Below are 57,671 nucleotides of genomic sequence, written 5' to 3'. Positions count from 1 at the left end.
AAGCCTGGTTATTAGAATCTCCCACCGCTGAGAATGGCCTCGGGCGTTGTCATTCTAATCTGGATGAGTCAGACAGGCGCCATGGTAGCCCCCCTCAATCCCGCCACGGTCACGGCTGTTCTCGGCCCGACAAATACCGGCAAGACCCATTACGCGGTTGAACGAATGCTCGGGCGTTCAAGCGGAGTTATCGGACTTCCGCTGCGTTTGCTGGCCCGTGAAATTTATGATCGCGTGACTGCACAAAAGGGCAAAGCTCAGGTTGCTCTGATTACAGGCGAAGAAAAAATCGTTCCGCCCTCCGCGCGCTATTTTATATGTACCGTTGAAGCCATGCCGGTGGATCGGCGATTTGCCTTTCTGGCGGTTGATGAAGTGCAATTAATGGCCAATCACGAAAGAGGCCATATCTTTACGGATCGGGTTCTCAACGCAAGAGGACAGGAAGAAACCCTTTTTCTGGGCGCTGAAACTGTAAAGCCCGTCTTAAAAACACTTGTCCCGAAAATAAGATTTGAACATCGCGAACGTTTTTCCACGCTGCATTATGATGGCGCCAAGAAACTGACTCGCTTACCAAAACGCTCTGTCATTGTCGCCTTCTCCACAGCCGAAGTTTACGCCCTGGCTGAATTGATCCGCAGATATAGAGGCGGCGCCGCCGTTGTAATGGGCGGGCTTTCGCCCCGGACTCGAAACGCTCAGGCCGAAATGTTTCAAAACGGCGAAGTTGATTTTCTGGTTGCCACTGACGCGGTCGGCATGGGCCTCAATCTGGATACGGATCATGTCGCTTTTGCCGGTCTGACAAAATATGATGGGCGGCGTAGACGATATTTGACCCCTATGGAAGCGGGACAGATTGCCGGGCGGGCGGGACGCTTTCGGAATAACGGGACCTTTGGCACAACAGGGGACTGTCAGCCGATGGACGATGAGCTCGTCAAACGCATCGAAAATCACGAATTTGAACCTTTGGATTATGCGGAATGGAGGAATTCCAAACTCGACTTTTCAAGCCTGAAGTCTTTGGTCGATACTCTGCACGCCCCGCGGCCGACCAAGCGCCTGCGGAGAATAAAGGGAACGGAAGATGAAGCCGCGCTAGAGCGGCTTATGGCAATTGATGATATCTCTCAACGGATTAAAGTTCCGGCCCAAGTCAGGCAACTGTGGGAAATTTGCCAGATACCGGATTTCAGAAATCTAACGATCGACGCGCACGTCCGACTATTGCAGGATATATACAGAATACTCGTAAGGGGCGGCGGAAAGCTCTCCACTGACTTTATGACTCAACGCATAGACCGTCTGGACGACACCTCCGGCGGGGTCCATGAGCTGTCATCGCGCCTCGCAAGCATACGGACTTGGGCTTATTGCGCGTCAAAAACCAACTGGATGCCAAAAAAAAACCTTAATTATGGAAAAACTTTGGCAAATCACGCTCGCGAGGTTGAAGACCGCCTATCGGATGCGCTACATGCGAGCCTCATTGCGCGATTTGTAGATAAGCGTACCAGCAAGCTATTAAAAGGCATAGGAGCCGACGCCTATATGAGCGCGACAATAAAAGACAATGGGGACGTCTTCGTAGACGATCATCTGATTGGCCAATTAGAAGGCCTGACATTCAAACCAGACGTAAGCGGCTCGGGCCTTGAGGCCAAAGCGCTGGACGCGGCCGCCGCGAAAGCCGTTGGTCCCGAAATCGACAGGCGCCTGACGAGCCTTTGCGGCGGGGCGCACAATATCTTTACTCTGTCCGATAGGGGCGAGATCCTTTGGGGCGGTATGGTTGTGGGGCGTATCGCTCCCAGCGGTTCAGTTTTCACGCCCGATGCTGAAGTCATTGCCAGTGATTTTGCCAATTCCAATCTGCGTAATCTCGCCTCCGATCGAATGAGAGATTTTCTACGCGCCGAAGTCGCCGCCCATCTCGGACCCTTGAAGGGCCTTCGGGAGATGAAGGACCGAGAAGACGTCCTGCCTGAGGCAAAAGGGTTTGCTTATACCTTGCTGGAAAGTAACGGCTCGGTCGAAAGACGCGACCATCTGAAGACCATCCAGAATCTCAATCAGGACGCCCGCCGTCAATTACGCGAGCTCGGAGTACAATTCGGATTCTATAATGTCTATATGCCGGATATGCTTAAGCCAAAGCCGGCTCGCCTTTTGAGCCTGTTAAATGCCTATGGCGCGGGAGGAGATAAGAATCCATTTATTCCATTTGCAGGTGTGACCTCCATTCCGAATGAAGGCGATTTAAGCAGTGAAAACTTCAGCGAACGCGCACTGGCTCTCGCAGGATATCGCGCCGTCGGGACCCGTATTGTCCGGCTGGACATCCTGAACCGTCTCAGCTTGATGATTCGTCAGGCGCAGGATCAATTTGGTAAAATCCCCGGGACAGATACAAGAGGCCGACCATTCCAGATAATGCAGGAAATGCTTTCTCTTCTCGGCGGAACCTATGAAGACACGCAAAAGGTGCTGACCGCTTTGGGATATCAATCTGAGACTCGCGAGAGTTTACCGGATCTATCTAAGACCGAAGAAAGTTCATCAGAAGAATCTGCCGCTACGCCGAAAACTAAAGAGGAAACAAAATCCGAGGCTAGCCCTGAAAAGACGTCTTCACCTGAGAATAAGCCGGAAACGGTATCAGAGAAACCTAAATCGGCCGGAACGTCGAAACCGAAGAAAACCTCGGGCCGGAACGACCTCAACCTTTATAATAACCGCGTACAGAGCGATGACGGCTCAGTCACGGAAATTGCCAATAAGGAAGTATGGCTGATTCCATCGCGAGGCCAAAAAGGATTCAAGCCCAAAGGCGGCTCCTCACAGAATAAAAAACCTCGCCACAAAGGCGGCAAAGGCAAACCGAAAGCCGTTTACACTAGCGGGCGATCCGGTGGTTCCGCGCCGAAAGGCAAAGCGTCCATCAAAAACTCTCCATTTGCGGCCCTCGCCGCCTTGAACATTGACGAATCAAGCAAGAATGGAAAGAAAGATAAGAAAGTTTCTGGCACTGAGAAAAAGTCTGATAGCGATAAGGAGAGTAAAAAGAGTTGAGTCACTGCATGTCTTCACCCGCCTTAGATGATATGACAAGATCTGCCTGTCGCCTTGATCTTTGGCTGTATCGAACGCGGCTTTTGAAGACCCGAACTCTTGCAACGCGGAAAATACGGGACCGAAAAATTCGTGTTTTCAGAAATGGTCAGGTCGAAAAGGTCAAAAAGCCTCATACCCTTATCAAACCCGGTGATCACATTACGTTTATGCGGGGAACAAATCTCATTTCAGTGCAAATGGTTGCGCCTGGGACCCGCCGTGGCCCGGCCCCAGAGGCTCAGGCTCTTTACAAATGGCTTGGTGAACCCCAAATCCAGTCCTGATAATAACCCTTCTGTATACAGGCGAATATTGACAAAATGCCGTTCAATCGGCATTGGCCTGTCAAACCGTAAACGGAGAGCTCTCGCGTGACTTATATTGTCAAAGACGAATGCGTAAAATGTAAATTCATGGACTGCGTCGAAGTCTGCCCCGTCGACTGTTTCTATGAAGGCGAGAACATGCTCGTAATTCACCCTGATGAATGCATCGATTGTGGTGTTTGCGAACCTGAATGCCCTGTCGATGCTATCGTTCCGGATACGGAAGACGATCCAGATGGAAAATGGCTGGAAATAAACTCAAAATATGCCGAACTTTGGCCCGTTATCACCGTCAAAAAAGACCCGCCTGCGGATCGCGAAAAGTTTGAATCTGAAACTGGAAAATTCGAGAAATATTTTTCTGAAAAACCCGGCACAGGCGACGAATAAGCCCGTTTCAGTAGTTTTAGCCGTAAATCTGGCCAAGCCAGTGGTTATTTCGATAAATTTGTGTTATACTACCTTCATATTAGCGGTGCAGCTCATAAAAAGGCTGCGCCGTTTGTTTATAATTATGGGTATTTGCGACGTGTAATTTCACGCGCTGACCAAACTTAAGGGCTCAGCATTCATGGCAACTGAAAAAAAGACGTCCGGTAAAAAAACCGGTACGAAGAAATCTTCTAAAAAGAAAACCGCCAAACCGGCTTTCCGCGTAAACCAGCATGTCGTTTACCCGGCTCACGGCGTCGGCGAAGTCACAGGGATTGAACAGGAAGTCATCGCCGGCTTTGACATCGAAGTTTATGTCGTCAAGTTCGAGCAGGATAAGATGACCTTACGCGTTCCGACCGAAAAGGCCGCAAATTCAGGCATGCGGGCACTGTCCAACGAACTCATATTGAAAGATGCCTTCACGACGTTGAAAGGCCGCGCGCGTATCAAACGCACAATGTGGTCACGCCGGGCACAAGAATATGAAGCAAAGATCAATTCAGGTGATTTGATTTTGGTGTCTGAGGTTGTCCGGGATTTGCACCGCACGGATGAACAACCCGAGCAGAGCTATTCCGAGCGGCAGCTTTATGAATCTGCCATAGACAGAATGGTACGTGAGGTTGCGGCCATAAACAAAACCTCTCGTGATGTTGCGTTGAGCGAAGTGCTTGAAACATTGACGGTCGCGCGAAATCGCCAAGCAGCCAAAGCGGCGAAAGAGGCTGAAGCTAAAGCGGCAGAAGAAGGCGAAGACGAAGAAGCCGCATAACCTCTGTTAAAATTACATCTAAAAGGGTCAAATTCTTTGGATTTGACCCTTTTTTTATATGTAAAATTCGAATTTTTCTGACAAAGTGACTTGCAACCTTCAATTTACCAAACGATATTATACTATAACAAAATACTATTTTCAGGCGGGATATTTCATGCGCACCAAGTCAATTCTCTTATCAGTTGTCAGTGCAACAGCACTCGCCCTTGCGTCCTGCGGAGGCGGAGGCGGTGGCGGCGGAAATGTCGCAGTAACACCTCCACCCCCTCCCCCACCACCACCTCCGCCTCCACCACCAACCAGTGAGGCTCCAACCTATACTGCGGGCGTTTTTGAGGATGCGAGTAATTTTAAAGATAAATGCGAAGTTGTGCGCACAGGTACCGACTCAGAAGGCAACCCCTTCCCGGATGAAGCGGGTTCAACTTTAGAAGAAAATTTCTGGCTCCGATCCTGGTCACATGAAACCTATCTCTGGAACCGCGAAATCGAGGATCAGGACCCCGGAAACTTTAATTCGCCCGTCGAGTATTTCCCCGAGTTGAAAACGTTTGAAAGAACGGCGTCTGGTGAGTTTAAGGATGACTTCCACTTCAGTCAGCCAACTTCCGAATTCTTGGAACAGCGTAATAATGCGCCCCGTTCAGGCTACGGCGCGCGTTTCGTCGCTGTGAATGGTCAAAACACGCCGCCCCGCGATTTTCGGGTTCTATACACGGAAAGCGACTCTCCCGCCTCTGCGACTGTGAATGGTCAGGTCAACCTTCCACGGGGAACAAAAATTCTTGAAGTGGACGGCGTCAGCGTCGTTGACAGCGATAATGTTGAGGCCCTCAATAATGGTCTGTTCCCTCGAACAGCCGGCGAAGAGCACACTTTGGTTGTTCAGGATGTTGGGGCGACCTCTTCCCGTACAATTACTTTGACCTCAGAGAATATCGCGCCTGAGCCTGTCAATCGGACTAAAATCATTACAACAAGCGACGGCGACAAAATCGGCTATATGCTTTTCAACACCTTCAGCCCTTTTGCCTCTGAAAAGTCTTTGGCAGATGCCTTTGAAAATTTGAGCACCCAGGACATTGATGACCTTGTTCTGGACCTTCGCTATAATGGCGGCGGACTTCTCGCTGTTGCCGCGCAACTGGGCTATATGGTGGCCGGCGATGCTAGAACAAACGGCAAAACGTTTGAGCTTCTGCAATATAACGAAGATGCTATGGGGACAAACCCGACCAATGACAGCAATGCTCAGGTTCAGCCAATCCCTTTTATTAGCGAAGGCGTCGGATTTTCTGTTCCGGAGGGTGAACCTCTTAGCACTGTGGACCTACCGCGAGTCTTCATTCTATCCACGCCCGGCACCTGTTCTGCGAGTGAAGCCGTCATCAACGGCCTACGCGGAATTGATGTTGAAATCATTCTAATCGGCGACATTACCTGCGGAAAACCTTACGGTTTCCTCCCAACCGGCAATTGCGGGGAGACTTATTACACAATCCAATTCCGCGGAATTAATGATAAGGGTTTTGGAGATTATTCCGACGGCTTTGTCCCGGAAGATAATAATTTTAATTTTGGCGAGCGCGTCAAAGGGTGCACGATCGGAGACGATATCAATAATGAGTTGGGTGACAGAAATGAAGCCTTGCTGAACACCGCTCTCTTCTATCGGGACAATAATAGCTGCCCGACCTCGTCAGGGACGAAAATTTCTCAGACAGTCAGTTCCAAGGCTCAATATTCATCAGAATTCGCACTCATCCCGCCTCAAGAGCGGCTCGAACAAAGCGTTCTGTCAAACAATCGAGATATTACCCTGCCAGAGGGATATAGTTTTAAAGACTAATGATCAGGGGGCTCCGGCCCCCTTTTTTATAGCAAGCGATTAACTGAAGTCATCTCCCGGAAATTCTATCGCTTCCGGGTGATCCAGCCAGATAACAGGGCCATTATAAAGCTCGACCCATCCCCTGACGCGAACGCGGCGGCCTTCCATATCTTCCAGATTAATTTCGGCTTTTTCAAATTTCCGTCGATCGCGCCGGGCAATTGAAATTGTAAAATCCGTTTTATAGTCGGAGCCGAAATTCAGAAATGTCATGCCTCTGACTTGCGCCGCTGAAATAATTAGGCCCTCAACGATTTGGAAACTGTCAACAAATTGCGCAAGAGGATTAGGGTCGGGGGGTCGAACTGAAAAATCCGGGCTTTGCCAAAGGCCGCGCCCGGCATCCCGCGCCACCGTTTCTTCCTCCAACAACGTTTTTATCTTCCAGGCGGTATCCGCATAAGATCTTACCCGTCCATATCCCAATCGCACCATCTCCGACTGAACCCATTGATCGGGCGTCCCATCCGGTTTCAAGGTATAGACCTGCGCCAGAGCCCGATCATAACGGTCTCGTTTTGGACCCGTATAGGACAATCCAATTTTCCGCCCCTCAATCAGCGCCGCAAGAGCAGACGCAGCGGCCCTATGATAATCCTGTCCTTTTTCAGGCGCAAAAATATTCGCCAAACGTACTTTGAGACCAGAGCCAAGCACGAAACTGTCACCGTCGAAAACGCGGGCTAATTTTCCGAAGTCTTCTAAGTCTCCTGCGGACGCGGCAAATGCGTTTCCCGCCAAACAGAAATACCCGCCGCCCAAAAGAATGGTTCTACGAGACAGGATATTCGGAACTTGCGCCAACACAGTTTAAATAAAGCCGAAATATAGGGAAGAGTCGACTCCTCCATTGGCGATCTTAAATCAAATTGATATGAGCTCTCATGCGGTCCCCGTAGCTCAGTCGGATAGAGCGCAGGATTCCTAATCCTGAGGCCACTGGTTCGAATCCAGTCGGGGACGCGCGCAACGTCCACAATAGATGCGGGGCATCAATTGTAGTGGAGCGCCGAATGAGCAATGCGAATGAGGATTTTAGTGCGCCCGAATAAGCTAGTCCCTCTCGCGCGCCCAAGGGAACATCCGAACAAACACATTATCTTTATTGACGAAATGATGTTTCATAGCGGCGCCAAAATGAAGCACTATAAGACCGATGGTCAACTTACCTATATTGCCGTGAAGGAATTGAAATGTGTCTTCCAGTTCTTCGCTCTCCGGAATGAAGGGAATATCCGGCCAGGGTATCGTCCAGAACAGCTCCGTTGGTATCGGTAAAGGGGACGCGCTGACCATGGCCCAGCCCAATAGAGGCATCCCGATCATAATCACGTAAAACGCTATGTGAGTGAATTTTGCCGCCGCAACTTCCCATTTTTTCATGCCCTCCGGCAAAGGCGGCGGGGTGTGTAATAACCGCCAGATCAGACGGAAAATAGATAAAATGAGCACCATAATCCCAAAGCTTTTATGAAGCTGATAAAGGACAAATCGGTTCGGCATGTTGGGATTTGTCATTAAAAGCCCGAAAATAATCAGGCCAATAATCAAAACCGCAATCGTCCAATGAAGGGCAATTGCGGTTTTAGAATAGCGGGTTTGGGCCGCCATAGGTCTTAATTCTCAGCGCCGGAATCTTCCATTTCAGAATCTTCTGTATCAGACGCGCCTTCTTTGGCGAATTCCATCTCGATCATGATTTCAACGTCATCGCCCACATTCGGTGTGTAGGCATCCACGCCAAAATCGGACCGTTTAATATAGCCGGTTGCAGAAATACCGAACATATCAACACCTGATTGGAAATTTTCACCCACTTTGGTGACTTTCCCTTTGAAGGTCACAGGTTTTGTTATGTCTTTGATAGTGAGATCTCCGGTTACGGAACCAGATCCCATAAGAGCCTGTTCAACGTCCGTGCTGGTAAATGTGATCGTCGGATAGGTTTCGGCATCAAAGAAATCCGAACTCATCAAATGCTCGTCAAACTTTTCAACGCCGCTATCAATAGAGTCGACCGGAATAGTCACATTCAAAGTCGACATTTCTGGATTCTCACTGTCAAAAACGATAGTCGCATCGGTTTCTCCCCAACGCAGGATGGGATTAGAATATCCCATATGGGAATAGCTGAAAGCTATATAGGCGTGACCCGAATCTTCGGTGTAAGTTCCGGATGGAAGCTCCGACAAATCGGCTCCGGGCGCGTCCATTTTGTTTTTGACGTCAGATACAACTTTCTCGGTGGCGTTCTTAGCCTTTTCAGTCGCAGACGCGACAGCTGACTTTGTTTCTTGCGCCGCTGCCGTTGTTGACTCTTTCACTTGCTCCGCAGTCTGGTTACCGTCTGAACAGCCAATCAGAGCCGTCGCCGCCAATAAAGCCGTTGTGGTTGTTAGATGTTTTATCGTCGTCATAAAGTCTCTCCTGTTTAATTTAGTACGGCAGAACCGTCTGAGTAGGTCAAACTATTTCATCCCGACAATGGTGCCCGCTCGAAAGATTTCAGCTTACCCTCTAACTGACTCCAATCGTCTCGAGTTGCAATTGGTTCCCATAATTCTCCGATTTCTTCGTATATCAAAGTGGCGGGGGCGTCATTATCAGGCCCCTCACATGAGGACTCATATTGGGCGTAGTCCTTTCGCCAATCTTTGAAACCAGAGCCGTAAATCTCCTTCTCAGACGCCTGCCCCCGCCAGTCATGCCAGAAATGCGGCCAGCTCACCTGACTTTCTTCCAGTAGGCGAAAAGTCGATAGAACGAAGTCCGTATCTTTATCGAGTTCAGTGACTTGAAGGCCCAAGCGGCGAAAGACATGGTCACGAAGCGCGCGTTGATACGCCGGCGCAAAACTTTCGAGAGCCTTTAAAAGGGTGTCATCTTCGGTCACGAGGGACAGACTTTGCGCCAATTGCGCCAGGTTCCAGTACATCGATTCAGGTTGCCGGGCGAAAGCGTAGAGCCCGTTGTGATCGAAATAAGCCGCCGTCATGCCTGATTTCAATGTCGGAAGAAAACGGTAAGGGCCGTAATCAAAACTCTCTCCGGTAATGTTCATATTATCCGTATTCATTACGCCGTGAACAAAGCCGGCGGCCATCCACCCGGCCACCATGTCTGCGCTTTTCAGGCACACTTGCTCTAACAGGTCCGCGCCGTCATTCGCGTCGGGATAAAAATGTTTGAGGCAATATTGAATGAGACTTTCAATCGCGTCCCGATCAGTAAAAAAAGCGTGGCGTTGGAACGTGCCAAACCGAATATGACTGTGATTGCAGCGCACTAAAACCGCCGAGCGCGTCGGGGATGGTTCATCCCCACGTATAAGCTCTTCGCCCGTCTCAATGAGGCTGAGACTGCGGGACGTATTTACGCCCAAATGCTCAAGATATCGGGTCGCCAGAACTTCTCTGACTCCGCCCAAGAGAGTGAGCCGTCCGTCTCCACGTCTGGAATAGGGCGTCTGTCCGGAGCCTTTTGTACCCAGATCCAATAGCCGTCCCTGCGGGTCATAAAGCTGCGCGTATAGAAACCCGCGCCCATCCCCAAGGTCAGAATTATAGTGCCGGAATTGATGACCATGATAACGCATGGCCAATGGCTCACGTAAGTTATCCGGCAAAGGCTCAAACCGGCCGAAATGGGCTATCCACCCCTCTTTGTCAGTAGGCAGACCGAGGCTTTTTGCTAATGCCTCGTCGGCATAGCGCAAGATTGTTTCAGGAAACTCAGCGGGCTTGACCGGGTCATAAAACGCTTCGCCCAACTCATAAATTGCTGTGGCAGGACGATAAGCTATACGGCTTCTCCGGCCATTTCAGTGATAGATTTCACGGGATCACGAAGAGCGTAATCCCGAATAAATTCGGCAACCTCCAGAGGGATTGTACGGCCTTTGGGAAAGACACGGGAAAAGTTTAAAAATCCATGCGGCATAGCCTTCTCATGATGATATTTCACCTTAACGCCATGGCAGGACATATTATCGGCGTAAAGCTTGCCTTCATCCCGAAGCGGGTCGAGCCCGCAAGTTAGTACATATGCGGGCGGGAGACCGCGCAGGTTTTTCTCAAACAAGGGCGACAGGCGGGTTTCATTTGCGTTGGCCCCGGCGACGTAATGTTCATTGATAAATTTCAGCGCCATGAAACCAAATTGAAGCCAGTCCTGCGGCCCCGGTTTTGGCGGTTTGAAATTCGTCAATTGCATGAGCGGATATAGCAGGATCTGTGCGTGGAGATCATTACGGTATTTCTGCGCCAGATACGCGCTCATATTTCCGCCCGCGCTGTCTCCGCCAATCGAAAGGGCGGCCGGGTCTATGCCGTAAGCGTCTTTGCCTTGCCCCGACAAAGCCCATTTCAAAACGGTCTCACAATCAATCGGTCCCGCCGGATAGGGATGCTCGGGCGCGAGACGGTAATCCACGGACAACACCCGCATATTGGCCCCATTGGCAATACGCAAAGCAATCGCTTCATGGCTCTCAATAGAGCAGGTCACAAACCCGCCGCCATGCAAATAGATCAGCGACGGCCCCGCCACATCCTCTGCGCCGAAGGGAATATAAAGCCGGACGGGGACGTCACAATCCTCTCCCGGGACATTAAAATCCAAAACATCCTTCATCTTGGGTCCGGGATGATCGAACTGATTGGTCAATCGGCGAATATTATTATGAATAGAATAAATCTTGTCCGGATCGAATTTGAGGCGCTCGAACCTCTCGCGGAAATTATCAGCAAATTCTTTGGGACTGAACATGTCCCCGCTATAACCGAGCGGCGCGGAGAGGACTAGCAGGGTTTCGCATAAATTATGACTTTGTAAGACTTTATCTGGATGTCACGGAGAATATCCTCCGGCGTCGAGAAACCGCTCTTCCGCCTCGGTGCTCTCGCGGTTTAATATCTTATTTCGGTGCGGAAAACGTCCGAATTTCTTGATAACCTTGTGGTGTTCCTTGGCGTGATGGAGTGTGTTGCTATCCTCCAGGCGCGAGTCACACAGATCGACACATTTATTTTGCGCCATTATGTCTTCTGTATGCATAAACGGCATATAGACAAAAGCGCGCTGGCTTTGTTTGATTTTGAGATCCCAACCTTTTTCGACCATGCGTCCGGCGACGCCGAGCGCCAAGCCGTCCCAGGCAAAGGCGCCAGGTGTGTCCCGATACATATTCCGCGGAAATTGATCGAGGGCCAAAATAAGCGCCAGAGAGCTCTCTGCCTGCTCTTCCCATTGATGAGGGGTAGATTTGGAAAGTTTTGCCGCAAGTTCTGTCGCCGTTGTCTCAAACCGGTGACGGATGTCAGAATCGAAAGCCGCTGTGGCTTGAAACCAATATTTCTTAGGCGTTTCTTCAAACCAAAAGCTGAGTATGTCCTGAGCGTTTTTCATGAGAACCAGAGCTGAAACAAGCCGCCTAAAGTCGAATATCGCCAGAATTTATTTTTTTGAAAGCCGCCTTGTCGAGTTTTTCGAACTGCCCACTTTCGGGGTTTGCAAAGTAAAGCGGCTCGGAAATATTGGCCGGGTCATAACCGGCTTTAACAAGATTGGTCTTTTTAAATTTAAACGTACTTGTCGTATCTGACTCTTTGGACAGTCGCAGAAAAACGGGCCACGCAAAGGCAGGGAGTTCCGTCCGAATGAGCTCCATGAGCTTTTCCAAATCCGGCTCCTTCTCCGCAACTATAGCGGCCATACCGGCGCGCCCGTCATATCCCGGGACTTCCACGCCATAAACATTGGCCTGAGTGACGCCCTCATATTTTGAAAGAATAGACGCCACTTCGCCGGTTGCCACGTTCTCTGCTTTCCAGCGATAAGTGTCCCCGACACGATCCATGAAATAATAATAACCGAGCTTATCGCGTTTCATCAGATCCCCGGTCCGGAACCAGGCATCATCTTTTTTGAAAACATTGCGCAAAATCTTTTTCTTCGTCGCGCTCTTGTTCTGATAACCGTCAAAGCGGAAACGGGCGTCATCTGTTCGGATTTCGCCTATGACCTCGCCAATTTCATCGACGTCGGTCCGTATACAAAACCCGTCCGCACCGCGAGGATTTTCCTCGGTGTCGACATCAAAGCGAATAATATCGACATTAAATTTGAACTTCAGATAATCCGGAACGCGTCCGACCGCGCCGGGCGGGCCGTCAACATTTATCAAGCTGACATTGCCCTCAGTCGCCCCGTAAAATTCGATAATGTGAGGAATATCAAATCGCTTGGTAAACCCTTCCCAGACATCTTTCCGAAGGCCGTTCCCGATCGCCCATCTGATTTTGTGGTCTCTTTCCAGGGGGTGGGGCGGAGTCGAAAGAAGAAACCGGCAGAGCTCTCCTACATAAGTAAATTGTGTTGCGCCGTGGCGCACGGCTTCGTCCCAAAACTTTGTCGCCGAAAATTTAGGCTGAACAATGACGGCGCCGCCATGGGTCAGTGCGCATCCTATACCGACCAGCCCGCCTGTCGCATGATAAAGCGGCAAGACCATCATCATTCGGTCTGTCGGACCGGATTTAGCTCCCGTTCCGATACCGCGAAGATAATTTTGCGCCCGGACGTGAGTGACTTTTGCCGCTTTAGGCATGCCCGTCGTGCCGGAGGTGAACATTTTAATGGCCTGATCCCCGGCTTTCAGGCCTTGGCGCTCTGATTTCGCCGGGCGATTGGGAACGACGTCTGTCAGCGCTTCGTCAAATGTTCTATAATCCCTTACCTCTCCGAAAGCGGCCCAGACTGTCAGGTCAACTTTAACATCGCCTTCTGCAGCCGACCACTGATCGGCCATTTCATGGTCGAGTATCAGATGTTTAGCTTTGGAAATATTGACGCAATGCGCCAGAGCGGCGCCGGAGAGTTGAAAATTCAAAAGAGCCGGTACGACTCCAAGCTTGGACAGGCCGAACCAGAGCGCGACATACTCCAACCGATTTCTGACAAAAACGGCGACGGTATCATTGGCTTTCAGGCCTTGAGCACGGGCCCACCCTGCAACCTTATTGGCATAAGTTTCAAACTCGTCATAAGTCCATTCTCTATCATCCTCTATAAAGGCTGTATTTGAGCCATACTGATCGACTCTTTTTTCAAGCTCGTCAGCCACAAGATGATTGCTCTCTGCGTCCACATCTTTGACGGAACGCAGCATCCGAAGCAGGCCGCTGAGGTAGCTGACTTCGCGTTTGATAGTGGAGATAAAACCCATGATTTTTCCCGTTGGTCAGGCCGTTATATCTGCCCGTATAATTGATCGTTCAATCGGACAATAAAGACAGGCTCATTGGAATCAAGCGGCTGTTGAAAACCACGGGCTTTTTTCCAAAGAAAAACCCGGCTGTCCAAAAGACAACCGGGTGAACTGACTAACATTTGAAAAACTTCGCGTGGGAGCGCAAAACTTTTCGTGGAAATCCCGAATTATATCAATCCGGCTTTCTCCACTTGGTTTGCAAACCTCATGCCAAACGAAGAGGCCTAATTTTAAAGCGATATCCGAGCTTATAAACAATCATTTCCCATTCAGGACACGAATTGGAACAGCACCGTCCGGATTTGAAACAGTTATTGCGGATATTTATTCGAGTTATCAATCATGCAAGTGCCGTTAGATTGCGTAATCGTACCTTCGGGACAATCCACTGGCTCAATTTCCCGGTAAGGACTTGTCGACCTGTAGACAGGTTGAGGGTTTGTCACGGTTACAGACGAACGCTCATTATAATTTTCGCCGACAGCCAGGTTGAAGCCTTCAATATAATTTGGCGGCACGAAAATAGGGTATTCACGTCCTTCTACATCCAGGGCCAGGATTGTTAATCCGTCATATCTGGCAGCGTCCAAACGCCCGGCCGGAATAAACACACTTAATGTTTCTTCCCGAGCGCAATCCACCTCCACACTTCGAACGACATCACGCGAATAACTGGAACCGGATTGGAAAAAATTCATGACGACATTTCCTTTAACCGTGCCTTCGCGTTTGGCTTTAGGCGCTGAACGCTGGGGGGCTGAGCGTTGCGGCATTGAGCGTCTGGGCGGAGCCGATCTTTGCGGCGTTACAGCTCTTGGCGGCGCGGCGCGAGGGGTGGAAACACTTGGAACTTTCACAGTTGACCGTGTGGTTACAGAACGGGTCTCTCGGCGCGGCGCCGCTCTGTTACTTGGGCGGGGCGCTGGTCTTTTTACCCGGTCAGAACTGGAATTGACGCGAGGTATCTGAACGTCCGGTCTTTTTTCTCGCCTTTGAGAAATCTCCGGCACAGCCCGAATAACCGTATTCGTACGAGTTGTGTTCGAGCCTCTATTTTCGGCCCTATTGTCTCGGGAATCGTTTCCGCGGCGACTGCGGCGGTCATTGTTTGATCTGTCACGATCCGACCTGTCGCGGCGATTTTCTGCTCTTAATGGCGTCTGGCCGACCGTGACGCGGCTGCGTCCGGAGAGGTCAGACCGGATAACCCGGTCAGAGAAATCTGCCTGACGGTCCTGTCTTTGGTCTCTGTCGCCACGATCTCTATCGCCGCGGTCCCTATCTCCGCGATCTCGGTCACCACGATCCCGATCTCGATCTCTATCATATCGGTTTCCGTCTCGATCACGGCGTCCGCCCCGCCCGTCATACCTTCCGCCAAAACCTCCACGGCTCCAGCCGCCACTGTGCCGACCATAGCCGGATCCGAAATGACGCCAATACGGACGGTCAAATCGCCCATAGCGGTGATACCCGCCATAATAACGATTGGGTCTGAAAATATTATAACTGAATGTGGGCGCGTAATAAAAACTGTGATCGTAAACAACGTCCTGAACATTGCGAGAGCATTCGAGCACCCGGTTATCGCGCAACAGAGCCGGAGCCAGTGACCCCGAGAGGAAAGAGGCGTCTGTAAATCCGCGTACATCATACGGATCGTCGCTGTGTGAATTATAATAAAAGGCCATATCCAAAATGACGCCGCCTGTGAAAACCTCTCCGTCTATCGCTGTAACAGGGCCGGAGACAGACCGAAGATTTACTGACCCCGCCATAGCGCGGTCTTCTTCGAAGGGGTCATAAGTCGGAGCAATATATTCCGTCTGACCTGTTCTGTTATTAAATTCCTGCTTAACATCCAGAGCGATTTCTTCTGGACTGAGATCAGGAAGAGACTGGTATTCTTCGGCAAAACCGGTTGTGGCCAACGAAGTGGTTAAAAAGAGTGCCGAGGCGAAAAGCCCGGTCCGAAGAAATGTTTTTTTGTCCATATGTAATTTTACTATACAGAAGTTAGGCGCAGGCTGAAAGCCACGTTCACATATTGTTCATCTTCTATCGTTGTTTTCATTCAAAATTATTTTATTGAAAATTATCTTTGGCCGCCCGAATTTCGCCCAAGGCCTCATCACTGCCGGCCCGCATAAACGGATTGGTTGCCAATTCCTGCTTGATTGTGCCGGGAAGCGTTGGCTCGCCCCGTTCGCGTTTCAGAGTGGCGGATTTGATCGCGGCCAATAAATCCTCATTTTCCGGCTCCACCGTCAGGGCAAATGCGGCATTGGAAAGCGTATATTCATGTCCGCAATACACCTTAGTTTCCGGCGGAAGTTTTGCCAGTTTCTTCAAGCTAGTACGCATCTGCGCCGGCGTGCCTTCAAACAGTTTCCCGCAGCCCATTAAAAATAAAGTATCGCCGACGAAAACCGAATTCGCGGCAGGGACATAAAAAACAATGTGATCTTTAGTGTGCCCCGGCGTATGCCAGACATGGACTTTATGACCGGCGAAATCGAACTGGTCTCCATTTCCCACGCCCCTATCCAGCCCCGGTATTCGATCCTCAATCATACCCGGCCCGGTAATCGTCAGGTCGAATTTTTCCTTCAGGAACAGGTTTCCGCCCGTATGATCCCAATGATGATGAGTGTTCCAGATTTCGGTGAGATTCCATCCCCTCTTCTCACACTGCAACGCAATTTCCTCTCCGTCAGGCGTATCGATTGCAACCGTCTGACCAGTTTGTTTATCATGTAATAAAATACCGTAATTATCAGACAGGCAGAGGAAAATTTCGATTTCTAGGTTTGGAGAACGTTCTGTCATAGGCCAATTATATGGAAAGAAATGGCCTTAAGAACAAGGTGATGAACAAAATATAAGACGAGACGCCGCAGAGAGCATGAAGAATAGTGAATTGACTCTGATGCTCACACATTACAAATTGCTATGGCACAAACTAAATTTCGTCTCCTTTCGAATGGGGTTTGGGCATAGGCGGCAGGGTGGCACCCCTGTCGCCATTTTCTTTTGTCCCGAGAGTTTCAGCGCCCCTTAAGAGTTGAATTTCTTGACAAAGTGAAAAACAACGCCATCTAGAAGGCTTGATTTAAGACAGGTACAAGACACGCTTTGAGCTATTTGGTCTTGACCCAACTCTTCAAGACCTTATGGGTCTTTGCTACATTTTTTTTGCGAACTGGACGAATTATTATGCAAAAATTTCCTATGACCGTAAATGGCCATGCCGCACTCGAAAGCGAGCTGAAGCATTTGAAAACTGTTGAGCGACCTGAAGTTATTCAGGCGATTTCAGTAGCCCGCGAACATGGCGATCTTTCTGAGAATGCGGAATATCACGCTGCCAAAGAGAAGCAGGGCTTCATTGAAGGCCGTATTCAGGAACTCGAATCCAAACTGTCTCTGGCGCAGGTAATTGATCCGACAACCATGTCGGGCGAAACCGTGCGTTTTGGCGCCACCGTTAAAATCGTCAATGAAGACACAGACGAGGAAAGCACTTACCAGATCGTCGGTGAAGACGAAGCCAGCATCAAAGAAGGCAAAGTTTCTGTCACCTCTCCGATTGCACGCGCCATGATTTCCAAAGTCGTCGGCGACGTCTTCGAAGTGATCGCGCCGGGCGGATCGAAAGGGTATGAAATCCTCGAAGTTTCTTTCGTCTAAACAATGGCCTCTTCTGCTTATGAAGAGGCACTGCAAGGCTGGGTCATCAGCGATGGGCGGCGCGGCATTGAAAATCAGGCTCTAGGCTTGGCCGAAGCCTCGGCGCGGCTGCGTCCCTTCTCCTTTACAAAACACGTTCTAACTCCGGGCATGGCCTTCAAGGCGGCCACGCCGCTCATGCAATTTGCACTTAAAAACCGCCCGGCGGATTACGGCCTTCCCCGCGAAACACCTGATTTGGTAATAGGATGTGGACGACAGGCGATTGCCGCCCTGCTCGCCATCAAAAGAACCATTCCCACCTGTTTCACGGTCTATATACAGGATCCGAAGATTGATCCGGATCGCTTTGATCTGGTCATCGCACCGCAGCACGATAATTTGTCCGGACGCAATGTCGAAACCATGATCGGGTCGCCTAATCGCGTGACTCGCGATGAAATTATAAAAGAAACTCTGGCTTTCGAAACGCAATTAAACCGTTTTTCGATGCCGAGGGCCGCCCTGCTTATCGGCGGGCCGAGCAAGCGCTTTCAGTTCACTCAAGCCGATCATCAGAATCACATCAGCGCCGCCAATGATCTTCTCAGCAAAGGCTACAGCCTCTTAATCACAACGTCCCGCCGCACACCGGATTGGGTTCAAAAAGACTATTCCGACTTAGCCAAGGGCAATGACAAGATTTGGCTCCATACGGGAGAAGGCGAAAACCCCTATTTTGCCTTCCTTGGCGGAGCTGAAATCATTTTAGTCACAGAGGAAAGCACAAATATGCTGACCGAAGCAGCCGCCACCGGCAAAGCTGTGTTCACCCTGCCCCTTTCCGGAGATGCCGGAAAGTTTAAACAGCTGCACGAGGCTTTGACAGATAAATGCCATCTTCATCCTTACAGCGGCGATCCGACAGCTCCAGATTATCCTCCTCTCGACGAAACAGCTCGATTGGCAGAGAAACTATGGGCGCACTATGACCGCCGTGATGCCGTATTGAACTAGGCAGGAGCCGGGTTGTTCAGCCTCAATCCGGACAGAACTGACCTTCGGCATCGCTCTCTTTTGTCACCCAGGCCATCGCATTTCGGAGCAGTTTTTGATGAGCGTGACTGTCGAAACTCGCAATATTATGGCCGAGGGCGGAATAGACCATGCGGCCCTGTCCGGGGCATTTCGCCCAAATGATAGGATGGTCCGAAGCCTCCGGCCCCATGCGTAAATCCGAAACCTCTCCATATACGTTATTGACCGGCGAATAACTGCTTTCATCCAATCCCGCCAGCACCGTGACTTGTCCTGTTACGGGGCCGTCAAAACTATACCATTCATCCGTCTGAGAAAATTCATCTTTCAATCCGGCCATTACGGGATGATCCCCAGCGAGCGTGACCACTGAAGCCTCTTGCATCTGCGGATCCATCGGATGGCTGATAAACACCGTTCCAATTAAGTCCTTATACCACGGCCAGTTTTCGCCGGAACTTCCGTCCCCGCCGCCGTGATGAATGAGCAGACCCCCACCGCCTTCGACAAATTCTTCCAGAGCCGACTTCTGAGCAGTGTTTAACACATCACCCGTCATTGAGTTCAAAACGATAGCCGAAAACTTTTTCAAATTAGTTTTGGAAAAAACGGCTGGATTTTCAGTCGTATAAATACCTGTGCCGTTCTGGTCGGACTCCCGCGCCCAGAAAGCCGTGGCGCCAGCGATTCCGCTATCATGCCGCCAATCGCGCGTGCCGGAAAAAACCAGAACAGAGTTTTCCTCTAAATATTCATAACTTCTTGGCCATGGCATCTCCTCCGCGGACGCTACCGGGATGTTTGAACACGCCATTAAAGACAAAGATAAAAAAGCGGTGGAAACGTGTAATATAGATTTCATTTTATGAAATTGGCAGAGCTTCGCTCAAACTGCAAGCAAGCTGATAAATTACACGCTTGGCTTCATGCCCCTCCTTACGGGAATTTATCCCCCGTAAATCGCTCGCTCCGCTTGCGAATCCGGCCATCCCCCCTTATTTATGTCTGGATATTTATTAGAGGCATTCTTATGAGCGACTCCGTTCACCACAAAGTCATGATTATCGGCTCCGGACCTGCCGGCTATACTGCCGCAGTTTACGCCGCGCGCGCGATGCTGGAACCCGGCATGGTCGCCGGACTTCAGCCCGGCGGGCAATTGACCATTACGACAGACGTCGAAAACTACCCCGGTTTTCCCGAGATAATGGGCCCCGAGCTAATGGACAAATTCAAGGAACACGCGCTGAAATTCGGCACAGCCTTTTACGAAGACACTATTACAACGGTTGATTTTTCAAAGCGCCCCTTTGTCATGAACGGCGATAGCGGTACTGTTTACACGGCCGACTCCGTTATCATCGCGACAGGCGCGCAGGCCAAATGGCTTGGCCTGCCTTCGGAAGATAAATTCCAGGGCTTCGGCGTCTCCGCCTGCGCCACATGCGACGGGTTTTTCTATCGCGGCAAGGAAGTTGTCGTTGTTGGCGGCGGCAACACAGCCGTCGAGGAGGCGCTGTTTTTGACCAATTTTGCGTCCAAAGTTACACTGGTTCATCGCCGGGACAGCCTCAGAGCTGAAAAGATCTTGCAGGAACGCCTTTTCAACAACGAAAAGGTCGAAATTCTCTGGGACACAACGCTTGAAGAAATTCTGGGCGATGAAGATCCTCTTGGCGTCACAGGTGTTAGATTGAAAAGCACAAAGGACGGCGAGGAACATACGCGCGACACTCACGGCGTCTTCATTGCCATTGGTCATAAACCTTCGACCACAATTTTTGAGGGTCATGTTGCGATGAACAGCGGCGGATATATAACGACCGCGCCGGACAGTACGGCCACGAATATTCCGGGCGTATTCGCCACGGGTGACGTCTCGGATGAAACATACCGACAAGCAGTGACAGCGGCAGGACTGGGCTGCATGGGCGCTCTCGAAGCAGAACGCTTCCTCGCCGAGCATCACGAAGCCGAACCGGTTCAGGAAGCGGCGGAATAGGTGCCGCACTCCCTCGATTGGGATAAGCTCAAAACATTTCACGCTGCGGCGGAGCATGGGTCACTGACGGCCGCCGCCGACGCTCTCAAAATCTCCCAGTCGGCGGTCTCTCGGCAAATCACGGCCCTGGAACAGGATCTCGAAGTTTCCCTGTTCCACCGTCATGCGCGCGGACTGACTCTGACCGAACAGGGGCATATTCTTTTCTACGCCTCCAGAGATATGGCCATGAAAGTGGCCATGGCCCAGTCGTCCCTTCGGGACAGTCGGGAAAAACCACAAGGCCTTTTGCGCGTCTCCACGCCTATTTCCCTCGGCTCCAATTGGCTGACCTCGGTTCTGCCGGAATTTATGGCGACCTACCCGGATATCGAAGTCCAGCTCATCCTCGAGGATAGTGAGCATGACCTCTCCGCCTTTGACGTTGACTGCGCGCTGCGGCCTTGGCCGACCACACAAGGCGATGTAATAGAAAGAAAACTGGGCCAGATCACGCAGAGCATTTATGCCAGCCACGCCTATCTCGCCGCGCACGGAGCGCCTTCATCAGCTGAGGATTTGGATAATCATAAAATCATTGCATTCGGCGAGCTGATTCCCAAAAATCTCAACAGCTCCAACTGGGTCTTGAGCGCCGGGGCCTCCACGCCGCGTAAACCCGTTCTAAGCGTCAATAATTTGCACGGCATCATGCGGGCCGCCGAAGCCGGTATCGGGCTTGCCGGCATACCGGATTACATGACCGTTTTATCCCGGCGGCTCGTCAAAGTTCTCCCGAGCGTTTCCGGCGAGCCGATTGACCTTTACTTTGTCTATCCGACACAATTGAGGGGCTCTGTCAGGGCAAAAGTTTTCCGGGAGTTTCTGCAACGCGTCACCAGAAGCTGGATTGCCTCGCCTCCGCGTCCTGTCAAAGCCTAGAACTAAGGGTTTAAGCGCTATTTTGTCCAGCTATGCTTAAAAGCATAGGTCCTTTGCGGCTCTGTGTGTTCTCTTGGCAGAATAAATCTTTATATACACTCAAGAAACACGGCAACGTCCTCCCCTTTTGTGTGCCCTGTTTTTACCGCATACAGTTCTCCCCGATTTGTATTGCGAAGACTTCACCGGGTTTTGAGTTTTTACTCAAACCCGGTTTTTTTTCGCCTTTTCTTAACTTTAACCCGTCACAAAGCGCGCGGGGAATGGTCTTCAGAATAGTAAGGTGGGGGTAGATATATGGGACAGGAAATCAGCAAAGAATCAGCTCGCCGGGATATGAGCCAACAAATTGCGCCTGAATTCCGGGATCTCATTCTTGATTACCTGTGCGAAAATCTGGACATTAGTGTTTCTGTTCTTGACCAAGACCTAAATTATCAGTTCATTTCTTCTCACACCTATGAACAATTAAAAATAGACCCCAAAGACCTGAAAGTCGGGGACCCCCTTTCAGCCTGTCACGACGCCATGTTTGCAAACGGCATGCTGACTCCTGAAATGTTAAGTAAGGATAATCTCTCTCCTGAAGCTCAAAAAGCCTCCAACGAAGCAAAAATTGGTATGAAGCGTAAGCTACTCCAAATGGGAGACGGAAGTACACATAGCTTTGTGCGCAAAAATCTACCCAATGGCTTTACGCTTTCTATGGCAGAAAACATTTCTGAATTTGTCGAAATGGATGAGATGTTTGAAGAGTCTTTAATGCTCGGCAAAGCCGGTTATTGGAAATACGACCTGAAAACCAAGACTTATCACCTGAGTGAATCTCTCAAACTTTATTTTGGTCCAGAAGGCGTCAAAAAAATCGATACCCACGGGATAGCCGCCATCATGTATCCCGAAGACAGAAAATATCTGAAAGAAATGATTAACAGCCTGTCCCAAGGCAAGAGCCAGGCCATGGCCAAAATCAGATCACTCACATATGATGGCCGCGTCCGTTGGAGTCACTCAACCGCCAAATTGGTTAGAGACCCTTCTGGCCGCCCCCTCTCTATCTGGGCTTTCGTTCGGGATGTGCATCATGAGCATAAACAGGAAAAAGCGCTTGAAGAGGCCAAGGATAATGCCATTGCCGCAAGCAAAGCAAAATCCGAATTTCTTGCCAATATGAGTCACGAAATCCGGACGCCTATGAACGGCATTTTGGGGATGGCAGAGTTGCTCGGCAGCACAAAAATAGACACTCGCCAGAAAGAATTTGTCGATGTCATTAATAATAGTGCCTCCGCACTCCTGACGATTATTAACGACATTCTCGATTTCTCCAAAATTGAAGCCGGCGCCTTGGAACTTGATCCGATTCCATTCGACCTTAAGTCAGCGATTAGTGATGTGACATCGCTTCTTGTGGCCAAAGCTCAAGAAAAAGGCCTCGAACTCGTTATCAACTATCCGGCCGTCATGCCCTCCAGGTTCATTGGCGACGGAGGCCGTCTGAGACAGGTTGTTACCAATCTGGTTGGAAATGCGATCAAATTCACGAAGGAAGGCCACATAACAGTGACAGTTGCGGTTTCCGAAGCCCGCGACGGCGTGAGTTGTATTCGCATTGACGTCTCCGACACAGGTATCGGTATTCCGGCGGACAAATTAAATCATATCTTTGACAAATTCACTCAGGCCGATGGATCGACCACACGAGTTTACGGCGGCACAGGCCTCGGCCTTGCGATTACAAAAAGTATTATAGAGATGATGGATGGACGAATTTCCGTTACATCGGAAATTGGACACGGATCACAGTTCTCACTTCAATTCCCTCTCCCGCTAGACCCAAATGCTCAAGTTACCAAATATGACGTCTCATCCTTAAAAGGTAAAAAGGCCCTTATTGTCGATGATATCGCGGTAAATAGGCAGGTTCTGAAAGAGCAGTTAGAAAGCTGGGGGGTTACGTCCGACAGCGCCGCGGATGGGGTCGAAGGTTTGAAAACGTTGAAAAAGGCCCAAGAGCTAAACGAGCCTTATGACTTCGTCCTGTTGGATTATCTCATGCCGGGTTTGAACGGACAGGAATGGGCAGAAATGGTTCATAACAACAAGGCCGTTAACGCACCGCCGACCATCATGCTCTCCTCTTGCGATCAATCTGTCTCGACGAGTGAGTTGAATAAAATCGGAATTACAAATTACCTTATAAAGCCGGTACGGGAAAAACGCCTACATGAAGCGATAGTCGAAGCTGTCAGTTCATTCAATTCGGCAAAAGCTGGTGCTTTGGAGATTGAAGACGCTTCCCCTGAAGAAAATAACGATATTGAGTCCGTTTTGGAGGCTGAACTTCAATCAGCTCTTGAAGCCGAAAGCAGTTCTGTAAATCCTGAAAATCAGTTGACATCTGAGCAGATGAAAACATCGGAAGATAAATCTGATACAGATGATATTTCATCAATCCTGCCTGAAACGTCAAACACCAAGTCTGAAGATGACGCTTCGCAGCAAAATGACCCGTCAAGCGAAAACAATTCTTCCAATGGTAAAACGCGAATTCTTGTTGCAGAAGACTTTCCTCTGAATCAGGATGTTGTGCGGCTGATGTTGTCCGATTCACGTTTCGAGCCTGTATTTACGAATAACGGCAAAGAAGGCCTTGACCGCTACATGGCTGAAAATGGGAATTTTCCAGTTATTTTAATGGATGTCTCCATGCCCGTCATGGACGGATATGAAGCGGCTCGCCAAATCAATAAGTATGAACAAACCAACGGATTACCCCATACGCCGATCATTGCGCTCACGGGGCACGCTCTTAAAAATGACCGTCAGGATTGTCTGGATGCCGGAATGGACGATTACCTAACCAAGCCGGTCAAACAATCCGAGTTACTGGAAAAATTGGAATATTATAGCTCAGGCGGCGAAACCAAGGCCATTGCTGTGTAAGCAGACGGGTCTTCTGCTCCGATATCAAACTCATTAAATTAAAGCGCCTGACAAAATTGATCCAGTCTGGCGCAGGCGTCTTCTAATAGTTTAGGGTCTGCTGCATATGACAAGCGGACAAAGCCGGGCGCATGAAACGCAGAGCCCGGCACAAGCGCCACGCCAGTTTCTCCCAATAAAGATTTGGTAAAATCGCTGTCCGTTTCAATCTTGTCTCTCAGAACCTCACGGCAGTCAAAGAAGGCATAAAACGCTCCTTCCGGCTCCCGGCAACTCAAGCCTTTGGCGGAATTTATTGCGTTCACGACATTTTTCCGTCGGGTGTTATAGGCCGCCCTCGCCTCGGAAATAAAATCCTGCGGCCCGTTCAATGCCGCTACAGCCGCCCATTGAGAAATCGAAGCAGGGTTGGAGGTCGTCTGCCCCATATATTTGGCCATGGCTTTGATAAGCCAATCTGGCCCGCCTGCATATCCAATGCGCCATCCTGTCATGGCATAGGCTTTGGACACCCCATTCATTGTTAGGACGCGATGTTTCAAATCAGGCGCAACCGAGGCCAAAGTCGCAAATTCGAAACCATCATAAATGAGGTGTTCATATATATCATCGCTGAGAACGAGAATTTCGGGATAGCGCCGCAAAACCTCAGCCAGCGCGGCTAGATCCTCACGGCTATAGGCGGACCCAGTCGGATTGGACGGGGAGTTGAGCATCAGCCATTTCGTCTTTGGCGTTATGGCCGCTTCCAATGCTTCTGCGCTCAATCGAAAGCCTGTGTCCACACCACAGGAAACAATGATCGGCGTCGCCCCCAGCAGGCTCACCATCCCAGGATAGGAGACCCAGCAAGGCGCCGGAATAATAACCTCGTCGCCCGGGTTCAAAGTCACTGCCAAGGCATTAAATATAACAGGCTTGCCGCCCGGAGAGACGTTAATCTCAGATGGCGAGTAGGTCAGGCCATTTTCGCGTTTGAACTTTTCAATAATAGCGTCTTTTAATTCAGGCACTCCGTCCACAGCCGTGTAACGGGTTTTACCATCTCGAATGGCTTTAACAGCCGCCTCTCCAATATGCTGCGGCGTATCGAAATCCGACTCCCCGGCGGATAATCCGATAACGTCCCGACCCTTGGCTTTTAATTCGCGCGCCAATTGCGTCATCGCCATGGTAGCAGAGGGCGCGATAGAGAGAATGGATTTGGAGAGCAATTTTTCGGACACGGTGCAGGAGCCTTTTTCGGGTTCACAATGACCCTAAACCTAATTACGGGGTCAGGCTATGGAGGATATAGCATGACTCTAAAAGAATTTCTGGTGCTTTTCATGATCTGCACGGTCTGGGGATTGCATTTTATTGTCATTAAACTGGCCGTAGGGGAATCCATTCCGCCTGTTTTTTACGCTGCTACCCGGGTGACGCTGGTGACTCTACTTACACTTCCCTGGCTTCGCTGGCACAAAGGGCAAATGCTCTGGTTGATTCTCGGCGGGCTGGGATTTGCGGGGTTCAATTATCTATTCATATTTCAGGGTCTGGAAATGACCACGGCGGCGGCCGGGGCTGTCACGATAGAGCTCTATGTCCCGTTTTCTATTCTATTATCGGTTATATTCTTCAAAGAAAAAGTCGGTCTTTGGCGGTCACTCGGCGTCATTATGGCATTTTGCGGAGTCGTTATTGTTGCCACAGCGAAACCCGGAGAAGCTGCCGGGCCGTTATACTTCTTGGGTATTATATTTTTGATGTGCGCGGCGCTGAGCGAAGCGATTGGCGCTCTGATCGTCAAAAGACTTAAAAATATTGCCCCGTTGGAGCTGCTAAGCTGGTTTACTCTGGTGGGCGCCTGTCTACTCTGGCCGGCCAGCTTTATAATTGAAGACAATCAATTCCGGGTTTTCTCGGCTGACATTCGCTGGAATTTTGCAGCCGCCGTGCTTTATTCCGCTCTCCTGGCTTCGATTCTCGCGCATGGCAGTTATTATTGGCTCCTCAAGCGCCTGCCTCTTCATATTGTCGCGCCGTCAGGGCTGATGATGACGGTTATAACAGTTGCAGGGGCGGCGCTCATTTTGAAAGAACCTTTAACTCCGCGGCTTATTGGCGGAGCGATATTAACTTTGTCAGGCATAGGAGTTATTCTCTTTCGCAACAAACAAAGAGCGGATGACACAGAAATCCTTTGATAAATGGCTTTGAGGCCACGGTTCTGAACAAGATTTAACCCGTTCTCCGGCTTACACTGCCCTCACCCCCTTGGCTCGCCCCTGGCTTGCCCTTATGGCTAAGGTCAAGGGGCTCCGGCATCGGACGTAGAATTGAGGATTTCAGCGCGGGTGAATCACTCCATCACATATGACGCGCGGCGATGGGGCGGAAGTTTCTCGCCCTATCACGATGACGATGCGATCAGCAATTTTATCGATGATGATGGCTCGCGTCTTACCTCCATCATTGTCACTGTCCTGGCTGTCCATTTTGCTTTGTTCTTTATGCTCTCTCCGCATTTCATTATGCCTGAGCTGAAACCTGAAGAGCCGGAAGTTCTCCCGGTCCAGATCGTCGCCTTTGATCCCGCGCCGCAACCCGAACCAGAACCGGCCCCTGACCCCGAAGTCATACAGCCCGCCATTCCAGCCCCGGCGGTCGCGCCCCGGCCTAAGCCACGCCCCGCCCCAACGCCTCCGCCGCCCGACCCGGAACCAGAGCCGGAACCTGTCATAACGCCCCCGCCTCCACAGCCTGAGCCTGAGCCTGAGCCTGAGCCCGAACCTGAACCTGAACCGGAGCCAATCCCGGAACCGGAAGTTGAACCTGAACCACAAATCACCCCTCCGCCCCCAGACATTATCTCGGAGCCTGTGGTGGAACCGGAACCCGAGGTTATTCCCGAGCCTGAACCCCTGCCCGTTCCTGAACCCGAGCCGGAGCCTGAACCTGAGCCGCCCGTTATTGAACCGGAACCCGAGCCCATAATTGAGCCTGAGCCAGTGATCGAACCGGAAGCTGAGCCGATTACGGAAACTGAGCCAGATATGACGCCCGAGCCCGAGCCTGAAGTTGAGCCGGAACCTGAGCCCATCATAGAGCCCGAGCCAGCGACCGAACCGGAATCTGAGCTAGAACCTGAACCCTTTCAGACGCCTGAACCCGTGGATGAGCCCGCCGCACCCGGCGCAGTTGTCGAAGAGCCTTTGGAAGAGCTACCGCCGGTCGAAACCCTTCCGCCGGTTGAGACAGAGCCTTTAACGGAGCCCTCTGAAACGCCTCCGACTGTGCAAACGCCAGAAACACCGGACAGCATTGATCCGCCGGATGTCAGCGAACCCGCGCCAAGCAATCCGGATATTATTTCAACAGCGCCCACTATTCTGGCGTCACCGGACGCGCCCTCAAATCAGAGCGAAGCCGATAGAGCCGTTCCGCAATCTCAATCCGATCCTTTAGGGGATTTATTGAGACGCCCTGTCGGCCTGCCGCCCTCCACCCCCGGCGCCGGAGGGCCAACCGTTTCCGGCCCGAAAGCAGGCGGGGGAAACGAAGCGGTCCCCGGCGGCGGAACAAGACGCGGCAACTCCCGCGGAGCAGATGGATGGACACTGACGCCAAGTACCAGTCCCGGCGCAGGCTATGACGGACTTAATATGGACATAAGGTGCCGGGAGGCTAATCGTACGCATGAAAATTGCCCTGAATATCTCAAGAAGTTTCAAGGACGCGACGCTAGCGGATGGGAAAGCTTTAACGGCAGAGCCGGCACAGGCACGGATAGAGGTCAGCGTCAGCAGGCACCCGCATCGCGGCGCTCTCTCGGCCTTCCTATCGGGGACAATTCCGTAAATGCAGGCGGTCCGTCTTCCACAATATTCACGGATGCACCGGAAGTCAGCTTTGATCGGGAATTTCTGAATAAGCCCATCATCATTGAGGAAGACCCCGGCCGGTTACGAGATCTGTTGAAACAGCCTGATGACAGGCCGGAACTGCCGGACTGGATGCAACCTGAAACGCTTCCGGAGCCGGAACCAGACCCTGACCCTGACCCTTAATTTCCAACGGTTCTGGGGCGCTACAGGTTTGTTTCAACCTGGGTTTTAAGTCTTTCAAGGGCTGCGTCGAGATTATCCGCAATTTCCTGCTTCATCATAAGCCCTTTAAGCCGCCCAATATACGGAAAGCCAGGCTGCGGTAACTCTCTTTTGGAAAGCACAGTGACAATTCCGGGTTCCGTTTTTAGAATGGCGTGTGTTGTGCTGGAAACTTGTCCATTGACCGAAACTTGTATTTGTACAAATTCCGGCGCTGACTCCTGCATTATTTCCCGACTTCCTACTTCATAGCCTTTGGGACCATTCTGCCAGGCCTGTGTTTGCCCCATGCCGGACTCTGCCCCGCCTGTCAGGATAGGGACTTGGCCTAACCGGTCATCCAATGCGGCCCAGCTCTTATAGGATTTCAGGTCATTCAATAGAGGAAAGACATCATCAGGATAAGCGTTGATAATTGTGGAGCGCTCAATTTCTAAAGTCGCCGGCAAGAAATAACCTACCGCGCAAGCCGCAAGAAAAAGGCTGAAAATGCCAAATACAATTCCGAGAAAAAGTTTCACAACACTCCTTTTATACGGCGCGACTCTAGGTGAGACTGATTTCATAATCCAGCCCGCATAACTTATCAGATCGCCCCAGGCACCGTCCTTGCAGGCAGCCATTTAGAGGCCCATACTCGACCTAAGCAAACAGGAGCTTAAGCATGTTGTTTTATATCCAACACTTATTTGCCCAGATCGGCCCGAACGGCACAAAGATGGAAGATGTCGCAACCTTTGCCTCAAGAGGCCTTGATCTTCTGGGCTCTCTCTTTTTGTTCGTCATTGGCGTGCTGGTAATTGCCGGCATTATCCTGTTCATTATCGACGTAAACCAAACCTCAAATGCGGTGCACAGGAATTATCCTGTCATCGGAAGATTTCGGAATTTATTTTCCAGACTGGGAGAATTTTTCCGGCAATATTTCTTTTCTCAAGACCGCGAGGAAATGCCGTTTAACCGCGCCGAAAGAGAGTGGGTCTATGAAGTCTGCGAAGAAGGAAAGGATGTCGTTCCGTTCGGGTCTACCAAAGTCCTTTCCCCGGGAACGCCTATCTTTGCCAATGGACTTTTTCCGCGCCTGGAAGAGGAACACGAAACGCTCCCGGCTTTCATAATTGGCCCGCAAACACCGCACCCTTACGCCCCCAAAAGCTTTTTCAACATCTCAGCCATGAGCTATGGCAGCTTATCCAAACCCGCTATTCAGGCTCTGTCCCACGGCGCCAGCATGGCCGGATGCTGGCTAAATACAGGTGAAGGCGGCGTTTCCCCGTTCCATTTGGAGGGGGAATGCGACATTATCTATCAACTTGGAACAGCCAAATTTGGGGCGCGCAATGAAGACGGCACGCTCAACGAAGAAAAACTACGCAAGATTTGCGAAAACCATCATATTCGTATGGTCGAAATCAAATTGTCACAAGGGGCAAAGCCCGGAAAAGGCGGCATATTACCGGCAGACAAAGTCACGAAAGAAATTGCCGAAATACGGGGCATTCCTGAAGGCAAAGCAGCGATCTCGCCTAATCGTCATGTGGATGCTTCCAATCCCGAAGAATTGCTGGATTTGATTGATCAGGTCAGACGCGTTTCCGAGAGACCGACGGGCCTTAAAATGTGTATCGGCAATCCTGCCCCTATTCTCGAATTTCTTGAAGCTATTCAAAAACGCGGCAAGGAAAGTGCCCCGGATTACATTGTCGTGGACGGCGGGGATGGCGGCACGGGCGCGGCCCCGCTCCCCCTGATTGATAATACGGGGCTGACAGTACGGGAATCCCTTCCGTTGATGGATGATCTTCTTCGCGAGCATGGCCTTCGAGACCGCGTCGCTTTGGTTGCCAGTGGCAAGCTCATAACGTCAGCCGATGTCGCCTGGGCCTTTTGCGCCGGCGCTGACCTCGTCAATGCCGCGCGGGGATTCATGTTTTCACTGGGCTGTATCCAGGCCTTAAAATGCGATCAGAACACCTGCCCAACAGGCGTAACAACCCATAATAAACGGCTTCAACGCGGACTTAATCCGTCCAACAAAGCCGTTCGGGTTAAAAACTATGTCCAGAATATACAAAAAGAAGTCGAAATGATTGCTCATGCCTGCGGCGTTGAAGGGCCACGTGAATTACAACGAGAGCACCTCATGGTCATACAATCTTCCGGCCGTAGTAAACCCTTCAATCAAGTCTGGGACAGGTCGCGCTATAACTAAGCTTGTTGGTCAAATTATTGTGAACCCCTTTTTCTCCTATAAATATAACCCATATTGGACGCATAGATTAACGAGAATGAGAGAGACACAAGATGGCAGATGAACAAGACTACACCCCGCCAAAAGTCTGGAAATGGGACAAAGAATCCGGCGGAAAATTCGCAAATATCAATCGCCCTATTGCCGGACCGACCCATGACAAAACTCTGGAAATTGGGAAGCACCCTTTTCAACTTTATTCTCTCGCAACACCCAACGGCCAAAAAGTGACCATTATGCTCGAAGAGCTTCTCGCCGCCGGTCACACAGAAGCCGAATATGATGCCTGGCTGATAGATATCGGTGAAGGCGATCAATTCGGAAGCGGTTTTGTCGAGATCAACCCCAACTCCAAAATACCGGCCTTGATGGATCACAGCGTCTCCCCGCCTCAGAGGCTGTTCGAATCCGGCTCTATCCTTCTATATCTGGCAGAAAAATTTGACGCCTTCCTGCCCAAAGACGCCTCCGCCAGAACCGAAGCGCTCTCCTGGCTTTTCTGGCAAATGGGCAGCGCGCCCTATCTTGGCGGCGGTTTCGGACATTTCTACAGCTACGCCCCGGTCAAAATCGAATACGCCATTGATAGATTTTCGATGGAAGCCAAACGTCAACTGGATGTCTTAAACCGCCGTCTGGCCGATAATGAATATCTGGCCGGTGACGAGTATTCCATTGCGGATATGGCGGTCTGGCCTTGGTATGGCGGCGTCGTGACCGGAAACGTCTATGACGCCGAAGAATTTTTGCAAACTCACGAATATGAGCACGTTCTGCGTTGGGCCAAACAGATTGCAAAACGCGAGGCCGTTCAACGCGGCCGCCGCGTCAACCGCACCTGGGGCGAGGAAGACCAGCAGTTAAGAGAACGCCACAGTGCGTCTGATCTGGATTGATTAACCTCCAATCCAATAAAAAAGGCGGCCAAAAGAGCCGCCTTTTTCTTTTTATGTTATGTATTCAAGCCTTACTCATCATCCGGGATAGTCGCCATGGCTTCTTCGGTCATGGCAAAACTGTGAAAGACCGTTGAGACATCGTCGACATCTTCGAGGGCGTCATTCAGGCGCATAACTGCCGCGGCCTGCTCCGGATTGTCGATTTCGTTCTGCGCTTTCCAGATCAAGTTGACGGATTTGGCCTCACCGAATTTCTTTTCCAGTTCGCCCGCGACAGGACCAAGATCATCGCGCGCCGTCCAGATCGTGTGGACGGGTTCATATTCATCCCACTGATCATCGGCCTCTTCATCTGTTTCGACGTCTTCGGCGCCCGCCTCAATCGCCGCTTCCATCATCTCGTCTTCACTCGTGACGGCGAGCGGATATTCAATTTTGCCCATCTGATCGAACATGAAGGTTACGGATCCGGTTTCGCCCAAAGCGCCACCGTTTTTGGAAAAGGCCGTGCGAACTTCCATCGCGGCGCGGTTTTTATTGTCCGTGCTGGCTTCAACCACAAATCCGATGCCGCCGGGGCCAAAGCCCTCATAACGGATTTCTTCATAATCCGCTCCGTCGCCGCCGACGCCTTTGCTGACCGCGCGCTGGATATTATCCTTCGGCATGGACTGACCCTTGGCGTTGGCAATTGCCAAACGAAGGCGCGGATTCATGTCCGGATCTTCGCCGCCCATTTTCGCCGCGATCGTGATGTCTTTTGAAAGTTTTGAGAAAAGTTTGGAGCGGAGTTTATCCTGACGGCCCTTACGGTGCTGGATATTGGCCCATTTGGAATGACCTGCCATGGCGAGTCCCTTTGAAATAAAGCGAAAATTTGTGGCGTTCTAAGGGATTGCCGGAAGCGGAGCAAGAGCGTTAAACGGTCAAGCCCGCCTCCTATGTGATGAAATTTTCCGCGACATGCCCTACTCTGCATCAATTTTTATCTGCGCCGCCGCTAAATCAGAGTAGCCGCTTCTAAAATCTCCCTCTGCCCGCCCCTGTCTTTAGATTGAAACTAATTCCTGTTATAGGATTTGTCTGACTATATGTTTTAACCTTGTCGGATCGCATCTTGGCCCAACCAGAGACTGTCAAAAGCAGATTGATCGCCATCTCCAACCGGACCGCTTTTGGAACAAAATCCAAAGCCGGGGGACTGGCCGTGGCCGTTTGGGACGCGTTAAAATCCTCCCAGGGAGTGTGGATGGGATGGAGCGGCAAGATTTACGACTTTCCAAGCACGCGATTTTCCGAGACCGAACAGGACGGCGTTGACTTTGCATTGTGCAATTACACCAAAACGGAATATGAGGATTTTTATCTCGGCTATTCCAACAGCGTTTTATGGCCTGTCTTTCATGGCCGTGTCGATCTCGCCAAATTTGACGATAAAAACTTCAAAACCTATGTCGAAATAAATAAACGTTTCGCCGAAAACACGGTGAATATGGCCGACACAAATGACATCATCTGGGTGCATGATTATCATTTTCTCTTGGTCGCGAAATTTCTGAGAGATATGGAATCGACTCTGTCCTGCGGCTTTTTTCTCCATATACCTTTTCCGAGTCCTGACGCCTTCCGGTCCATTCCGGATCATAAATTGTTAATCGAAGGTCTCATTTCCTATGACGTTATCGGGCTTCAGGGTAAGCGGGACGTCGCGAACCTGAAAATGTATCTGGAGCGGGAAATGGACGCCACGCCCATGAGTGATACGGTTCTCAAGGTCGGCGAGCGAGAAGTAAAAATTCTTCACTGCCCGATCGGCATTGATGTAAAATCGTTTGAGGAGACTTCGACCGGAGAAGCGGCAGAAGAAGCGCGGGATCGATTATCAAAATTCCAGCGCAACCGAAGTCTTGTCCTCGGCGTGGACCGCATGGATTATTCCAAAGGCCTGCCTCAGCGCTTTGAAGGCATGGCGAAATTCTTTGATGACTATCCCGGCCAGCACGGTAAAGTTTCCTTCACCCAGGTCGCACCGCCATCCCGGGAGATGGTCGATGAGTATATGCATCTAAGAGAGAAACTCGACGCTCTTGCCGGGCGTATCAACGGGGATTATGGCGATCTTGACTGGATTCCCATTCGCTATTTGGCGCGGGGATATGCTCGCGAAGAGGTGGCAGGCCTTTACCGTCTGGCGGAGGTTTGCCTAGTAACCCCTTTGCAGGACGGCATGAATTTGGTGGCCAAGGAGTTTATCGCCGCGCAGGATCCGCAAGATCCGGGCGTTTTGGTCCTTTCGCAATTTGCGGGGGCTGCCGAGCAGATGAAAGATGCTCTGCTGGTCAATCCACACAGTCCGAGCGAGATTTCCAATGCTGTTGCAAAAGCTCTTGCTATGCCCTTGATCGAACGAAAAAAACGTTGGCAATCTCTTCATGAGGGAATTTGCTCCGAAGACATTTCATGGTGGCGCGAGCGCTTCCTGACGGCTCTCAAAACCGTTTCCGTTAATTAATTGGATCCAGTTTTGTCGTCATACCCCGCGCCCCTTTCTTTAAAAGATGCCTTATTCCTCGACTTTGACGGAACGCTTGCCCCCATTCAGGAGGAAGCGGATAAGGTCACTTTGCCCGAAGGCGGCGCAGAAATAATTTTGGGCCTGTCGCAAAAACTGGGCGGCGCGGTCGCCTTGATTTCCGGTCGGGATTTGCGCGACTTATCGGAACGCGTTCCGAGCGAGGTTTGGCGGTTTGGCAATCACGGCCTATTTTCTGCCGGGCCCAAAGAAGCGGCAATGGCCCCGACCTCCTTTTTGCCTGATGACTTTATGAACGGCCTCAAGGCTTTGACGGAGCCGCTCACAGGCGTAGAAGTCGAGGCCAAGGGGCCGGTTGTCGCCCTTCATTACCGAAAAGCACCAAAGGCCGAGGCCACTTTGAGAGAGAAGCTTGCTCCGCTAACGCAAAACTATCCAGATTATAGTCTGCAGGAGGGGAAATGCATTTTCGAAATCAAACCGAAAGGCGCCAATAAGGGCGAATGCCTGGTCAAAACCATGACCCTATCCCCGTTTAAGGGGCGCCGCCCGGTCATGATAGGCGATGACACGACCGATGAAGACGCGTTCAAGGTGGTAAATGAACTCGGCGGAATGTCGATAAAAGTCGGGAAGGAAGACACCTTCGCGCAATATCGCCTGCCGGATGTGGCCGCCGTCTATATATATTTGAAAGAGTTTCATGACGCAGAAAAATAAAACAGAACAAGGTCTGGATCTGGGCATTGTCGGCAACGGCACGGTCGCCGGACTGATAGACAGACGCGGAGCCTATCGCTGGCTCTGCCTGCCGCGTCTGGACGGAGAGCCCGTCTTTAACAGCCTCATGAATGGCGGCGGCACGTTCGGCGTCTGGATGGAAGGTCTGGAGAAACACAGCCAGAGTTACGAGAAAAACACGGCAATTCTCCGTACGCGGCTCGAAGCGAAAGACGGCAGCATATTGGAAATTGTCGATTTTTCGCCGCGCTTTGACAAAAACGGACGCACTTTCCGTCCCGCCGCCGTCGTGCGGCAGTTCCATGTCATTGCGGGCGAGCCCAAAATTGCGATCACACTATCTGTCGAGGCTGAATGGGGGAAAACAAAGATCAAGCCCAAGCGCGGCGTCAATCATATCCGATATGAGTCCGAGGACACCCGTTTTCGTATTACCACAGACGCGCCCGTTTCTTATGTCATGAACGGGACGCAATTCCTGCTCGATAATGACGTGACCTTTATCCTCAACGCCGACGAAGCTCTGGCCGATAGCGTCCATGCTCTGGCAGATGACTGGTATCGCCGCACGGCGAGCTATTGGTATCGCTGGTCGCGCAGCCTGGCCATCCCGATTGAATGGCAGGACGCCGTTATTCGCGCAGCCATCACGCTCAAGCTCTGCGTATTCGAGGAGACCGGCGGCATTGTTGCCGCGCTGACAACCTCTATCCCGGAACATTCCGGGTCGCAGCGTAATTGGGACTATCGTTATTGCTGGATTCGGGACGCCTATTTCTCGGTGACAGCCCTGAACCGCTTGTCCGAGATGGAAACGCTCGAGCATTATATGCGCTGGGTCCGCAATATCGTCTCGCATTCCAAGGGCGGCCACATTCAGCCCGTTTACGGCATCAGCCTGGAAGAAAAACTCACCGAGACCATTGCCGAGGCTTTGCCCGGTTATAGCAATATGGGCCCGGTGCGCGTCGGGAATCAGGCAGCAGAACACATTCAGCATGATGTTTACGGCCAGATTGTGCTCGGCGTCGCGCAGAGCTTTTTCGACAAACGCCTCTTAAACAATCCCGGCCTTGCCGAGTTCAAAGCACTCGAGCCTGTGGGCGAACGCGCCTATGCCATGCACGATCAACCCGATGCGGGTATCTGGGAGTTTCGGACCATTGCGCAGGTTCACACCTCTTCCGCCATTATGTGCTGGGCAGCGTGTGACCGGCTTTCCCGAATCGCCGCGCATCTTGGGCAGACTGACCGCAAAACCTATTGGGAAGAACGCGCGGGCCTGATCCACCAGAAAATTCTCGCTGAAGCCTGGAATGAAGAGCGCAACGCCTTCACCGCCGCTTTCGGCGGAGAGGCTCTGGATGCCTCTGTCCTGCTCATGGCTGAAATCGGATTTATCTCTGCGCAAGATCCGCGATATGTCGGCACGGTCGAAGCCATAGAGGCGGAACTCCGCGAAGGCGATCACATTTACCGCTATAAAGTCGAGGATGACTTCGGTCGGCCTGAGACCGCCTTCACCGCCTGTACCTTCTGGTATATCGACGCGCTATCGCGCATTGGCCGCAAGGACGAAGCCCGCCGCCTGTTCGAGAACATCCTCTCCACACGCAACCATCTCGGCCTTCTTTCTGAGGATGTGGACACAGAGACCGGAGAGCTCTGGGGCAATTTCCCGCAAACCTACTGTATGGTCGGGATAATTAATTCCGCCGCCTTGTTGAGCCGGAAGTGGACAGAAACAATCTAGATACCCCTGTCGGTCGAAGGGAACAAATAAAGACGCGGGGCTTTGCAAGTCGTGAAAGATAAATTTCCTCCGCCGTCTAAACTTTGAGAGCCCATTATTATGACCTCATTCAAATCTGTTATCTTTGCCGGAACCCTATTCTTAGCGTCTGCTCTCTGCACGACAGTAGCGGCTCAGGAGACATCCACTCCCCCTGTCACCGGAATAAATCTGGAATCTATAGACTATGCCTATCCGAGCCAGAGCTTGGAACTGGACGGGACGGATGACGCGGGGCGGCCGCTCGTCATGTCATATCAGGATGTCGCCCCCACCGCAGAGGCCAGCGGGCGTACAATTGTTCTCTTGCACGGTAAAAACTTCACAGGTGATTATTGGGGCCAGACGGCGCGCGACCTTGCGGCGTCGGGCCACCATGTCATTATCCCTGATCATATCGGATGGGGTAAAAGCAGCAAACCGATGGGGCCGTTTAGTTTCCAGCGCCTCGGCTCGCAAACTTTGGAATTAATGGATCATCTTGGCGTTGAGAAAGCCACGATTCTGGGCCATTCCACAGGCGGCGTTTTGGCAACCCGAATGGCGCTAAGCTACCCGGAACGCGTAGAGACGCTCATATTGCTTAATCCGCTGGGACTTGAGGATTACCAAGCGCTCACCCCCTACCGCACCGTCGAAGAGTGGGAAGCGCGCAATCTCGATATGACGCGGGGCAAGATGAAATCCTATATGCGCGAGAGCTATTATGACGGGAAATGGTCAGAGAAATTTGACCGGAGCCTGGACATCTTTGCCGCACCCCTCAAAAGTCCGGACTACCCCCGCCTCGCCCGCATTAGCGCTCTGCAATATGATATGATTTACACCCAGCCCGTGGTGCAGGATTTGGATAAACTCGAAATGCCAACACTCCTCTTGATTGGCACGCGCGATCGCTCTGCCTTGAATAAGGACTTGGTGAGCGAGACGGAGCGTCAGGAACTAGGCCGTTACGACCGCCTCGGCAAACAGGCGGCAGCGCGGATTCCAAACTCGAAACTGGTGGAGTTTCCGGGCATTGGTCATCTCCCGCATTTGGAAGATTATGAAGCATTTATCGCTGCACTTCAGAGTTATTTAAACGAGTCGTAAAAGGTTCTCTTTAAACGCCTCTTGTGCCAAAGAATTAATAATAAATATGTTTTTTCATCTGGCCGCCATCGAACAGCTCGTGGCAGATATTTATAAATTCGGTTCTTTTATCGAGGGCTAAAGGACGCTTTATCTTGTTCGTCATAGCGACAAGCCAGGGCTTTTGAACTTTATCTTTTATCATCGGCACAACCATCCCGTCCCCTAGAGGCGTGAGACCAATGGCAGGGCGAAGAATGCGTAAGGAGATAGCGTCCGTTCGGCCGACAACGGACTGAGCGCCGGTGCTGATATTACTATACATATATATGGCGGGCTCCAGACCGACTTTTTGATACATCCCTGAAAACAAGGTCATCGCCGGCCCGTCCTGAATGAAGATGTGAGGATAATTGGCGAGGTCAGAGAGCTTTACAGGCTTACCGGTATCAAGGTCGTGACCTTTACGCATCATCGCGCAGGCTTGTGGACGGCAGAGCACATGTGCCTGATACCTCTTGTCTTTAACCTCCTCCAAAGTGAAGGTCAGAAGCACATCGACCTCAGCCTTTTCAAGCGTTTCAAACTGCGTTTCCATCCAGACTGTTTTAACCGAAATATTCACATCGGGATGCGCCTGGTTCATCAACTCAATGGCGCGCGGAACGAGAGACCAAGTCAGTCCCTCCTGGCAACCAATAATGAGATTGCCCCGGAGCTTTCTTTTCGACGTGATGAAAAGCGATTCAATATCTTCGACATCGCTTATTAAATGTGTTGTCCGCTCAAGCAGGCGGTAGCCGTCATTTGTCAGCGAGACGCCTTCGGAGGGCCGTCTCACGAAAAGCGTCGCATTTAATCCCGATTCCAATTTCTCTATTGAATGGCGAATAGAGGTTGGAGAAATTCGGATTTTCTCCGCAGCGTCTTTAATGCTCCCAGTCTCGGCGGTCGCTATAAAATGCCGGATATGGTCAAATTTGAGCATTGCTCATAAATACATATTTTAGTGGAAGTAACAATAATAAATATATTTGTATCTCGTCCTTAAAGCCGCGAAAGTGAACCATAAAATGAAATTATAATTTCGGGGAAATTTATATGCGTGCTTTTTTCACTACAAATGTGTCTGCCGTTTCACTCATCGCAGCAGCCGCCTTGGTGCCTGCCAGTGCCTACGCGCAATCGGCCAGCGTCCTGACGGACGAAATCATCGTCACGGCGACTAAAAAAGCCGACGGAGAAAATGTTCAGGAAACGTCCGTGGCGATTACGGCTTTCGGAGAAGATCAACTTGACGCCCTGCAAGTCCGGGACATTTCCGGTCTGAGCTTCAAGATGCCCAATGTGGCGCTTGATGATATTGCCACAGCCAAAGGCACGGCTAACTTCTCCATTCGGGGCCTTGGCGTGAATTCATCAATTCCTTCGATTGACCCGGCTGTGGGCGTATTCGTGGACGGCGTTTATCTCGGCATTAATGCCGGCGTTGTTCTGGATACGTTCGACCTGCAATCCATTGAAACGCTGCGCGGCCCACAAGGCGTCTTATTTGGCCGCAATGTCACGGGCGGCGCTGTTCTAATCAACACAGGCGACCCAACAGAAGAATTTTCGTTCAAAGGAAAGCTTGCGGCTGAATCCGGCCTGCGCGGAACGGGCGCGAACTACTTTGCCTCCGGCACAATGTCGGGCGCCGTTGTCGAAGACCTTCTTTCCGTAAAACTCGGCGTTTATCATAACAATGACAAAGGCTGGTTTGAAAACTCCTTCAACGGCGAAAATCACGGGGAATCCGAGACGACCCTTATTCGGACAGGCGCCAAATTTACGCCCGGCAACAATTTCGAATTGCTCTTGAAATATGAAATGGGCGACACCAAAGGCGACGGCCCTGCAAGTCAAAGCCATACAAATGGGTCCGGCATTGACGGCCAAGTGGTAAATTTTGATCGTGAAACTTTCAACTTCTCGATTGATGAAGAAGGCTCGAACGATGCCGAATGGGATCAGTTCAGCGCCCGGGCGGATTTGGATGTCGGATTTGGCAATGGCACGATTACAAATATCTTCGGATATCGGAGCTACACTCAGTTCGGACGAAGCGATATTGACGCCTCTCCTGGCTATTTCTTCCACGCAAATTTTGCGACCGACCAGGAACAGTTCTCTAACGAAATTCGCTATAATGGCCGTTTCCTGGACGACAGGCTCGATTTCACAACAGGGCTTTTTACTTTACACAGGACCTTTTCTATGGCGAGCAGCGTGACCTTCTCGGCATTGCGACAGGCGGCGTAAGGCCCGCCTTGACCCAAGATGGCGGCGGATTTCAGGACTCTGAAACGTTCGGTGTTTTCGCCGCGGGTGAATATGATGTCACAGACAAATTTAGTGTGAACGCCGGCATCCGCTATTCAGATGAACGAAAGGACGTTCAAATCGCGTCCCTCGTGGCAAACGTCAACTCTCCCTGTATTGTTGTGCCGGGCGATACGCGTTCTTCCAGAGAATGTGACTTCGACTTCAACGATACATTTGAAACCTCCAACTGGTCTCCTAAAGTCGGCTTTGGATATGAGGTGAATGAAGATTTCCGTGTTTACGGCCATTGGTCTCGATCTTTCCGGGCGGGCGGATATAATTTCCGCAACACGGCGGCTGACACAGTCAATTTTGGCCCGGGTCCTTTCCAAGACGAGCAAATCGATTCTTTTGAACTTGGTTTTAAATCAGAGCCCATTTTGGGCGCGAGATTTAACGGCGCGGCCTTCTTTAATAAAGCCAAGGACCTTCAGCGCGAGATCAATCTGTCGGATCCGACAACAGGCGTTGTACAGGTTATTCGTAACGTTGCCGATGCTGACATTCGCGGTTTCGAATTAGAAGCCACTTATCCGGTCACGGACAATCTCGTTTTAACAGGTTCGGTCGGCTATACGGACGGTGATTATACATCTGTTATTTTTGACTTAAACAGCGACGGCGTCATCAACGAAGCAGATGAAGATTTGGATTTGGCCCGCTTGGCCCCTTGGACAGCCAATGCCGGATTTATTTATTCTAAAACCATTCCGGCTTTGGGTGAGACCACTCTGAATGTGAATTATGCGCATAGAGACGCCGCCGCTTACACGGATAGCAATTTGGGCGTCTTGAACCCCGCTGACCGCGTCGATGGTAGCCTGACATTCGGACTGGGCAGCGACAATGTCTCCTTCACAATTTACGGGAAGAACCTCACCAATGATGTGCAGCACGGCAATGACACGCAGCTTCCGGCTGCGCTTGGCGGCGTTCCGCTCGGCGGCACATTCGCGCCGCTTAGCCGCGGTCGTCAGGTCGGGATCGAGCTAAACTTCGATTACTAGAGACTCTCGGGTCAAAAGCTAATTCCTCCTAGCTTGACTCTAAAAGGTAGCGTTTATCGCTACCTTTTTTTATGGCTTATCTATAAACCCCAAATAGGTTTCAGCTCTATTCGCACAGACCCTTCAATATCGTCGCCGCATTTTTGAAAGAATGCAGGCGCGCCTGATGATCATGGATCATACCCGTAACAATAATTTCATCAGGTTTATGCCTATCGATTAATTGGCGGAGCTGAGCCTCGACTGTCTCTGGCGAACCTACGGCAGAACAGGACATGGCGTGCTCGATTTGCGCTTTCATCTCCGCCGGAATTTGCGCGTCGATATCGCGGCTGGGTTTAGGGAGTTTGCCGGGGTTTCCGGAACGCAGCCGGGCGAAGGCGAGTTTCTGAGATGAGCGAAGATAGTCTGCTTCCTCATCCGTGTCGGCCACGCAGACTCCGGCGGCGAGCATGAAATGCGGCTTGTCCAGATATTCCGACGGCTGGAAGGTCTCGCGGTAAATCTGCAAGGCCTGCTCGAGCATGGCCGGAGCAAAATGCGAGGCAAAAGCATAGGGCAATCCGAAATGGGCAGCGAGCTGCGCGCCGTATAGGCTGGAGCCGAGTATCCAGATGGGCACTTTTGTGCCTTCGCCCGGAATGGCCCGAACCTTTTGGCCGTCTTGAGCGTCTCCAAAATATTGCAGCAATTCCTGCACATCCTGCGGAAACCTGTCATTTGCTCCGGTATTTCGGCGAAGCGCTCGCGTCGTCGTCATATCCGTGCCGGGCGCGCGCCCCAAACCGAGGTCTATGCGATCCGGGAATAATGTTGCCAGCGTGCCGAACTGCTCTGCCACCATAAGCGGCGCGTGATTGGGCAACATGATTCCGCCTGCCCCAACCCGTATATTTTTGGTCGCATTTGCCACATGGCCGATCACGACGGAAGTCGCCGCGCTGGCAATGCCCGGCATATTGTGATGCTCGGCCAGCCAAAACCGGTGATAGCCTGACGCGTCCACTAACTGCGCCAGTTCAACAGTGTTGGACAACGCTTCAGCGGTTGTGTGGCCTTCGGGAACGGGGGAGAGATCAAGGAGGGAAAAATTTTTCATATGATTCATATGGGATGGACGCCGCCCTATTCAAAGGGCGCTTCCGCCATATCCTGGCCTGCGACCTATAGGTTAAATCACAGAAATTTCATTTCATCATAGGGTGAAACTCTTTAAGTTTGCGTCATGAAACCCACGCTCCGGCAACTTGAATATCTCGTCGCAATCGCAGAAACCGGATCTTTCAGCGCTGCGGCCAAACGCTGTTTTGTCAGTCAGCCGAGTCTCTCTGCGCAAATAAAAGATATGGAAGACCATCTCGCCATCACATTATTGGAGCGCGGTCGTCAGGGCGCGATGATGACGCCGGTTGGCGAGGAAGTGGTGCGGCGCGCGCGACTGATTTTACGTGAAACCGAAGAGTTGAAAGTCTTGGCACAGGAAGCGGATGGACGTTTGGCCGGGCGGGTACGCTTGGGCGTGCTGCCAACGATAGGGCCTTACCTCTTACCGAAGGCCACCCGCGAGCTTCACACGACCTATCCCGAATTGCGCCTCGCCGTACGGGAGGAACCGACGCAAGATCTCCAAGCGCGATTACAGGATGGCCGTTTCGATATTATTCTTTCCACGCCAGAGGATCACCCTGAAATGGAAAGCCTCCTGCTCGTGACAGAAAATATTTATATCTGTGTGCCCCCCGATGATAAACTCGCCAGCTCTCGCGGACCGATAAAACTCAAAGATTTGAAAGGCCGGGAATTGCTGACACTCGGAAACAGCCAGAAATTTTCCAACATTGTCGAAAGGCTGGCCAGCGAGGCTGGCGCTGCGACCAGTGAGGAATATCAGGGAACGAGTCTGGACGCCATTCGCCAAATGGCGTCTATGGGCAGCGGTATCGCGGTTCTGCCAAGTCTATACGCCATTTCAGAGGCCAAGCGCGATCCGCAATTAATTGTCCGGCGCATAGACCACCCTCTGGCTAAGCGTCAAATTAGCCTGACATGGCGTCCCTCCTCTCCGCTCTTTGAAAAATTTGAAAAAATCGGCGTAGTTTTTCGTCAGGTTGCCTGCCATTTGATGAGCCAGTCGGACAAAGTCGAAGCGCCTCAATTTAAAAGCCGAAATCAATGAGGTTCATACTTCCGATCCTCATATGGTTATCCCGTTCGGATCATTCCCTTTCCATAGTTTGAAGCTATGAATAAGATAATGAATTAGTATATTACCTATAATCCTGACGGCGCTATAGGCAATATGACTTGGAAACAGGTCAATTTTGTCCCCAAGTTTTGGGTCAGGCGAAACAGAGAAATGCACTCCCCCTCGTTGTGTATTTACCCCCTCATTCTGTTTCAGCTTGGCCCAATCATTTTGAAAGGCCTTTGACATGCAAAGAGACAGGTTGGCGAAAGATGGTCCGCCCACCCGATTTGCTATTCCGTCAAATGGCCCGTAAAAAACCGACAGTTTTCAACTTCAGAATTATTTATCGCTAATCCAACAGGAGTTCTCTATGCCGAGTTTTGCCGCTGGTGTTTTAAAATTTCAAAGCGCCGTTTTCCCTGAAAAAGAATCTTTATTCGAAGAGCTGAGCCATGGTCAAAGCCCTGAAGCGCTTTTCATCACCTGTGCCGATAGCCGCATTGAAACGGGTATGATCACCCAAACCGGCCCGGGCGAGCTATTTATCTGCCGCAATGCCGGTAATATTGTGCCGCCTCATACGGAGCATACGGGCGGAATGACCGCCTCCATTGAATATGCTGTCGCTGTGTTGAAAGTGCCGCATATTGTTGTTTGCGGACATTCCGGTTGCGGCGCGATGGCGGGGGCCATGAACCCTGAAGGTCTTGATAGCCTGCCACATGTCAAACGCTGGCTCGGCTATTCAAAGGCCGCTGTGTCCATCGTTGACAAACTGGGCGATGACATGACGGATGACGAGAAAATGTCATTTCTGATTGAGCAGAATGTTCTGCTCCAACTTCAGCATTTACGGACGCACCCCTCTGTTGCGGCTGCCTTGGCCAAAGGCGAAGTTCAACTTCATGGCTGGGTGTATGACATCAAATCCGGCGCCGTGACAGCTTACGACGAAAAACAGAAGCAATTCCAATTTGTTGATGAGCGCTACGCCAAGGAAGTCGCCAGAGTGTCCGGCCTTTCTGACTCAGCCGCTTGATTTAAACCTTATTTCTTAAAGGAGCTTTGCCATGGCATTGCTTGGTGACCGGGCGGGGAAACCGCCCATTTTCGACTTTTCAAATCTCCGCGGAGATATTTATGGCGGCCTGACCGCCGGTATCGTCGCGCTTCCTTTGGCTTTGGCCTTTGGCGCGGGTGTTTTCCCGCCGGGCGTGGAAGGCGGCGCGATTGCCGGCCTTTGGGGCGCGATCATTGTCGGGTTCTTCGCGGCCTTGTTTGGCGGGACCAACACTCAGATTTCAGGCCCTACCGGCCCGATGGTCGTGGTGTTTGCTGGACTTCTGGCGTCTCTTGTCGCGACCATGGATCCGTCCATGACCGTCGAAGAGCAGGTCCTCTCGGCTATCCCGCTCTTGTTTGCAGCGGTCGTTCTGGGCGGTATCATGCAGATTCTGGCCGGGGTCTTCAAACTTGGTAAATATATCAAACTTGTTCCCTATCCGGTGATCTCAGGCTTTATGAGCGGGATTGGCGTTATCATTATTCTGCTCCAATTTTCCCGTCTCTTTGGCGGCGCGCCCGAAGGCGGCACTGTCTTCTCCGCGATAGAGGCCATTCCGGTCGCCATCTCCAATATTAATTATAGCGCGTTGGGCCTCGCGGTTCTGACTTTGGCAACGGTCTTTTTGTGGCCCAAGAAATTCTCCAAATTTCTACCGGGCACTCTGGCAGCGCTTATTGTCGGGACGCTGGCCGGCCTCCTATTGACCAATGTGCCGATCCTCGGCGCTATTCCGAGCGGTATTCCGGACTTCGTTCTTCCGCAACTTTCAGGAAACACATTGGTGATTGTCCTGGAAGCCGCCGTTATCTTGGCGGTTCTGGGCGCGATTGACAGTCTCTTGACCTCTCTCGTGGCCGATAATGTGACCCGCACCCGTCATAATTCCGATCAGGAATTAATTGGTCAGGGCGTGGGCAATACGATTGCCGGTTTCTTCGGCGCGCTTCCGGGCGCCGGCGCCACCATGCGGACCATGGTCAATATCAGAACCGGAGGGACGACAAAGATTTCCGGTATGGTGCACGGCTTGGTCCTTCTCGCCATTGTATTGGTTCTGTCGCCGCTCGCGGCAAAGATCCCGCATGCCGTTCTGGCCGGTATTCTGGTCAAGGTGGGCTATGACATTATCGACTTTTCTTATATTCGCAGCGCCCTGAAAGGCCCGCGTTTTGACTATGTCATCATGATGCTGGTTCTTCTCGTGACGGTCTTTGTCGACCTTATCACGGCGGTCGGTCTCGGCGTTGTCCTGGCGGCTCTGGCCTTTGTCTGGCGCACAGCCGATGTTCAGCTCAAAGAGGCGTCTAACGTTCTGCCCCGCACAACTACGCCGGAAGAACGCAAAATCCTCGAAGAGTCCGACGGACGGATTTCCATGTTCGATTTCGGCGGCGCGATGAGCTTTAGCGCCGCGGCCGACCTCGGCCATCATGTCCGTCAGGGCGTTCCAGCAGGTTCAGGCGCTATCATCCTGGACTTCTCGCGTCTGCCTTTTGTCGACGTGTCGGCGGCCCGCGCCATTGAAACCATCGCCGTGGATGCCAAAGCCTCCGGCAAGCGGGTCTATACGAGCGGCATCAGCCCTGAAGTCATGAAAAAGCTGAAAGGCCTGCGCATCGACGAGGCGCTCGATCCGAACTATGCGTTCGAAGATCGCCTGACTGCGCTTCGCCATGCCGCCGAGCAAATCGGCAGCAACCCCAAGGGCGGTAAGCCGACATCCGGCAGCGAACCGCTTCCGGCGTAGTGCCGAAAGACGATGCCTATCAAATCAACCGGCCCTCGGGCCGGTTTTTTATGGCAACACGTTAGGCCATTGCGCCAATAAAAAACCCGCCCCGTTAGACGGAGCGGGCCTAATATTCGGCTTCGTTTTACCGAGACTCTTTATTTTACGTCAGCTTCCGTCATGGACGACACCAAGACATCGCCTTCTGCCGACAGCGCGCTCACGGGGACGGCTTTCGCCTGTCCTTCGAGATTAACAGCGCTGATAACGCCGGCCTCTGTCGTTTGCAGACCACTAATCGTTCCGAGCATCGCGCCGGAAGTTGACATGACAGTCGTGCCAATCGTCAGCATACCGTCCAGAGACGTCGTAGGCGCTCTGGCCGCCACGCCCGCTTCTGTCCGGCCTGAATAGCGCGCATCTGCGGAGGAGTTAGACTGAACGCCAACCGCCACCGGGCTGGAAATGCCAACGCCGACACTCGAAGGAGCCGTCACGCCGAGGGTCGTGCCGGCTTCCGCGTCGCCGGAAACCGTCCCGTCAACATCTGCCTGGCTCTGAACAGTTTCGCCCGTACCCACTATAGTCTCTGACATGGCGTCATTCTGAGCTTCAATGGAAGCGGCGGTTCTACCCGACGTTTTCGTCGCCGTATCCACCATCACCTCGCCAGCTGTTTCAACGGTTGTCTGACCCTCGGTCATGGTGTCGAGCATCTCCTGCCTGACAGCGCTGCCGTCAATCTCGGCGCCGGTTCGTGTCGTGCTGGACAAATCGGTCTGTGATCTGGCGTTCGCCGCGGCGTCAGCCGTTGTGTCCGTCATGACGTCGTCGCCCAGACGGCTCTGAGCATCGCCCATAGCGTCCGCTCCGACCTCTGTCTGATTGGAAAGATCGGTCTGATTTTCAAGGTCAGCCTTGGCTTTGGCCTTGCGCAGATCGGACTCTTTTTCCAGACGGGTTTTGGACTGCAGGTCAGTTGTGGTGCGCGCGGTCGAATCGACAACGCCTCCAACCTGACCGGTTACGCCGCCCAGCTGGGCCGTGGCAGGCGAAATAACGAAGAGGGAAGCCACAAGCGCAAAGCCGGCGGCTCCGGATTTAAGGAATTCTTTTGACATGTTATGTCCTTTCTTTTTCTCCATGGGCTATTAAACGGTTATTCCCCATCGGAGTTCCCGCCAAAGACAGCCCAAATAAGGCCGGAATGCGGCCACAGCATTTCAATTTGGACAGGTTTAAAGACGTTTAAATAAGACGGCCGAGCCGTGTTACGGCCCAAAAAACAGTGTCCCTGTCAAAGACAACACGCTAGGGGTGAGTTCAGGGAGGACTTATTTTGAAAACTGACCATATCGCCGAATATATGCAGCGCGTCCAAGACGTTTAGGCATCGAAATCACGGGTTGTTTTCGATGCGCGGGCTTTGTCGCTTTCCTGTATTTGCCCTTGAGTTTGCTTTTGGCTCATGATTTGTCTCCGTCGTTGAGAGACGAGGCTTATCATTGACCGCTCCAGCCATTGGAGGAAAGATTGCTTAATTGGGTGTTTATGGGTGTGTTATTGGTATTGTAAAATGGGTGTAATTGGGTGTATTATTGGATGGAATGATAAAAATAGACACCATAACGATCACGCCCGACATATTGGCTTTGATTTCAGAGATCGATGAATTCAAGGGCGCTTGGCGGGCGCTTGGTACATTAGCGCCTGAACGCCTATCGGCACTACGGCGTGTGGCGACCATTGAAAGTATCGGATCATCCACACGTATTGAGGGGAGCAAACTCTCAGACCGTGATGTGGAAAAGCTCCTTTCCAATCTTGAAATCAAATCCTTCGAGACACGCGATGAACAGGAAGTCGCGGGATATGCGGACGTGATGGAAGCAGTGTTTCGCGCATGGACAGACATCCCTGTATCCGAGAACCATATCAAACAGCTTCACCGTGATTTGCTAATGCATAGCCAGAAAGATGAACGCCATCGCGGGAATTACAAGACAGGCTCCAACAGCGTCGCGGCTTTTGATGAAACGGGCAAGCAAGTCGGTATCGTGTTCGAGACTGCTTCGCCGTTCGATACGCCGAGGCTCATGGAAGAGCTGGTGACATGGACGCAGCAGGCTCTTGAAAACAAGTCATTGCATCCAATGCTAGTGATTGCGGTGTTTATTGTCGTGTTTTTGGAAATCCACCCTTTTCAGGACGGGAACGGACGATTGAGCCGCGTTCTGACAACGCTTCTGCTTTTGCGTTGCGGCTATGAATATGTCCCTTATTCATCATTGGAAAGTATCATCGAGAAAAGCAAGGAAGGCTATTATCTGGCGCTGCGCCAAACCCAAGGCACGATCAGAACGGATGCGCCGAACTGGCAGCCTTGGATTTTGTTCTTCCTGCGCTCATTACATCGCCAGATGAAAAACCTCTCGGTCAAAGTCGAGCGGGAGAAAATCGTGCTGGCCGCATTGCCAGAGTTGTCTGTTCAAATCCTTGAACATGCCCGTAAACATGGGCGTGTGACTATTGGCGATATGATTAGACTGACGGGTACAAGCCGCAATACGCTCAAAGAGCATTTCCGCAACCTTGTTGATAAAGGCCATCTTGTCATGCACGGACGCGGGCGCGGCGTCTGGTACGCGTTGGCATAAAACTCATCCATCAATCTTCCGCAATTCCACAATCAAAGCCTCTTTGACGGCCTTGCAAGCTTTATCAAACTCAATCTGAGTAAAGGTGAACGCTCCAATGAAATCCTCGCCGCGTTCGCCATTTTTGTATGCTTTTTTGTGAGCGTGAATGACAGAATTATGGTCTGATAACATTTCGGAGACTCGCTCCCGAAGTTCATCAATTTCAGGAAAATAGGCTTTAAACAAAAGCTCAATTCGATGAGCGTCAATGTCCGCTTCCTCCCCCACTTCAATCAACTGGTCGAGGTATTTGTTATAATCAACCTGACCTTCCATCACTTTGGTCAGCATCAAGTGAGATGTCAAAACATGTGTGTTCTATTTCGAAAACAAGCCATATAATTCCTCTGCCACCTGTACTTTTCTCTGACGGTCGCTTTGGAAAACTTCATGCTCAAACTGCGCTTTTTGAGTTTTAGCTTGGTTTTTATGACTGAAATACGCCGTCAAAATGGACGAAAGAAGCGCAATTAACGCGCCTACAATCAATAAGGTAATTTCAGACCAAAACTCCATAGCCACATCTAACTAGAACAATTCAGACGATTCTACGACTCGATTATTTGCATCCACCCATCTTGGTGCTGCGGGAAATGCGCTAGATGTTGCGGGACACGAACGCGGCGCACTGGTAGTGTTTTTGTGCCGCGCCATGTTTTCACGCTCACCCGATCTGTAGGCGGATGATTGGGGTTTGGATAAAACTGCCCCGCTTTGAGTTTGAGATAATATGGCTATTTATTATGAAATATCGGCGGGATGTCCTTGCCAGAAATGAAGCTAATCACTTCATCATCGGCCATATTCAGCACCTCTTCAGGCGTAATTAGAGACCGTCTCATTTTAGAGCGCCGCCGCGCATTTTCGCTGTAATATAACAACCCTTGTGAAATCTGAACGGGATGACGGTGATAAGAACACCGAGCAGCCATGACGTGCCGTTTACTGCTGTCATAGCCGCATTGTGCCGATAACCGCTGCCGCCTCCCTTATATGCGCTGAGCGTTAAATCACCTGCCTTATCGGCGAAAGTGAAGACGAGGACGGCCGCGATACTGTCGTGAAGCCGACATTTAAGCCACTCGATGAAGTTATGGGCCGCGTCCATATCAGTCCGAGCCAGTATTTCGATAATGTCCCGCTCATTTCTTGGGAATTCTATATTGGCGGTTATCAACCCGCGCAGAAATGGCTCAAAGACCGAAAGGGGCGGGAGCCGTCCTTTGACGATCTGCGCCATTATCAGAAAATCATCAAAATCCTCTCCGAGACCGACCGGATCATGAAAACGATAGAGATGAATTTGGGTTAGACCGGCTCTTTTTTGCTGTCATTCCGCATCTTCGCTTCGCTACGTGCGGAATGACAGAGAAAGAGTTGATTAAAGGGCCTGTAAGCTTGATGACTCCCTTCGCCCCCTCCCACTCCCGTGACGTCTTAACCGTCCGCCCCCTTTCACAGAGATGTGACTCCTCTGTTTAGAGACGCGGGGAACGGATTTTGCTATGCGGAATTTATTGTTGGCGGGCCTGACACCTTTAGGGCTCGCCGGCAAACCAGATATCATTTTCCCGAAACGGAAAGGAAACGCTATGCAGATCAAACCCTATATTATCGCGCTCGCTCTGGCCGGATTGCCGGCTCTGGCGGCGGCCCCGGCTGCCATGGCCGATGACTCCCCGGTCTATACCGGCACCTTCTCTGATGACGCCCTTCAGGGCTATGACGCTGTGGCCTATTTCAAACAGGGGAAAGCCGTGGAAGGCGAGAAAAAATTCTCGACCCGATACAAAGGCGCGGAATGGAAATTTTCTTCCCTGGAAAATCTCAACGCCTTTATCTCCAACCCGGAAAAATACGCGCCGCAATATGGCGGCCATTGCGCCTGGGCCGCCGCGCAGGGCAAAACGGCCAAGGGCGACGCCAAGAACTGGACAATTGTCGATGACAAGCTTTACCTGAACTATAATGACGACATTCAGAGCAAATGGGAAACGGACAAACGCAATCTCATTACCCAGGCGGATGCAAAATGGCCAGAGGTGATCAACTAGGCCCTTTCGTCTCTATCCCCGGGACTGCCCCCCTCTCCTCGCAGTCCTGCCGCGCCCTGCAAAACCGGTCCCTCTTGGCTTGGTTTTGCAGGGCGTTTGCGTTTTCGGCGGCCGGGTCTCTGGTTCGGCGGCCGGATCTCTGGCGCAGCGAGGCGGGGCGCCTGCAGAAAATCAAAAAAGTACAAAAAATTTTCATAAGCCCACTTGCGGACGCTCCGGCGCCCTCTCATATGCGGGTCACTGGCACTCTCCCTATGGGAGTGCTAAACGTTAACCCTGAGAACCTGAGAGAGTGAGACTATGAAATTTCGTCCCCTCCACGACCGCGTGGTCGTCGAACGTGTCAAAGAAGACACAAAAACTTCCGGCGGCATTATCATTCCTGATAACGCCACTGAAAAACCTTCCGAAGGCAAAGTTGTCGCAGTCGGCCCCGGCGCCCGCGGCGAAGACGGCAAAGTTGTTGCCCTCGATGTCAAAAAAGGCGATCGCGTCCTGTTTGGCAAATGGGGCGGTACGGAAGTCAAGATTGACGGCAAAGACCTGTTGATCATGAAAGAATCCGACATCATGGGTGTGATTGGTTAAGCCAGCACGCCTCGATCATGCCCGCTCTGGCGGGTATTTTAATACCTGAACACTCAATTCTCTAAGGAGATATTATTATGGCGGCTAAAGACGTCAAATTCGGCTCGGAAGCACGGGCCAAAATGCTGGAAGGCGTAGATATTCTCGCCAATGCAGTTAAAGTCACGCTCGGCCCAAAAGGTCGTAACGTTGTTATCGAAAAATCTTTCGGCGCCCCGCGCACAACCAAAGACGGCGTCTCCGTCGCGAAAGAAATCGAGCTGGACGACAAGTTCCAGAACCTCGGCGCGATGATGCTCCGCGAGGTTTCCTCCAAAACAAATGACAAAGCCGGTGACGGCACAACCACCGCGACCGTTCTGGCGCAAGCCATCGTTCGCGAAGGCCTGAAGCGCGTCGCCGCCGGGATGAACCCGATGGATCTGAAACGCGGTATCGACAAAGCTTCGGCTGAAATCGCGAAAGACCTGCTGGCCAAAGCCAAGAAAATCTCGAAATCCGAGGAAATCGCTCAGGTCGGCACAATCTCTGCCAATGGCGAACCGTCCATCGGCGAAATGATTGCCGAAGCCATGTCCAAAGTGGGCAATGAAGGCGTCATCACCGTCGAAGAAGGCAAAACAGCCGAAACAGAACTCGACGTTGTGGAAGGCATGCAGTTTGACCGCGGTTACCTGTCCCCTTACTTCATCACCGACTCTGAAAAGATGAAAGCCGAGCTGGACGATCCGTACATCTTACTTTGCGAAGGCAAGCTGACCTCCCTTCAGCCTATGCTGCCGATCCTCGAAGCGGTTGTCCAAACCGGCAAGCCTCTGATGATCATCGCGGAAGACATTGAAGGCGAAGCGCTTGCAACGCTCGTGGTCAACAAACTGCGCGGCGGATTGAAAATCGCCGCTGTCAAAGCCCCTGGTTTCGGCGACCGCCGTAAAGCCATGTTGCAGGACATCGCGATCCTGTCTGGCGGCACAGTGATCTCTGACGATCTCGGCATCAAGCTCGAAAACGTCACACTGAAAGACCTCGGCACCGCCAAGCACGTCCACATCACCAAAGACGATACAACGATCGTTGATGGGGCCGGCAAGAAGAAAGACATCACGGCCCGCGTCGAGCAAATCCGCGCCCAGGCCGAAGCGACGTCTTCCGATTACGACAAGGAAAAGCTGCAAGAGCGTCTGGCGAAACTCGCCGGCGGTGTAGCCGTGATCAAAGTCGGCGGTTCGACCGAAATCGAAGTGAAAGAGCGTAAGGACCGCGTTGATGACGCGCTGAACGCTACGCGCGCCGCTGTTGAAGAAGGCATCGTCCCAGGGGGCGGAACCGCTCTCTTGCGTGCCTCTCTGTTCATTGATGTCGAAGGCCTCAATGATGACGAGCAAGCGGGTATCGAAATCGTCAAAGCCGCTCTGCAATATCCTCTGCGCCAAATCGCAGACAATGCAGGCGTCGAAGGCGCGGTTGTGGCCGGCAACATCATTGCCGAAAACAAAGCCAATTACGGCTATGACGCCCAGAACGACAAATATGTCGATATGGTCAAAGCCGGCATTATCGACCCCGTCAAAGTCGTCCGCACAGCGCTTCTCGACGCTGCCTCTGTCGCAGGTCTCATCCTGACCACAGAAGCCGCCATCTGCGAAGCGCCGAAAAAGGAAGAAGGCGGCATGCCCGATATGGGCGGAATGGGCGGCATGGGAGGTATGATGTAAGTGAGGGATTTAATCCGCCCCTGCGGATTAAATTAGGGCGGCAAAGCCGCCCTCCCGAACTTCTTTGGAAATTTGCCCAAAGCAAATTTGCCAAAGCGTTCGCCTCACTCGCTGATCTCTCAGTCCGAGTATTTTGAGGGTCACCTGAAAAGGTGGCCCTTTTTTACGCAAATGCGCCCAACACTAGCGCAATAAAATTGCGCTCCGAAGTTTCTTGGAAATTTTGCCAAAGCAAAATTGTCCAAGTGTTGCATCCCTCGCCGACTTTCCAGTCTCGCGAAATATTATGAAGGCGGCTTTCGGGCCGCCTTTTTTATTGATCAAAACTCCTTCCCCCGTTTACGGGGGAAGTCCCGCAAAGCGGGGATGGGGGGAGCGTATTTCGCCAACCTCCATTTTATGTAGCTCCCCCCTCCGAGCCGCATGGGCGGCCCACCTCCCCCGTGAACGGGGGGAGGAAATTACACCCCTACCCCAGACCCATCTTCAACCAGGCCACGGCCTCGGCCCGCTCTTCGGGCTCATAGACCCGCATTTCCAGACCCGGCCAGAGCGCGCCCTCGACCTTGGCAAAGGTACGGACAAACCCGCTCCGCGAGATTAGCGCGCATTTCTTCATGAATTTGGCCATTTTGAAAACTTCGCCCAGACGGCCAAATTCTTCCTTGAAGGCGCCGAGGCTCGGAAACTCCAGCTTTTCCATCTCTATGCACAGATTGAACTCCGCCTGCTGTTCGGCCTGCGATTGCAGCCAGTCCAACGCCGCCGCCATATCCGCCTCGGAAACCTTTCCGGTCACGGTCATAAAGGCAATACCGTCTTTGAATTGGAGTTGGGTGGTGTTTGTCTTGATCATACTCTCTCTCCGTCAATCGAAGGTGGGGAAAGATAGAATGATTTGAGGGGGTGTGGGGTTCCGTGTGGGGAGATAAAAAAGGTCGCTCGAACAAACTGATTTTCTTTTGATAACTGAGAGCTGCCGACCGCAATCGGCTCAAAGGAGCGTAAATCGAAAAATTCTATTGATATAATAATTAGGTGGCTCTTAATTTGTTTCAGGGGCTTTCTTTTTTAAGTCAACATTTTCTATTGCTAACAGTTCGCCAGTCTCTATAAAGCAGAATTAATTACAACCTTAACTGTATAGTGAACTTTTGTATGACGCCAGATGACTTCAATTTTGAAAATATCTCAAAGATTCTAGAAGCAATGGAAGATGACAATCGCTCAAATTCATTAAAGTTTTTAAAGTGGTTTTTACTAAATATTGTAGGACTGGACGAAATAGGTTCAGTTGACGCGATTTGTGATGGGGGCAATGATAAAGGAATTGATGGACTCTTTATTGATCACGACAACGAACAAATTATTTTCATCCAATCAAAACTAAAGCAAAATGATGACAAGCAAATTGGCGACGCTGAAATACGCGGTTTTTCTGGTAGTATCCAACTGTTCGACAGCGAAGAAAAAGTCCAAAAAATATTAGAAGGAACGCCAAACAAAGAACTCTCCAACATTCTAGAAACAAATAAAGTCGATGAATTGATTAAAAATGGATACAACTTAAAAGGATATTTTGTTACCAACAGTACGGCAAATTCTCACGCAGAAGAATCAGCAGGGGTGGCCGGAAATATATCTATCTATGACCGAGTCAGCTTGTCCAAAATATTTATAGAACCAGCAACTGGAGGCGGGGTAACAGGGGAAAAGGTGTTTAAGTATGATGCAGAACCACTAGAGTATCAGGCTTCTACCAATGTAAAACAGATCACCTTTATGGCAAAGGCAACCGACCTGATAACCTTGGATGGAATTCAGGACAATACACTATTTGATATTAATGTTAGATATCCATTAGGTAACACGAAGGTAAATAAGGGAATAAAAAAATCCGTAGAAAATAATAAGGAGCATTCTTTATTCGCGCTCTTTCATAATGGTGTGATTATTTTATGTGACGAATTACAGGTTGATAAAAATACATCTGAAATCTCTATTAAAAATTACGCAGTGGTGAACGGCGCGCAAAGCATTAAACAACTGTATTTAAATGCTGATAATTTAACGGACGACTTGCACGTTCTCACCAGAGTTATTGATGCTAAAATAATGTCTAAATTGGCCAGCAACATAACAGAAAGAACAAATACTCAAAATGGAGTTCGACCACGAGATAAACGGTCAAACGACTTGATCCAATCGCGAATTGCCGGAGAATTTGTAGAACTAGACCTAGGCTACGCATACGAAATCAAACGGGGAGCAGAGACCGATAAAATTGTTATAACAAACGAAAAGGCCGGAAAGTTATTAATTACTTTTGATTTGATGGAGTCTTTTTCAACACACCAACTCTCTAATATTTTTGAAACAAGGTACCACGACATTTTTGCACGTCCAATCGTTAATGCCTCTAGAATAATAGGGATTGATGCAATCTATAGCGAAGTAGAAAATGCTTGTTCGGGCTTGAAGAACAAAAGTTTTGGAAGTTATGCTCAAACAAAATACTTAATACTTCAAACACTTTCCCAGATTTTTAAAGACGAAGTAGGTGAATATAATTTGTTCAAAGATATTTCAGAAATTGTGGCAAATGGCGAAATTGAGGTATTGCGATTTGTCTCAAAAGAGATTTTAGACGATCTCATTATTGATCTAAATCATGAAGAACAGAATGTTTTGGAGGAATTTAACTTCAAATCTGACTTGAAAAATAGAAAATTCTGTAACGATTTGATGGGAAGTTTGATTAAAGACAGAATGAAAGATATTAAAAAAGGTAAAGCACATTCGGTCGAAAAACTGGTCGCCAGTTTCTACAGCTAGATAAACTTTATTAGGTTTTTCTTATACACTCAGGACGAATTCCAATCGCCAAAACTGGGCAGCCTCCATTCCGCCCTGCATCAAGCCTATATAACAATTTACCCATCCAAGTTGTTGAAGCACCGAATTTTTTATAAACATCTTCTTTGCCTTCGGTAAGGCCGTCTTTTTTAAGTACCTTTCCCAAACTTCTAAAATAATTAGTGTCTAATGAGGATCCGCGCGTCAGAATTATTCCTAAATCAATTGCACCAGCTTCGTAAAAGGCAGAAAAAGCATAGAGGTCTCGATCATATGTTTGATCTTTGCTGTTCCACTCGAGATCTAATGCGACTTTGTCGCTTACAAAATCAATCCGGTGACCATCAAGATAACCAACCTTTGTATACTCGTGAACAGTTTTAGAACGCTTTTTAGCATCGAGCAGCTTAACGTGTAGGTCGGCAGAAATTCTGAGTTCGCGCCAGTTGTCACTAAATAAAGTATCTACATACTTAGCAATTGGTCCCTTGCTGCCACCAGGAACGCGGATCATGGTTTCAGATATTTCAAATTTTCGTAGGGCTTCGAGCAAAGAATCGAATTGGGCCGGAAAACTTGTGGCTAAAATCCCCGCTGCATTTCGGTAACTGTGAATTTCGAATTTTTGCAATAATTCATCATCAAAATAGTGGGAAGTATATTTGTCTGGGTCTGCGCCACGACCAAAAGACACATCATTTTTTTCAGACATCTGGAACTATTCCGCAGCTTCTAATTCTGAATTGTAGCTATACGTTTTCCAGGTCGGTTTATAGTCGGCATCAGCCTGATTCCCCCAAACTGTCCAGTCGTCTCGGATGCCCCGCCCAAACAATTCCAAAAAGGGGCCAGGACTACAAGATTCAATCAAATCATACTGTTCATCGGGCTTACGAGAATGCTCACGCTTACGCGATGCAATTAGGTTTACCTGACTTCGTCCGGGAGCCAATGTTCGAGCATTCTTGCCGCGAACGCCGAATAATATTACTTCGGTTACATTCCGAAAATAAAAACCCACACCGCGCCCGTCAGATCCCCCGTCTTTTCGTATTTTGTGCCAAATAATGTTAGACTTATATGTAAATCCCCACTCTTTCAGGACTCGAAGTCCATCAGGCAACAAGGCGTTGGGAACCCATAAGTAGCAGTGAGCGGTGTCTTCCAAATGCTCTTCAACTGGCAACGCGCATATATCATCTAATTTCATAGTCGGATATCTTGCTAATCTTTTGTGTTCGGGCGCCACTTTCCCGGTGCGGTTCGTGAACCGCCAAGGTGGATCGGCCATGATTGTCTTAAATTTCTGGCCATCTAAGAAAGTTCTTAGATTTTCGTTTGCTTCATGTTCCATACACTCTTCCCGATTCTCTAAGGGAACTTAGACTAATCCGCTAGAATAACAAATTTGGTGTTTCGACTTACACACACAGAACATATCAAGAACATAAAAATAGTCAAATTTTTGCAAAGGACAAACCCTCTCCGCACTTATCCATTTAAAAACCCAAATCCGTTCAGACACTTATCAAAATTCCAAGAGATAGATCCTCACTTCCCTATTTGCCCTTATATTCAGAATTGTTCTTTTGCTCATGGACAGGAAGACGTCACCTTCTGGAGCACGAGACGGC

The 57,671-nt window shown here is 50.8% G+C and carries 50 protein-coding genes, 1 tRNA gene and 1 pseudogene; 30 read left to right on the top strand and 22 right to left on the bottom strand.

All coding sequences use genetic code 11. The annotated features are described in order from the left end of the window. Positions 1-81: 81 nt before the first annotated feature. The 5 genes from ACN0IC_RS12185 (at position 82) to ACN0IC_RS12165 (ending at position 6,505) form a co-directional block, all read left to right on the top strand. The gene (locus ACN0IC_RS12185; protein WP_416879054.1) at positions 82-3,078 is read left to right on the top strand and encodes a helicase-related protein; all 2,997 of its coding nucleotides are present in this window, start codon (positions 82-84) and stop codon (positions 3,076-3,078) included. Between the two features lie 8 nt (positions 3,079-3,086). Beyond that, the gene (locus ACN0IC_RS12180; RefSeq protein ID WP_416879053.1) at positions 3,087-3,404 is read left to right on the top strand and encodes a S4 domain-containing protein; all 318 of its coding nucleotides are present in this window, start codon (positions 3,087-3,089) and stop codon (positions 3,402-3,404) included. 87 nt (positions 3,405-3,491) lie between these two features. Then, entirely contained in the window at positions 3,492-3,836 is a 345-nt protein-coding gene (fdxA, locus tag ACN0IC_RS12175; RefSeq protein WP_416879052.1) for a ferredoxin FdxA, read from the top strand. Between the two features lie 181 nt (positions 3,837-4,017). Next, positions 4,018-4,653 (top strand): CarD family transcriptional regulator, encoded by a 636-nt coding sequence (locus ACN0IC_RS12170; RefSeq protein WP_416879051.1) that lies wholly within the window; start codon positions 4,018-4,020, stop codon positions 4,651-4,653. 157 nt (positions 4,654-4,810) lie between these two features. Continuing rightward, on the top strand, positions 4,811-6,505 hold the full coding sequence (locus tag ACN0IC_RS12165; RefSeq protein WP_416879050.1) for a S41 family peptidase: 1,695 nt from the start codon (positions 4,811-4,813) through the stop codon (positions 6,503-6,505). 39 nt (positions 6,506-6,544) lie between these two features. Here ACN0IC_RS12165 and ACN0IC_RS12160 read toward each other — a convergent pair whose 3' ends face one another. Continuing rightward, positions 6,545-7,354, bottom strand: a complete 810-nt coding sequence (locus tag ACN0IC_RS12160; RefSeq protein ID WP_416879049.1) for a thermonuclease family protein — start codon at positions 7,352-7,354, stop codon at positions 6,545-6,547. Between the two features lie 82 nt (positions 7,355-7,436). On the opposite strand from ACN0IC_RS12160, the gene ACN0IC_RS12155 reads away from it, so the two are divergent. Next, positions 7,437-7,510, top strand: a tRNA-Arg gene (locus ACN0IC_RS12155). Positions 7,511-7,600: 90 nt separating this feature from the next. Here ACN0IC_RS12155 and ACN0IC_RS12150 read toward each other — a convergent pair. The 8 genes from ACN0IC_RS12150 to gloB form a co-directional block, all read right to left on the bottom strand. Then, the gene (locus ACN0IC_RS12150; protein WP_416879048.1) at positions 7,601-8,158 is read right to left on the bottom strand and encodes a cytochrome b; all 558 of its coding nucleotides are present in this window, start codon (positions 8,156-8,158) and stop codon (positions 7,601-7,603) included. A 5-nt stretch (positions 8,159-8,163) separates the two neighbouring features. After that, positions 8,164-8,964, bottom strand: coding sequence for a YceI family protein (locus tag ACN0IC_RS12145; protein WP_416879047.1), 801 nt, complete (start codon positions 8,962-8,964; stop codon positions 8,164-8,166). 56 nt (positions 8,965-9,020) lie between these two features. Next, the gene (locus ACN0IC_RS12140) at positions 9,021-10,349 is read right to left on the bottom strand and encodes a protein adenylyltransferase SelO family protein (RefSeq protein ID WP_416879062.1); all 1,329 of its coding nucleotides are present in this window, start codon (positions 10,347-10,349) and stop codon (positions 9,021-9,023) included. Beyond that, the gene (locus ACN0IC_RS12135; protein ID WP_416879046.1) at positions 10,346-11,314 is read right to left on the bottom strand and encodes an alpha/beta hydrolase; all 969 of its coding nucleotides are present in this window, start codon (positions 11,312-11,314) and stop codon (positions 10,346-10,348) included. Before ACN0IC_RS12135 ends, ACN0IC_RS12140 begins: the two co-directional genes overlap by 4 nt. Before the next feature lie 81 nt (positions 11,315-11,395). Further along, complete coding sequence (locus ACN0IC_RS12130) at positions 11,396-11,953, bottom strand: DUF924 family protein (protein ID WP_416879045.1); 558 nt, start codon at positions 11,951-11,953, stop codon at positions 11,396-11,398. Positions 11,954-11,978: 25 nt separating this feature from the next. Next, positions 11,979-13,772, bottom strand: coding sequence for a long-chain-acyl-CoA synthetase (locus ACN0IC_RS12125; protein ID WP_416879044.1), 1,794 nt, complete (start codon positions 13,770-13,772; stop codon positions 11,979-11,981). 356 nt (positions 13,773-14,128) lie between these two features. Continuing rightward, positions 14,129-15,811: a hypothetical protein gene (locus ACN0IC_RS12120; RefSeq protein ID WP_416879043.1), complete on the bottom strand. Its 1,683-nt coding sequence runs from the start codon at positions 15,809-15,811 to the stop codon at positions 14,129-14,131. Positions 15,812-15,902: 91 nt separating this feature from the next. Next, complete coding sequence (gene gloB, locus ACN0IC_RS12115; RefSeq protein ID WP_416879042.1) at positions 15,903-16,646, bottom strand: hydroxyacylglutathione hydrolase; 744 nt, start codon at positions 16,644-16,646, stop codon at positions 15,903-15,905. Between the two features lie 387 nt (positions 16,647-17,033). Between gloB and greA the strand changes: the two genes are divergently transcribed. Beyond that, positions 17,034-17,507: a transcription elongation factor GreA gene (gene greA, locus ACN0IC_RS12110; protein WP_416879041.1), complete on the top strand. Its 474-nt coding sequence runs from the start codon at positions 17,034-17,036 to the stop codon at positions 17,505-17,507. Between the two features lie 3 nt (positions 17,508-17,510). Continuing rightward, entirely contained in the window at positions 17,511-18,503 is a 993-nt protein-coding gene (locus tag ACN0IC_RS12105; RefSeq protein WP_416879040.1) for a mitochondrial fission ELM1 family protein, read from the top strand. 22 nt (positions 18,504-18,525) lie between these two features. Here ACN0IC_RS12105 and ACN0IC_RS12100 read toward each other — a convergent pair whose 3' ends face one another. Further along, a complete protein-coding gene (locus ACN0IC_RS12100) occupies positions 18,526-19,299 on the bottom strand; it encodes a ThuA domain-containing protein (protein ID WP_416879039.1) in 774 nt (257 codons plus the stop codon). Positions 19,300-19,554: 255 nt separating this feature from the next. Between ACN0IC_RS12100 and trxB the strand changes: the two genes are divergently transcribed. The 3 genes from trxB (at position 19,555) to ACN0IC_RS12085 (ending at position 24,393) form a co-directional block, all read left to right on the top strand. Next, the gene (gene trxB, locus ACN0IC_RS12095; protein ID WP_416879038.1) at positions 19,555-20,526 is read left to right on the top strand and encodes a thioredoxin-disulfide reductase; all 972 of its coding nucleotides are present in this window, start codon (positions 19,555-19,557) and stop codon (positions 20,524-20,526) included. Further along, positions 20,527-21,447 (top strand): LysR family transcriptional regulator, encoded by a 921-nt coding sequence (locus ACN0IC_RS12090; protein ID WP_416879037.1) that lies wholly within the window; start codon positions 20,527-20,529, stop codon positions 21,445-21,447. It begins immediately after the preceding gene. A 297-nt stretch (positions 21,448-21,744) separates the two neighbouring features. Further along, positions 21,745-24,393, top strand: coding sequence for a response regulator (locus ACN0IC_RS12085; protein ID WP_416879036.1), 2,649 nt, complete (start codon positions 21,745-21,747; stop codon positions 24,391-24,393). 38 nt (positions 24,394-24,431) lie between these two features. On the opposite strand, the gene ACN0IC_RS12080 is transcribed toward ACN0IC_RS12085, so the two are convergent. Then, positions 24,432-25,565 carry a pyridoxal phosphate-dependent aminotransferase gene (locus ACN0IC_RS12080; protein ID WP_416879061.1) on the bottom strand — a complete coding sequence of 378 codons (1,134 nt, stop codon included), beginning with the start codon at positions 25,563-25,565 and terminating at the stop codon, positions 24,432-24,434. 126 nt (positions 25,566-25,691) lie between these two features. Between ACN0IC_RS12080 and ACN0IC_RS12075 the strand changes: the two genes are divergently transcribed. Together ACN0IC_RS12075 and ACN0IC_RS12070 are read left to right on the top strand one after the other, a co-directional pair. Continuing rightward, the gene (locus ACN0IC_RS12075) at positions 25,692-26,582 is read left to right on the top strand and encodes a DMT family transporter (protein WP_416879035.1); all 891 of its coding nucleotides are present in this window, start codon (positions 25,692-25,694) and stop codon (positions 26,580-26,582) included. Positions 26,583-26,732: 150 nt separating this feature from the next. Next, positions 26,733-28,445: a hypothetical protein gene (locus ACN0IC_RS12070; protein WP_416879034.1), complete on the top strand. Its 1,713-nt coding sequence runs from the start codon at positions 26,733-26,735 to the stop codon at positions 28,443-28,445. 20 nt (positions 28,446-28,465) lie between these two features. On the opposite strand, the gene ACN0IC_RS12065 is transcribed toward ACN0IC_RS12070, so the two are convergent. After that, on the bottom strand, positions 28,466-29,005 hold the full coding sequence (locus tag ACN0IC_RS12065) for an SRPBCC family protein (RefSeq protein ID WP_416879033.1): 540 nt from the start codon (positions 29,003-29,005) through the stop codon (positions 28,466-28,468). Between the two features lie 197 nt (positions 29,006-29,202). Between ACN0IC_RS12065 and ACN0IC_RS12060 the strand changes: the two genes are divergently transcribed. Together ACN0IC_RS12060 and yghU are read left to right on the top strand one after the other, a co-directional pair. After that, complete coding sequence (locus tag ACN0IC_RS12060) at positions 29,203-30,696, top strand: FMN-binding glutamate synthase family protein (protein WP_416879060.1); 1,494 nt, start codon at positions 29,203-29,205, stop codon at positions 30,694-30,696. Positions 30,697-30,788: 92 nt separating this feature from the next. Beyond that, on the top strand, positions 30,789-31,631 hold the full coding sequence (gene yghU / locus ACN0IC_RS12055) for a glutathione-dependent disulfide-bond oxidoreductase (RefSeq protein WP_416879032.1): 843 nt from the start codon (positions 30,789-30,791) through the stop codon (positions 31,629-31,631). A gap of 71 nt (positions 31,632-31,702) precedes the next feature. On the opposite strand, the gene ACN0IC_RS12050 is transcribed toward yghU, so the two are convergent. Next, entirely contained in the window at positions 31,703-32,482 is a 780-nt protein-coding gene (locus tag ACN0IC_RS12050) for a YebC/PmpR family DNA-binding transcriptional regulator (RefSeq protein ID WP_416879031.1), read from the bottom strand. Positions 32,483-32,751: 269 nt separating this feature from the next. Here ACN0IC_RS12050 and ACN0IC_RS12045 point away from each other — a divergent pair, with 269 nt between their 5' ends. From ACN0IC_RS12045 to ACN0IC_RS12030, 4 genes are all read left to right on the top strand, one after another. After that, the gene (locus ACN0IC_RS12045) at positions 32,752-34,146 is read left to right on the top strand and encodes an alpha,alpha-trehalose-phosphate synthase (UDP-forming) (RefSeq protein WP_416879030.1); all 1,395 of its coding nucleotides are present in this window, start codon (positions 32,752-32,754) and stop codon (positions 34,144-34,146) included. Between the two features lie 12 nt (positions 34,147-34,158). Then, on the top strand, positions 34,159-34,887 hold the full coding sequence (gene otsB / locus ACN0IC_RS12040; protein WP_416879029.1) for a trehalose-phosphatase: 729 nt from the start codon (positions 34,159-34,161) through the stop codon (positions 34,885-34,887). Continuing rightward, positions 34,871-36,661 (top strand): glycoside hydrolase family 15 protein, encoded by a 1,791-nt coding sequence (locus tag ACN0IC_RS12035; RefSeq protein WP_416879028.1) that lies wholly within the window; start codon positions 34,871-34,873, stop codon positions 36,659-36,661. Before otsB ends, ACN0IC_RS12035 begins: the two co-directional genes overlap by 17 nt. 99 nt (positions 36,662-36,760) lie before the next feature. Next, positions 36,761-37,792 carry an alpha/beta fold hydrolase gene (locus ACN0IC_RS12030; RefSeq protein ID WP_416879027.1) on the top strand — a complete coding sequence of 344 codons (1,032 nt, stop codon included), beginning with the start codon at positions 36,761-36,763 and terminating at the stop codon, positions 37,790-37,792. 34 nt (positions 37,793-37,826) lie between these two features. Here ACN0IC_RS12030 and ACN0IC_RS12025 read toward each other — a convergent pair whose 3' ends face one another. Next, complete coding sequence (locus ACN0IC_RS12025) at positions 37,827-38,759, bottom strand: LysR family transcriptional regulator (RefSeq protein WP_416879026.1); 933 nt, start codon at positions 38,757-38,759, stop codon at positions 37,827-37,829. Between the two features lie 113 nt (positions 38,760-38,872). On the opposite strand from ACN0IC_RS12025, the gene ACN0IC_RS12020 reads away from it, so the two are divergent. Both ACN0IC_RS12020 and ACN0IC_RS12015 read left to right on the top strand, forming a co-directional pair. After that, complete coding sequence (locus ACN0IC_RS12020) at positions 38,873-40,072, top strand: TonB-dependent receptor plug domain-containing protein (protein ID WP_416879025.1); 1,200 nt, start codon at positions 38,873-38,875, stop codon at positions 40,070-40,072. 8 nt (positions 40,073-40,080) lie between these two features. Then, positions 40,081-41,142 carry a TonB-dependent receptor domain-containing protein gene (locus ACN0IC_RS12015; RefSeq protein WP_416879024.1) on the top strand — a complete coding sequence of 354 codons (1,062 nt, stop codon included), beginning with the start codon at positions 40,081-40,083 and terminating at the stop codon, positions 41,140-41,142. Between the two features lie 106 nt (positions 41,143-41,248). On the opposite strand, the gene ACN0IC_RS12010 is transcribed toward ACN0IC_RS12015, so the two are convergent. Further along, entirely contained in the window at positions 41,249-42,241 is a 993-nt protein-coding gene (locus ACN0IC_RS12010; RefSeq protein ID WP_416879023.1) for an LLM class flavin-dependent oxidoreductase, read from the bottom strand. A gap of 126 nt (positions 42,242-42,367) precedes the next feature. Between ACN0IC_RS12010 and ACN0IC_RS12005 the strand changes: the two genes are divergently transcribed. The 3 genes from ACN0IC_RS12005 (at position 42,368) to ACN0IC_RS11995 (ending at position 46,143) form a co-directional block, all read left to right on the top strand. Then, positions 42,368-43,318, top strand: a complete 951-nt coding sequence (locus ACN0IC_RS12005; RefSeq protein WP_416879022.1) for a LysR substrate-binding domain-containing protein — start codon at positions 42,368-42,370, stop codon at positions 43,316-43,318. A 382-nt stretch (positions 43,319-43,700) separates the two neighbouring features. Beyond that, the gene (locus ACN0IC_RS12000; protein ID WP_416879021.1) at positions 43,701-44,369 is read left to right on the top strand and encodes a carbonic anhydrase; all 669 of its coding nucleotides are present in this window, start codon (positions 43,701-43,703) and stop codon (positions 44,367-44,369) included. A gap of 31 nt (positions 44,370-44,400) precedes the next feature. Continuing rightward, entirely contained in the window at positions 44,401-46,143 is a 1,743-nt protein-coding gene (locus ACN0IC_RS11995; RefSeq protein ID WP_416879020.1) for a SulP family inorganic anion transporter, read from the top strand. Positions 46,144-46,283: 140 nt separating this feature from the next. On the opposite strand, the gene ACN0IC_RS11990 is transcribed toward ACN0IC_RS11995, so the two are convergent. Continuing rightward, a complete protein-coding gene (locus tag ACN0IC_RS11990) occupies positions 46,284-47,246 on the bottom strand; it encodes a hypothetical protein (RefSeq protein WP_416879019.1) in 963 nt (320 codons plus the stop codon). Positions 47,247-47,732: 486 nt separating this feature from the next. Between ACN0IC_RS11990 and ACN0IC_RS11985 the strand changes: the two genes are divergently transcribed. After that, positions 47,733-48,782: a Fic family protein gene (locus ACN0IC_RS11985; protein WP_416879018.1), complete on the top strand. Its 1,050-nt coding sequence runs from the start codon at positions 47,733-47,735 to the stop codon at positions 48,780-48,782. Positions 48,783-48,785: 3 nt separating this feature from the next. Here the strand turns inward: ACN0IC_RS11985 and ACN0IC_RS11980 are convergent, their stop codons facing one another. The 3 genes from ACN0IC_RS11980 to ACN0IC_RS11970 form a co-directional block, all read right to left on the bottom strand. Continuing rightward, positions 48,786-49,130, bottom strand: a complete 345-nt coding sequence (locus ACN0IC_RS11980) for a hypothetical protein (RefSeq protein ID WP_416879017.1) — start codon at positions 49,128-49,130, stop codon at positions 48,786-48,788. Positions 49,131-49,142: 12 nt separating this feature from the next. Next, entirely contained in the window at positions 49,143-49,340 is a 198-nt protein-coding gene (locus ACN0IC_RS11975) for a hypothetical protein (RefSeq protein ID WP_416879016.1), read from the bottom strand. 218 nt (positions 49,341-49,558) lie between these two features. After that, complete coding sequence (locus tag ACN0IC_RS11970) at positions 49,559-49,756, bottom strand: type IV secretory system conjugative DNA transfer family protein (RefSeq protein ID WP_416879015.1); 198 nt, start codon at positions 49,754-49,756, stop codon at positions 49,559-49,561. 110 nt (positions 49,757-49,866) lie between these two features. Between ACN0IC_RS11970 and ACN0IC_RS11965 the strand changes: the two are divergent. The 4 genes and pseudogenes from ACN0IC_RS11965 to groL form a co-directional block, all read left to right on the top strand. Beyond that, positions 49,867-50,136 (top strand): annotated as a pseudogene (locus tag ACN0IC_RS11965) (type ISP restriction/modification enzyme); the annotation flags it as partial. A gap of 280 nt (positions 50,137-50,416) precedes the next feature. Beyond that, positions 50,417-50,878: a YHS domain-containing (seleno)protein gene (locus ACN0IC_RS11960; protein WP_416879059.1), complete on the top strand. Its 462-nt coding sequence runs from the start codon at positions 50,417-50,419 to the stop codon at positions 50,876-50,878. Between the two features lie 300 nt (positions 50,879-51,178). Beyond that, positions 51,179-51,466 carry a co-chaperone GroES gene (gene groES / locus ACN0IC_RS11955; protein WP_416879014.1) on the top strand — a complete coding sequence of 96 codons (288 nt, stop codon included), beginning with the start codon at positions 51,179-51,181 and terminating at the stop codon, positions 51,464-51,466. A 77-nt stretch (positions 51,467-51,543) separates the two neighbouring features. Continuing rightward, positions 51,544-53,181, top strand: a complete 1,638-nt coding sequence (gene groL / locus ACN0IC_RS11950; protein WP_416879013.1) for a chaperonin GroEL — start codon at positions 51,544-51,546, stop codon at positions 53,179-53,181. Positions 53,182-53,650: 469 nt separating this feature from the next. Here groL and ACN0IC_RS11945 read toward each other — a convergent pair whose 3' ends face one another. Further along, a complete protein-coding gene (locus ACN0IC_RS11945) occupies positions 53,651-54,037 on the bottom strand; it encodes an STAS/SEC14 domain-containing protein (protein ID WP_416879012.1) in 387 nt (128 codons plus the stop codon). Between the two features lie 302 nt (positions 54,038-54,339). On the opposite strand from ACN0IC_RS11945, the gene ACN0IC_RS11940 reads away from it, so the two are divergent. Further along, positions 54,340-56,016 carry an AIPR family protein gene (locus ACN0IC_RS11940; RefSeq protein ID WP_416879011.1) on the top strand — a complete coding sequence of 559 codons (1,677 nt, stop codon included), beginning with the start codon at positions 54,340-54,342 and terminating at the stop codon, positions 56,014-56,016. Between the two features lie 10 nt (positions 56,017-56,026). On the opposite strand, the gene ACN0IC_RS11935 is transcribed toward ACN0IC_RS11940, so the two are convergent. Together ACN0IC_RS11935 and ACN0IC_RS11930 are read right to left on the bottom strand one after the other, a co-directional pair. Beyond that, complete coding sequence (locus ACN0IC_RS11935; RefSeq protein WP_416879010.1) at positions 56,027-56,749, bottom strand: BglII/BstYI family type II restriction endonuclease; 723 nt, start codon at positions 56,747-56,749, stop codon at positions 56,027-56,029. A 6-nt stretch (positions 56,750-56,755) separates the two neighbouring features. Beyond that, the gene (locus ACN0IC_RS11930; RefSeq protein WP_416879009.1) at positions 56,756-57,391 is read right to left on the bottom strand and encodes an MT-A70 family methyltransferase; all 636 of its coding nucleotides are present in this window, start codon (positions 57,389-57,391) and stop codon (positions 56,756-56,758) included. Positions 57,392-57,671: the final 280 nt, after the last annotated feature.

Origin of the sequence: Litorimonas sp., from assembly GCA_029936425.1 — a bacterium.
GTDB lineage: Bacteria > Pseudomonadota > Alphaproteobacteria > Caulobacterales > Maricaulaceae > Litorimonas.
This window is presented reverse-complemented; position numbering and strand designations above follow the sequence as displayed.

Excerpts from the sequence above, each read along its gene's own strand:
- ACN0IC_RS12185 (WP_416879054.1), top strand. The coding sequence starts at position 82 with ATGGTAGCCCCCCTCAATCCCGCCACGGTCACGGCTGTTCTCGGCCCG.
- ACN0IC_RS12180 (WP_416879053.1), top strand. The coding sequence starts at position 3,087 with ATGTCTTCACCCGCCTTAGATGATATGACAAGATCTGCCTGTCGCCTT.
- ACN0IC_RS12170 (WP_416879051.1), top strand. The coding sequence starts at position 4,018 with ATGGCAACTGAAAAAAAGACGTCCGGTAAAAAAACCGGTACGAAGAAA.
- ACN0IC_RS12165 (WP_416879050.1), top strand. The coding sequence starts at position 4,811 with ATGCGCACCAAGTCAATTCTCTTATCAGTTGTCAGTGCAACAGCACTC.
- ACN0IC_RS12150 (WP_416879048.1), bottom strand. The coding sequence starts at position 8,158 with ATGGCGGCCCAAACCCGCTATTCTAAAACCGCAATTGCCCTTCATTGG.
- ACN0IC_RS12145 (WP_416879047.1), bottom strand. The coding sequence starts at position 8,964 with ATGACGACGATAAAACATCTAACAACCACAACGGCTTTATTGGCGGCG.
- ACN0IC_RS12135 (WP_416879046.1), bottom strand. The coding sequence starts at position 11,314 with ATGTTCAGTCCCAAAGAATTTGCTGATAATTTCCGCGAGAGGTTCGAG.
- ACN0IC_RS12130 (WP_416879045.1), bottom strand. The coding sequence starts at position 11,953 with ATGAAAAACGCTCAGGACATACTCAGCTTTTGGTTTGAAGAAACGCCT.
- ACN0IC_RS12125 (WP_416879044.1), bottom strand. The coding sequence starts at position 13,772 with ATGGGTTTTATCTCCACTATCAAACGCGAAGTCAGCTACCTCAGCGGC.
- ACN0IC_RS12120 (WP_416879043.1), bottom strand. The coding sequence starts at position 15,811 with ATGGACAAAAAAACATTTCTTCGGACCGGGCTTTTCGCCTCGGCACTC.
- gloB (WP_416879042.1), bottom strand. The coding sequence starts at position 16,646 with ATGACAGAACGTTCTCCAAACCTAGAAATCGAAATTTTCCTCTGCCTG.
- greA (WP_416879041.1), top strand. The coding sequence starts at position 17,034 with ATGCAAAAATTTCCTATGACCGTAAATGGCCATGCCGCACTCGAAAGC.
- ACN0IC_RS12105 (WP_416879040.1), top strand. The coding sequence starts at position 17,511 with ATGGCCTCTTCTGCTTATGAAGAGGCACTGCAAGGCTGGGTCATCAGC.
- ACN0IC_RS12100 (WP_416879039.1), bottom strand. The coding sequence starts at position 19,299 with ATGCCATGGCCAAGAAGTTATGAATATTTAGAGGAAAACTCTGTTCTG.
- trxB (WP_416879038.1), top strand. The coding sequence starts at position 19,555 with ATGAGCGACTCCGTTCACCACAAAGTCATGATTATCGGCTCCGGACCT.
- ACN0IC_RS12085 (WP_416879036.1), top strand. The coding sequence starts at position 21,745 with ATGGGACAGGAAATCAGCAAAGAATCAGCTCGCCGGGATATGAGCCAA.
- ACN0IC_RS12080 (WP_416879061.1), bottom strand. The coding sequence starts at position 25,565 with ATGGCGATGACGCAATTGGCGCGCGAATTAAAAGCCAAGGGTCGGGAC.
- ACN0IC_RS12075 (WP_416879035.1), top strand. The coding sequence starts at position 25,692 with ATGACTCTAAAAGAATTTCTGGTGCTTTTCATGATCTGCACGGTCTGG.
- ACN0IC_RS12060 (WP_416879060.1), top strand. The coding sequence starts at position 29,203 with ATGGAAGATGTCGCAACCTTTGCCTCAAGAGGCCTTGATCTTCTGGGC.
- yghU (WP_416879032.1), top strand. The coding sequence starts at position 30,789 with ATGGCAGATGAACAAGACTACACCCCGCCAAAAGTCTGGAAATGGGAC.
- ACN0IC_RS12050 (WP_416879031.1), bottom strand. The coding sequence starts at position 32,482 with ATGGCAGGTCATTCCAAATGGGCCAATATCCAGCACCGTAAGGGCCGT.
- ACN0IC_RS12035 (WP_416879028.1), top strand. The coding sequence starts at position 34,871 with ATGACGCAGAAAAATAAAACAGAACAAGGTCTGGATCTGGGCATTGTC.
- ACN0IC_RS12030 (WP_416879027.1), top strand. The coding sequence starts at position 36,761 with ATGACCTCATTCAAATCTGTTATCTTTGCCGGAACCCTATTCTTAGCG.
- ACN0IC_RS12025 (WP_416879026.1), bottom strand. The coding sequence starts at position 38,759 with ATGCTCAAATTTGACCATATCCGGCATTTTATAGCGACCGCCGAGACT.
- ACN0IC_RS12020 (WP_416879025.1), top strand. The coding sequence starts at position 38,873 with ATGCGTGCTTTTTTCACTACAAATGTGTCTGCCGTTTCACTCATCGCA.
- ACN0IC_RS12010 (WP_416879023.1), bottom strand. The coding sequence starts at position 42,241 with ATGAAAAATTTTTCCCTCCTTGATCTCTCCCCCGTTCCCGAAGGCCAC.
- ACN0IC_RS12005 (WP_416879022.1), top strand. The coding sequence starts at position 42,368 with ATGAAACCCACGCTCCGGCAACTTGAATATCTCGTCGCAATCGCAGAA.
- ACN0IC_RS12000 (WP_416879021.1), top strand. The coding sequence starts at position 43,701 with ATGCCGAGTTTTGCCGCTGGTGTTTTAAAATTTCAAAGCGCCGTTTTC.
- ACN0IC_RS11995 (WP_416879020.1), top strand. The coding sequence starts at position 44,401 with ATGGCATTGCTTGGTGACCGGGCGGGGAAACCGCCCATTTTCGACTTT.
- ACN0IC_RS11990 (WP_416879019.1), bottom strand. The coding sequence starts at position 47,246 with ATGTCAAAAGAATTCCTTAAATCCGGAGCCGCCGGCTTTGCGCTTGTG.
- ACN0IC_RS11985 (WP_416879018.1), top strand. The coding sequence starts at position 47,733 with ATGATAAAAATAGACACCATAACGATCACGCCCGACATATTGGCTTTG.
- ACN0IC_RS11975 (WP_416879016.1), bottom strand. The coding sequence starts at position 49,340 with ATGGAGTTTTGGTCTGAAATTACCTTATTGATTGTAGGCGCGTTAATT.
- ACN0IC_RS11970 (WP_416879015.1), bottom strand. The coding sequence starts at position 49,756 with ATGGCTGCTCGGTGTTCTTATCACCGTCATCCCGTTCAGATTTCACAA.
- ACN0IC_RS11960 (WP_416879059.1), top strand. The coding sequence starts at position 50,417 with ATGCAGATCAAACCCTATATTATCGCGCTCGCTCTGGCCGGATTGCCG.
- groES (WP_416879014.1), top strand. The coding sequence starts at position 51,179 with ATGAAATTTCGTCCCCTCCACGACCGCGTGGTCGTCGAACGTGTCAAA.
- groL (WP_416879013.1), top strand. The coding sequence starts at position 51,544 with ATGGCGGCTAAAGACGTCAAATTCGGCTCGGAAGCACGGGCCAAAATG.
- ACN0IC_RS11945 (WP_416879012.1), bottom strand. The coding sequence starts at position 54,037 with ATGATCAAGACAAACACCACCCAACTCCAATTCAAAGACGGTATTGCC.
- ACN0IC_RS11940 (WP_416879011.1), top strand. The coding sequence starts at position 54,340 with ATGACGCCAGATGACTTCAATTTTGAAAATATCTCAAAGATTCTAGAA.
- ACN0IC_RS11935 (WP_416879010.1), bottom strand. The coding sequence starts at position 56,749 with ATGTCTGAAAAAAATGATGTGTCTTTTGGTCGTGGCGCAGACCCAGAC.
- ACN0IC_RS11930 (WP_416879009.1), bottom strand. The coding sequence starts at position 57,391 with ATGGAACATGAAGCAAACGAAAATCTAAGAACTTTCTTAGATGGCCAG.